Source organism: Streptomyces sp. NPDC006711 (assembly GCF_042869775.1).
Classification (GTDB): Bacteria; Actinomycetota; Actinomycetes; order Streptomycetales; family Streptomycetaceae; genus Streptomyces.
Window position 1 is genome coordinate 1 of sequence record NZ_JBIAGO010000025.1, and the last position, 57181, is coordinate 57181.

The window sequence follows — 57181 nt, forward strand, 5'->3', positions numbered from 1 at the left end:
ACGCCCGGTTACATTCCGAACCCGGAAGCTAAGCCTTTCAGCGCCGATGGTACTGCAGGGGGGACCCTGTGGGAGAGTAGGACGCCGCCGAACAATATTTCAGGACCCTTGGTCCCAGCGTTCACGCTGGGACCAAGGGTCCTTTTGTTTTTCCGCTTTGTTTTGCCGAAGCGCGTCGGGCAGCCGACTGCGCGAGAATGACTGTAGTACCCGAAGACTAGGAGTCACGATGTCCACCAACTCTCCCGACGACCGTCCGGAGCGCGAGCCGCGCCGTCAGGACGGTGGCGACCGGGGCGGCTACCGCGGTGGTCGAGACGACCGCGGCCCGCGTCGTGACAACGACCGTGGTGGCTCCGGCGCGCGTCGTGACGACAGTCGTGGTGGTTCCTCCGGCGGCGGTTACCCCCGTCGCGACGACCGTGGTGGTCGCCCGGCCGGCGGTGGCAGCTCGTACGGGCGTCGTGATGACCGTCCCGCCCCGCGTCGCGATGACGACCGTGGTGGGTTCCGTCGTGACGACAACCGTGGCGGTGGCGGCGGCTTCCGGCGTGACGACAACCGTGGTGGGGCGTCCGGTGGTGGCAGCTCCTTCGGTCGTCGCGATGACAATCGTGGTGGCGGCAGCTCGTACGGGCGTCGTGATGACCGTCCCGCCCCGCGCCGTGACGACGACCGTGGTGGGTTCCGACGTGACGACCGTCCGGCTCCGCGTCGTGATGACGACCGTGGTGGGTTCCGACGCGATGACAACCGTGGCGGTGGCAGCTCGTACGGGCGTCGTGACGATCGTCCGGCTCCCCGCCGTGATGACGATCGTCCGGCTCCCCGTCGTGATGACGACCGTGGCGGGTTCCGTCGCGATGACCGTGGTGGTCGCCCCGCCGGCGGTGGCAGCTCGTACGGGCGCCGTGATGACCGCCCCGCCCCGCGCCGCGATGACGACCGTGGTGGGTTCCGACGCGATGACAACCGTGGTGGGGCCTCCGGCGGTGGCGGCTCCTTCGGTCGTCGCGATGACAATCGTGGAGGCGGCGCTTCTTACGGCCGTCGTGACGATCGTCCGGCTCCGCGTCGCGATGATGACCGGGGTGGATTCCGGCGCGACGACCGTCCGGCTCCGCGTCGTGATGACGACCGTGGTGGGTTCCGCCGCGACGACAACCGTGGTGGCGGCAGCTCGTACGGGCGTCGTGATGACCGTCCCGCCCCGCGTCGCGACGACGCGCGCGGTGGGTTCCGCCGTGATGACCGTCCGGCCCCGCGCCGTGATGATGACCGTCCGGCCCCGCGCCGTGATGATGACCGTGGTGGGTTCCGGCGTGACGACCGGGGCGATCGCGGTGGGTACCGTGGGCGCGACGACCGCCGTGACGACCGGGGCGACCGGGGCAGGGACGACCGTGGTGGCTACGGGCGCCGTGACGACCGCGACCGGGACCGCGACCGCGAGCCCGTCAAGCGGCTGCCGATCGACGAGGACGTCACCGGCAACGAGATCGACGAGAGCGTCCGGCAGGAGCTGATGAGCCTGCCCAAGGGCCTCGCCGAAGAGGTCGCCTGCAACCTGGTGATGGTGGCGCGGCTCATCGACGACGAGCCCGAGCAGGCGTACGCGTACTCCCGCATCGCGCTGCGGCTCGCCTCCCGGGTGGCCGCCGTGCGCGAGGCCGCGGGCTTCGCCGCGTACGCCACTCAGAAGTACTCCGAGGCGCTGGCCGAGTTCCGCGCCGCGCGTCGCATGACCGGGTCCGTGGAGCTGTGGCCCGTCATGGCCGACTGCGAGCGTGGGCTCGGGCGTCCCGAGCGGGCGCTGGCGATGGCCGGCGAGCCCGAGGTGCAGAAGCTCGACAAGCCCGGGCAGGTCGAGATGCGTCTCGTCGCGGCCGGTGCGCGCCGGGACATGGGGCAGCTCGACGCCGCCATCGTGACCCTTCAGAGCCCCGAGCTCGCGTCGAACTCCATCCAGCCGTGGACCGCGCGCCTGCGGTACGCGTACGCCGACGCGCTGCTCTCGGCCAAGCGGGAGGACGAGGCGCGCGAGTGGTTCGCCAAGGCACTTGAGGCGGACAAGGACGGCACGACCGACGCGTCCGACCGCCTCGCCGAGCTCGACGGTGTCGACTTCGTCGACGCCATGGTCGAGGACGAGGACGAGCCGGACGCCGACGCACCCCGCGAGGAGCGTGTGCAGGACGTGGACCTGCCGCAGGACCCCGACTTCGACGACGAGGGTGAGGAAGAGGACGAGTTCGAGGGCGACGACTCCGATGTCGTGCGCGCCGCCGAGACCGCCGAGACCGAGGCCGACACCGCCGACACCGCCGACTCCGCCGACGCCGAAACCGCCGACGCTGCCCCGGTCGAGCCCGTGAAGGACGAGGCCGCCCAGGCCCCGGCCCCGGAGAAGGACAAGGGCACGGACGCCTGATGTCCCGCTCCCACCGCCTGTGATGGATGAGCGGTGAAGAGAAGGAGGCGGTACCCCGCGAGGGGTACCGCCTCCTTTTTCGTGCTCCGCCGGGACGATCAGACGCACCTCGGTTCGCGCGCGTCAGTGCACGCGGGTCAGGTCAGTTCACGCGGGTCAATTCACGGTCAGGCTGCGCAGCACCAGACCCGTGGCCGGCTTCGGGCCGAAGGACGTCGACTTGCGGGGCATCGTGACGCCCTGGCGGGCCAGGTCCCGTACGACTTCCTCGCGGACCGGGTGCATCAGGACCGCCGTCTTGCCGTGGCGCTCCGCCTGTTCGACCGCCGCGCCCGTGTCGTGGATGTAGGCGATCTCCTCCGGTGTGTCGGGGATGTGCCAGATGTCGTCGAGCAGGGTCGAGTGCAGGACCGTCGCGTCGAGCGAGCGCCAGGCCGGCGGGCGGTCGGCGCGGATCGTGCGGGCCAGCAGCGCCTCGTCCGGGCGGTCCACCAGGTGGAAGCCGCCGTCGCCCGCGAGCAGGAACGCGTTGCTCTCGGCGGCGGCGCGGCCGAGTTCTTCCATCGCCTCGGCGAGGGGCACGTCCAGGGTGCGGACGCGGAAGGCGCCGGACGCGGTGACCGCGGCGAGGGCCTTGGCCACGGGCAGACGGTGCAGCAGGCGGTGGATCGAGCGGACGCGCAGCGGATGGCGGGCGGTGTCCACGAGCAGGACCAGGCCGTAGTCCCAGGGGCCCGGCGAGGTGTGCTCGTCGCGCAGGCGCAGGTAGGTGGCCCAGCGGTGGTGGCCGTCGGCGATGACCGCCTGATGGGCGGCGAGGTCCGCCTGGACCTCCGTGAGATCGGCCGGATCCGTCAGGGCCCACAGACGGTGGCTGAAACCGTCCTCCGTGGTGGTGCGCAGCAGCGGCTCGCGCTCGATGGCGCGCTCGATGACGGCGGTCGCGCCGTGCTCGGGGCCGTTGCCGCGGTAGGTCAGGAGCAGGGGTTCCAGGTGGGCGGCGGTGGTGCGCATCAGGGCCGCGCGGTCCTCGACGACATGCGGCATGACGTCCTCGTGCGGCAGGACGATGCCCTCGGCCGGTTCCGACAGGGCGAGCGCGCCGATGAGGCCGCGCTGGAGGATGCCGTCGCCCTCCTGCTCGTAGACGTACAGAGCGGGTTCGGGGTCGGCGGCGAGCACGCCCTCCTGGAGCCAGTCGTCCAGGGTCAGGGCGGCCTGCTGGTTGCGGGCGGCCGGGGAGGCGGCCTGCGGCAGGATCAGCCGGACGATGTTGTAGGGGTCCGCCGACTCCAGGTGCAGCAGCCCGTCGGGGCGCACCACCACGTCGTACGGCGGTGAGGTCACGGCAGCGAGGCTGCCCACCCGCTCGGGAACATAGCGCAGTCCGCGGAAGGGGATCAGGAGCAGCCCGGAGTCCGCACGCCCAGTTGTGCTCATCCGTGCATGGTATGTGGGGTGCGGGCATGCGCGATGATCGGGGGCAGGGCATCGATCGAGGAGTGGATGAAGATGAGCCAGACCGGCCGGATCAAGCCGAGTGGGAGCGCGCGAGCGCTGAACGAGGTGTACGACACGGCTCTGCTGGATCTGGACGGGGTCGTCTACGCGGGCGGCGCGGCCATCGCGCACGCCGTGGACGCGCTCGCGACGGCGCGGGACGGCGGGATGCACCTGGCGTACGTGACCAACAACGCGCTGCGTACGCCCGACGCGGTCGCCGAGCATCTGACGGAGCTCGGGGTGCCGGCGGAGGCGTCCGATGTGATCACCTCGGCGCAGGCGGTCGCGCGGCTCATGTCCGACCAACTCCCCGAGGGATCGCGGGTGTTGCTCATCGGCGGCGAGGGGCTGCGGGTCGCGCTGACCGAGCGCGGGCTCGTCCCGGTGGAATCGGCCGACGACGATCCGGTCGCGGTGGTGCAGGGGTACGGGGGTCCGGACCTGACCTGGTCCCGGCTCGCTGAGGCCTCGTACGCGGTGGCCCGGGGGCTGCCGTGGTTCGCGTCCAATGTCGACTTGACGATTCCGAGCGGGCGGGGGATCGCGCCCGGCAACGGCGCGGCGGTCGAGGTCGTCCGCATCGCCACCGGCGCCGATCCCCAGGTGGCCGGAAAGCCGCTGCCGCCGATGCACCGCGAGACGGTGCTGCGGACCGGCGCCGAGCGGCCGCTGGTGGTGGGGGACCGGCTCGACACGGACATCGAGGGCGCCTTCAACGGCGGTGTCGACTCGCTGCTCGTGCTGACCGGGGTGACGGACGGCGCCCAGCTGCTCGCCGCGCGGCCCGAGCACCGGCCCACTTATGTCGACGCGGATCTGCGCGGTCTGCTGACCGGGCAGCCCGAAGTGAGTGAGGACGGGGGCGGGTTCGGGTGCGGCGGGTGGACCGCGTCCGTCACCGAAGGGGAGTTTGCGCTCGACGGCGAGGGGGAGGCGATGGACGGGCTGCGGGCGCTGTGCGCGGCGGCCTGGAGCCAGGCCGGGGACGGGGTGTGCGAACTGGACGCGGCGAAGGTGCTCGGACGCCTGGGTCTCTGAGCCTCTGCCGGGGGAGCGGCCATCGGAGTGCAGGGTAGGCTAACCTAACCTGCGTGTTGGTAGACAGCCCTCCTCAGCCGCGCGACGGGACCACCTCCGCGCCCCCGGCCCCGACCGCCAGACGCCGTACGCTGCGCGCCGCCGGTCTGTTCGTGTCCGTGGGCGCCCTGGCGCTCGTCGCGCTCGCCAGCATCGCGATCGGCGCGAAACCGATGCCGCTCGGCGACGTCTGGCACGGCCTCTTCCACGGTTCGGGCACCGCCAACGACGTCCTCATCCACGACGTGCGGGTGCCAAGGACGCTGCTCGGGCTGCTGGTGGGGGCCGCGCTCGGGCTCGCCGGCGCGGTCATGCAGGCGCTCACCCGCAACCCGCTCGCCGAGCCCGGCATCCTCGGCATCAACGCCGGGGCGGCCGCCGCCGTGGTCTCCGCGATCAGCTTCCTCGGCGTCAACTCCCTCACCGGGTATGTGTGGTTCGCGTTCCTGGGCGCGGGGGTCGTGTCGGCGGCGGTGTATGTGCTCGGCGGCAGCCGGGCCGCGACGCCCGTGCGGCTCGCGCTCGCGGGGACGGCGGCCAGCGCGGCGCTCTACGGCTACATCAACGCCGTCCAGCTCACCGACTCCGCCGCCCTCAACCAGCTCCGGTTCTGGCAGGTCGGCTCGCTCGCGTCGGCGGACATGGCGACCGTGCGCAGGGTCGCGCCGTTCATCCTCGTGGGACTCGTCGTCGCGCTGCTGCTCGCCCGCCCGCTCAACGCGATGGCCATGGGCGACGACACCGCCCGCGCGCTCGGCGCCCGTCTCACCCGTACCCGCGTCACGTCGATGGCCGTCATCACGCTGCTGTGCGGGGCCGCGACCGCTGCCTGCGGGCCCATCGTGTTCATCGGGCTCATGGTCCCGCACATCGCACGCGCCATCACCGGGCCCGACCTGCGGTGGATCCTGCCGTACGCGGCCGTGCTCTCGCCGGTGCTGCTGCTCGGCTCCGACGTCGTCGGGCGCGTCGTCACACGGCCCGCAGAACTCCAGGTCGGCATCGTCACCGCCCTCATCGGCGGGCCCGTCTTCATCCATCTCGTACGGCGCAAGAGGATGGCCCAGCTGTGAAGGCGATACGTACCCCCGGCGGCCTCTCCTTCCGGGCCGAGCCGCGCGCCCTCGCCGTGATCGGCGCCCTCGCGGTGCTGGCGCTCGCCGCGGCCGTGGTCCTCATCGGCACCGGCGACTTCACGATCCCGCCCGCCGACGTCGTACGAAGCCTGCTCGGATCGGGCACGCCCGCCCAGGACTTCATCATCAACGAACTGCGGCTGCCGCGCGTCCTGGTGGCGCTCCTCGTGGGGGCCTCGCTCGGGATCTCAGGGGCGCTCTTCCAGTCCATCTCCCGTAATCCGCTGGGCAGTCCGGACGTCATCGGCTTCGGACAGGGCTCATCGGTGGGCGCGCTCACCGTCATCGTGTTCTTCCACGGGGGCGCGTTCGCGGTCTCGCTCGGCGCCCTCGCCGGCGGGCTCGCGACCGGCGTCGCCGTCTATCTGCTGGCGTGGAAGAAGGGCGTGCACGGCTACCGGCTCGTGCTGGTCGGCATCGGCGCCGCCGCGATGCTCACCGCCGCCATCCACTATCTGCTCACCAAGTCGACCCTGGTCGACGCCGCCCGCTCGATGGTGTGGCTCACCGGCTCCCTCGACGGACGCGACTGGACGCAGGTCTGGCCGCTGCTCGCGCTGTTCGTGGTGCTCCTGCCGGTGGTGCTCACCTACGCGCGGCCGCTGCGGATGCTGGAGATGGGCGACGACGCGGCGTACGCGCTGGGCGTGCCGGTGCAGCGGACCCGTACCGTCCTGATGCTCAGCGCGGTACTCCTCAGTGCCTCGGCAACCGCGGCCGCCGGGCCCATCGCCTTCGTCGCGCTGACCGCGCCGCAGCTGGCCCGGCGCCTGACCCGTGCCACCGGGCCCAACGTCTGCGCCTCCGCCTTCATGGGCGCGGCGCTCCTGGTCGTCGCGGACTGGGGCGCGCAGCGGCTGTTCGGCGGGAGCGCGCTGCCGGTGGGGGTGCTGACCGGGATGGTCGGCGGCGTCTACCTGCTGTGGCTGCTGGTCACCGAGCGCCGGGCGGGGCGGATATGAGCGCGCGTGCGGCGGCGGCCGCCAACTCCCCTGGCTCCCCTGACTTCCCTGGCGCCCCTGGCTCCCCTGTTTCCCTCAATCCCCTTGACCCCCTTGACTCCCTTACGGAATCCGGACCCTTCAGCAGGAGTACGAGCATGCGACGCCTCAGCGCCGAGTCGGTCACCCTCGGCTATGACCAGCGGGTCATCGCCAAGGACCTGTCGGTCGAGATCCCGGACCACTCCTTCACGGTGATCGTCGGGCCCAACGCGTGCGGCAAGTCCACGCTGCTGCGGGCGCTGTCGCGGATGCTCAAGCCGAGTCGGGGGCGGGTGCTGCTCGATGGGCAGTCCATCCACTCGCTGCCCGCGAAGAAGGTGGCACGGACGCTCGGGCTGCTGCCGCAGTCCTCCATCGCGCCGGACGGGATCACGGTGGGGGACCTCGTGGCGCGTGGGCGCTACCCCCACCAGGGGCTGTTGCGGCAGTGGTCGCCCGAGGACGAGCGGATCGTCCAGGAGTCCATGGACGCGACGGGGGTCGGGGGGCTCGGGGAGCGGTACGTCGACGAGTTGTCCGGCGGGCAGCGGCAGCGGGTCTGGATCGCGATGGCGCTGGCGCAGCAGACGCCGCTGCTGCTGCTCGACGAGCCGACGACGTTTCTGGACATCCAGCACCAGTTCGAGGTGCTGGATCTGTGTGCGCAGCTCCATGAGGAGCAGGGGCGGACGCTGGTCGCGGTGCTGCACGACCTCAACCAGGCGGCTCGGTATGCCACGCATCTCATCGCCATGAGGGACGGGGAGGTGGTGGCTGAGGGGCCGCCCTCCTCGGTGGTCACGGCGGAGCTGGTGGAGCGGGTGTTCCGGGTGCGGTGTCAGGTGATCGCTGATCCTGAGACGGGGACGCCGCTGGTGGTGCCGGTGGCCCGGCCTCGGTCTTCCCCCACCCCGCCCCTTCCCCAAACCCGCCGGGGGTGACTGTGGGCTCCGCCGGGCTTCGAGGGCTGGGTATGCCGGTGCGGGCCGGCGTCGACCCCGTCAGGGGCGCGGGGAACCGCGCCCAGCCCGGGTCCCTGGGGCTCCGCCCCAGACCCCGTTCGCGCTGAAGGCGCTCGTCCTCAAGCGCCGGACGGGCTGAGGTTGCCGATGTGGGCCAGCACGGACCCCGTCAGGGGCGCGGGGAACTGCGCGACCAGCCACCTACGGTCCGCAGCCGGGGCCCCTGGGGCTCCGCCCCAGACCCCGTTCGGCCTGAAGGGCCTCGTCCTCAAGCGCCGGACGGGCTGACTATGCCTGGGTGGGCCGGCACGCACCCTGCCAGGGGCGCGGGGAACCGGGTGGGGTCAGAGGAGGGTTCGGAGGCGGAGGAGGTCTCGGAAGGGGGCCTCCAGGCGGACTCTGCCCGAGGCCCACGCCTTCGCGAAGTTCAGGTCGCCGCCCACCATCGCCACCAGATCGTCCCCCGTCATCGCGAGACGGATCTGCGCCTTCTCCCGGGGCGCCCCCACCACCGTGTCGTCCACCTCGACGCGGCCGTCCCTGAGACGGCCCACGAACGTGGTGTCCAGATCCGTGATGTGGCAGCTCAGCGAGCGGTCCAGCGCGGCCGCCGCCCGCACGTCGCCCTGCGCCCGGGCCAGATTGTCCGAAAGTTCGCCGAGTGCGCGGCGGCACTCCTCCAAGGTCGCCATCGTCACCGACCGTACCCCAGGGCTTCGCGGTAGCGTCGTGGCATGAGTGACCTGATGCCGGGCCCGCAGGGGCAGCCCGTGGCCGAATCCGAGGGGCGGACCGAGGACGCGCCGCTGCCGCTCGGCGTGGCTCGCGACCGCACCGGGCACGCCGGGGTCGACGCGCTCGTCCAGCGGCTCGGGGACGTCGACCACCTCGGTACCGAGGGGCACCTGGAGGTGTACGAGGATGTACACGGCGGGCTGCGCGACGCGCTGAGCGCGTTGGACGCTCCCGCGCCGGGAACCCCAGGGGCGGCCCGGCCGTTGGCGGACCAGCGTCCCGGGCGGCCGACGGGGCCGTCGACCAACTACGACCACAGGAGCTGAACCGAACGTGGCAGGAGTGGCACGCCGCCGCCTAGACGCCGAGCTGGTGCGCCGGAAACTCGCGCGGTCGCGGGAGCACGCCGCCCAGCTGATCGCCGCGGGTCGGGTGAGCGTCGGCAAGACCGTCGCCACCAAATCCGCCACCCAGGTCGAGACCGCCGCCGCGATCGTGGTCGTGGACGACGACAGCGATCCCGACTACGTCTCGCGCGGCGGGCACAAACTGGCGGGGGCGTTCGAGGCCTTCGTACCGCTGGGCCTCAAGATCCAGGGGCGCCGCGCGCTCGACGCCGGCGCCTCGACGGGCGGCTTCACCGATGTGCTGCTGCGCGCCGGAGCCGGCCATGTCGTCGCCGTCGACGTGGGTTACGGACAGCTCGCCTGGTCCTTGCAGAGCGATGACCGGGTCACCGTGAAGGACCGTACGAACGTACGCGAGTTGACGCTGGACGACCTGGACGGACAGCCCGCCGACCTCGTCGTGGGCGACCTCTCCTTCATCGCGCTCGGCCTGGTGCTGCCCGCGCTCGTGCGCTGCTCGGCGCCGGACGCGGACCTGGTCCTCATGGTCAAGCCGCAGTTCGAGATCGGCAAGGAACGGCTCGGCAGCGGCGGCGTCGTGCGCAGCCCCGAGCTGCGCGCCGAGACGGTGCGGACGGTGGCGGCGCAGGCGGCCGCGCTGGGCCTCGGGGTGGTCGGCGTGACCGCGAGCCCGCTGCCGGGCCCCTCGGGCAACGTCGAGTACTTTCTGTGGCTGCGGGCCGGGGCGCCCGCGCTCGATCCCGCGGACGTGGAGCGCGCAGTGGCGGAGGGACCCCGTTGAGCTCGTCGGAGAACAGCCCGGAGAACAGCCCGGAGAACGGTTCGAAGGACCGCGCGCCCGCGCGCACCGTGTTCCTGCTCGCGCACACCGGAAGACCCGCGGCCATCCGCAGCGCGGAGCTGGTCGTACGGGGCCTGCTGCGCAGCGGCATCGGGGTGCGTGTCCTGCGGGCGGAGGCGGCGGACCTGCCGCTGCCCGCCGAGCCGGAGATCGTCGAGGACGCCAACCCCGAGTGCCTTGACGACTGCGAACTCCTGATCGTCCTCGGCGGTGACGGCACCCTGCTGCGCGGCGCCGAACTCGCCCGGGCGTCGGGTGTTCCCATGCTCGGCGTCAACCTCGGCCGCGTGGGCTTCCTCGCGGAGGCCGAGCGCGACGACCTCGACAAGGTCGTCGACCGGGTCGTGACGCGTGCCTACGAGGTCGAGGAGCGGATGACCCTCGACGTCCTCGTGCACAACAACGGCGACGTGGTGCACAAGGACTGGGCCCTGAACGAGGCGGCCGTCCAGAAGGTCTCGCCCGAGCGGATGCTGGAAGTCGTCCTGGAGATCGACGGCCGTCCGGTGACCGGGTTCGGCTGCGACGGCATCGTCTGCGCCACCCCGACCGGCTCGACCGCGTACGCCTTCTCCGCCGGCGGTCCTGTGGTGTGGCCCGAGGTCGAGGCGCTGCTCATGGTGCCGATCAGCGCGCACGCGCTGTTCGCCAAGCCCCTGGTCACCTCGCCCACGTCGGTGCTCGCGGTCGAGGTGCAGCCGCACACGCCGCACGGGGTGCTGTGGTGCGACGGGCGCCGCACGGTGGAACTGCCGGCGGGGGCGCGGGTGGAGGTGCGGCGCGGGGCCGTGCCGGTCCGCCTCGCGCGGCTGCACCACGCCTCCTTCACCGACCGGCTGGTCGCCAAGTTCGCCCTGCCGGTCCAGGGGTGGCGCGGGGCGCCGCACTGACCACCGAGGTCGCGGCGGACGGGCCCGGGCCGCTCCCGTCTCAGGGGGACGGTTCGGGCTCCCCGTTCGGGCTCCCCGAGAGGGTGACGGCACGGGGCACGTCGCACACAGGGCCCAGGACCTCGTAAGGTCGTGTCCGTGTTGGAGGAGATGCGGATACGGTCGCTCGGGGTCATCGACGACGCTGTCGTCGAGCTGTCACCCGGTTTCACCGCGGTGACCGGCGAGACCGGTGCGGGCAAGACCATGGTCGTCACCAGCCTGGGGCTGCTGCTCGGCGGCCGTGCCGATCCCGCGCTCGTGCGGATCGGCGCCAAGGCGGCGGTCGTCGAGGGCCGGATCGCGCTGCGGCCCGGCAGCTCGGCGGTGCTGCGGGCCGAAGAGGCGGGCGCCGAGCTGGACGACGGCGCGCTGCTCGTGAGCCGTACCGTTTCGGCGGAGGGCCGCTCACGGGCGTACCTCGGCGGGCGGTCGGTGCCGGTCGGGATGCTCGCCGAGCTCGCCGACGAACTCGTCGCGGTGCACGGCCAGACCGACCAGCAGGGCCTGCTGCGCCCGGCCCGGCAGCGCGAAGCGCTCGACCGGTACGCGGGGGAGGCGGTGGCGGGCCCGCTGGCCAAATACGCCGGTGCCTACCGGCGGCTGCGGGCCGTCGCCGTGGAGCTGGAGGAGCTGACCACCCGGGCGCGCGAGCGGGCCCAGGAGGCCGATCTGCTGCGCTTCGGGCTCGACGAGATCGCCGCCGTCGAGCCGCTGCCCGGTGAGGACGCCGAGCTCGCGGCGGAGGCCGAACGGCTCGGGCACGCCGAAGCGCTCGCCTCGGCCGCCGCGCTCGCGCACGCCGCGCTGGCCGGCAACCCCGAGGACCCGGAGAGCGTGGACGCCACGACGCTGGTGGCCGGCGCCCACCGGGCCCTGGACGCCGTGCGCGCCCACGACCCCGCCCTCGCGGCGCTGGCCGAACGCATCGGCGAGGTGGCGATCCTGCTCGGTGACGTGGCGGGCGAACTCGCCGGGTACGCCGACGACCTGGACGCCGACCCGCTGCGACTGGCCGCCGTGGAGGAGCGCCGGGCCGCGCTGACCGCCCTGACCCGCAAGTACGGCGAGGACATCGCGGCCGTGCTCGCCTGGTCGCAGGAGGCCGCGGCGCGCCTGACCGAACTGGACGGGGACGACGACCGGATCGATCAGCTCACCGCCGAGCGGGACGGTCTGCGCGATGAACTGTCCGTACTGGCGCAGGAGTTGACCGACGCCCGCACCGAGGCGGCGGCCCGGTTCGCCGAGGCCGTCACCGCCGAGCTCGCCTCGCTGGCGATGCCGCACGCGCGGGTGTCGTTCGCGGTGGGCCAGAGCGAGGATCCCGAGGGCGTGGAGGTGGGCGGGCGGACCGTGGCGTACGGGCCGACCGGCGCCGACGAGGTCGAGCTGCTGCTCGCGCCGCATCCGGGTGCGCCGCCCCGGCCCATCGCCAAGGGTGCCTCCGGCGGTGAGCTCTCCCGGGTGATGCTCGCCGTGGAGGTCGTCTTCGCGGGCGCCGATCCCGTGCCGACCTACCTCTTCGACGAGGTCGACGCGGGCGTCGGCGGCAAGGCGGCGGTCGAGATCGGCCGCAGGCTCGCCAAGCTGGCCAAGTCGGCGCAGGTCGTCGTGGTCACCCACCTGCCGCAGGTGGCGGCGTTCGCCGACCGGCAGCTCCTGGTGGAGAAGACCAACGACGGCTCGGTCACCCGGTCCGGGGTCACCGTCCTGGAGGGCGAGGACCGGGTGCGGGAGCTGTCGCGCATGCTGGCCGGGCAGGAGGACTCCGAGACGGCCCGGGCGCATGCGGAGGAACTGCTGGCCACCGCCCGCGCGGACGGCTGACCCGGGCCCCCTGGGGCTCCGCCCCAGACCCCGTTCGGCCTGAACGGCGCTCGTCCTCAAACGCCGGACGGGCTGAGGTCGCCGGTCCGGGCCAGCGCCGGATGCTCAGGGGCGCGGGGAACTGCGCGAGGAGCGACCACGGTCCGCAGGCGAGCTCCCTGGGGCTTCGCCCCAGACCCCGTTCGGCCTGAACGGCCTCGTCCTCAATCGCCGGACAGGCTGAGTTGCCGGTCTGGGCCAGCGCCGGATGCTCAGGGGCGCGGGGAACTGCGCGACCAGCCACGCACGGTCCGCAGCCGGGGTCCCTGGGGCTTCCCCCAGGCCTGTCCTCAAGCGCCGGACGGGCTGAGGGTACCTGTGTGGGCCAGCACAAGCCCTGCCAGGGGCGCGGGGAACTGCGCGACCAGCCACGCACGGCCCGCAGCCGGGGTTCCTGGGGCTTCGCCCCAGGCTGGTCCGGGCCAGCGCCGAGTAGTTGGGGGCGCGGTCGGGGTTCACCCGTGGGGGTGGTTCGGCGTGGGCGTCTTCGTGGTGCGGCGCGGCGAGAACCCCCGGCCGGGCCCGGAACGCCCGTACGGACTGGCATCCTTGGCCGGGAATCATCGACCCCCGCTCCGGGAGCCTGTTCACGTGACACAGCTGCGTACGGTCCAAGTCCTGGGCGGCGGCAGCGCGGGCAGCAGCGCGCACGTCAGGTCGCTCACGGCCGGCCTGGTCGCCCGGGGCGTACGCGTCACCGTCTGCGCCCCGGCCGCCCTTGAGCGGGACTACGACTTCCCCGGCGCCGGCGCCCTGTTCGTGCCGGTGGGCGCGCTGCGCGCCGCGTGCGCCGACGCCGACGTGGTCCACGCGCACGGCCTGCACGCGGCCGTGCGGGCCGCGCTCGCGCTGAGCGGCCGGCGCGGCGTGCCGCTGGTCGTCACCTGGCACACCCGCGCCCACGCCGAAGGGGCCAGGGGCCACGTGCTGCGCCTGCTGGAGCGCCGGGTCTCGCGGTCGGCGGCCGTGGTGCTCGCCGCCTCGTCCGAACTCCTCGACCGGGCCCGGAGCCACGGCGCGCGCGATGCCCGGCTCGCCGCCGTCGCCGTCCCCGCCCCCCGGCTGCCCAGCGGGCTCGCCCACGACAAGGCGCGGGCCGAACTGGGCGCGGTGGACCGGCCGTTGCTGATGGCGGTCGGCAGCCTCGTCGAACACCGGGGCTACGACGTGCTGCTCGACGCCGCGCGCGTGTGGCGCGACCTCGATGTGGTGCCGCTGCTCGTCATCGCGGGCGAAGGACGCGAGCGGGGTGCGCTGCGGCGGCGTATCGAGGCGGAGTCCCTGCCCGTCAAACTCGTCGGCCGGCGCGACGACATCACCGAACTGCTGGCCGCCGCCGACATCGCGGTGCTGCCCAGCCGCTGGGAGGCCCGCTCGCTGCTCGCCCAGGAGGCGCTGCGCCTGGGGGTGCCGCTGGTGGCCACGGCCGTGGGCGGGGTGCCCGAGCTGGTGGGGGACGCGGCGCTGCTCGTACCGTACGGGGACGCGGCGGCGCTGGCCGGCGCGGTCGTCGCCCTCCTCGGGGACCCCTCGGCGCGCCGCGCGCTGGCCGATGCCGGGCGCGTACAGGCCGGGAGCTGGCCCACCGAGGACGAGACCGTCGCCCAAGTGCTCGCCGTCTACGACGAGTTGACGGGTGCCTGAGGGGCGGCCCGGCGCGTCCTAGCCGGTCGCGTGCCGGCGCGCCCGCAGGGCGAGGGAGAGGGCGAGCACCGTCTGCGGGTCGTCCAGGTCGGTGCCGAGGAGGTCCGCGATGCGGGCGAGGCGGTTGTAGAGGGTCTGCCGGTTGAGGTGCAGCTCGCGCGCGGTCTCCGCCTTGCGGCCCGCGTGCGCCAGGTAGGTCTCCAGGGTGGGCAGCAGCGGCGGGCGCGCGGCACGGTCGTGGGCCTGGAGCGGGCCGATCGCGCGCTCCACGAACGCCGCGAGGTCGGGGTGTTCGCGCAGCCGCCACAGCAGCAGGTCGATGTCCAGGCGCCGGGCGTCGTACCAGGGCCGCTCGGGCAGCCCCTGGGCCGCGGCCGCCGTCTCCGCCGCGTGGCGAAGGCCGGCCCCCGCCGCGGCCCAGCTGCCCGCCACCCCCACCACGACCACGGGCCGCGTCCCCGCCCGCGCGCCCATGAGCCCGGCCCGCTCGACCCCGGCGCGCAGGGCCGCCGCGACCCGGTCGGCGACCGCGGTGCGCTCCGACTCCGAGCGCAGGCCGAGCAGCAGCGGCACCCGGCCCTCGACGGGACGTACGCCGAGCAGGACGGGCACGCCCACCGAGGACAGCTCTTCGAGCACGGCCCGCGCGAGCACGGCCCAGTTGCCGGTGGGGGAGAGCTCGGAGGCCAGCCGCATCACCACCGGCAGCAGCGGGCCCTCGCCGGGCTTGAAGCCGAGGACCTTGGCCTGGCCGGGCGCGTCGTCGGGGGTGACGCGGCCCTCGGCGAGGTCGGTCAGGAAGTCGCCCCGGCCGCGCGCGGCCAGCTCCTCCTCCTGACGGGCCTGCATGAGCACGACCGCGAGGATGCCCGCCGCCCGTTCGGCGGCCATGCGGTGCACCGGGAGCAGCGGCGGGCCGACCGCGAGGAGCGCGAGCCGGGCCCGCACCGCGCCGGCGCCCTGGCCGCCGCCCGGCACGTCCACCAGGACCGCGCCCACCGGCGGCCCCTCCGCCCGGGTCTCGCGCCGCCCGCGCAGCCCCTCCCACACTTGGAGCGGATCGGCGGCCGCCTCGCCCGCCTCGCACCCCGCGGCGTACAGGAGCTGCCCGTCGGGGGTTTCGAGGAAGACCGGGTTGGCGGTGAAGTCGGCCAGGATGCCGAGGACTTGGGGGATTCCGCCGCCGCCCAGCAGCGCGCCCGTGCAGCGCCGGTGGACTTCTTCGGCGCGTTGCAGCAGGGCGTAGTGGCCGTTGACGATCTCGGTGTGGATCTCCTCGGTCACCGCGACGAACGGCACCTCGCGGTGCAGCTGGACCAGCGGGAGCCCGGCCGCGCGCGCGGTCTCCACGAGGGTGGCGGGCAGCCGGGCGAAGCGCGGGCCGAGTTCGACGACGAGGGCGGCGATGCCCCGGTCCGCTAGGCGCCGCACGAAGGCACGCTGCTCGGCGGGGCGGGCGCCGAGGCCGAGGCCGGTGGTGAGCAGCAGCTCGCCGCCCTTGAGCAGCGAGGCGATGTTGGGCACCTCACCCGCGTGCACCCAGCGCACGGTGCGCTGGAGCCGGTCGGCGCCCGCGACGACCTCGGGCAGGCCGCCGCGCAGCCCCGGCAGCTCGAGCGCCCGCTGCACGGTGATCCCGCCCTGCGTGTCCACGGCGACCCAGCCTCTCCTCGTACGCGGCCCGGGCCGGCCCCGGACGCCACCGCGTGCGCCGGACGCTACCGGCGGTCATGTCCGGGGCCCGCCCCTTGTGGCGTACGTCACGCGGGGCGCGGGCCGCCCGGGCGGGTCGCCGTCAGCCGCCGTACGCGCCCGAGGCGGTCAGCCGCAGCGCCGTGTCGATGAGCGGAACGTGGCTGAAGGCCTGCGGGAAGTTGCCGACCTGGCGCTGAAGGTGGGGATCCCACTCCTCGGCGAGCAGACCCAGGTCGTTGCGCAGGGCGAGCAGCTTCTCGAAGAGCTTGCGGGCCTCGTCCACCCGGCCGATCATCGCGAGGTCGTCCGCCATCCAGAACGAGCAGGCCAAGAACGCGCCCTCCTCGCCCTCCAGGCCGTCCAGGTTGTCCTCGCCGCCGCCCGTCGTCGGGTAGCGCAGGATGAACCCGTCCCGGGTGGACAGCTCGCGCTGGATCGCCTCGATGGTGCCGATCACGCGCTTGTCGTCCGGCGGCAGGAAGCCCATCTGCGGGATGAGCAGCAGCGAGGCGTCCAGCTCCTGGGAGCCGTAGGACTGCGTGAAGGTGTTGCGCTCCTTGTCGTACCCCTTCTCGCAGACGTCGCGGTGGATGTCGTCGCGCAGCCGGCGCCACTTCTCCAGCGGGCCGTCGGCGTCGCCGGACTCGATGAGCTTGATGGTGCGGTCGACGGCGACCCAGGCCATCACCTTGGAGTGCACGAAGTGGCGGCGCGGGCCGCGCACCTCCCAGATGCCCTCGTCGGGCTGGTCCCAGTGGGTCTCCAGGTAGCGGATCAGCTTGAGCTGGAGGAGCGAGGCGTAGTCGTTGCGGGCCAGACCCGTCATGTGCGCCAGGTGCAGCGCCTCGGTGACCTCGCCGTACACGTCGAGCTGGAGCTGGTGGGCGGCGCCGTTGCCGGCCCGCACCGGGGTGGAGTTCTCATAGCCAGGCAGCCAGTCGAGCTCGGTCTCGCCCAGCTCGCGCTCGCCCGCGATCCCGTACATGATCTGCAAGTTCTCGGGGTCGCCCGCGACCGCCCGCAGCAGCCACTCGCGCCAGGCGCGGGCCTCCTCGCGGTAGCCGGTGCGCAGCAGCGACGACAGGGTGATCGCCGCGTCGCGCAGCCAGGTGTACCGGTAGTCCCAGTTGCGTTCGCCGCCGACGTGCTCGGGCAGCGAGGTGGTGGGCGCGGCCACGATGCCGCCGGTGGGGGCGTACGTGAGCGCCTTGAGGGTGATCAGGGAGCGGACCACGGCTTCGCGGTAGGGCCCGTGGTAGGTGCAGTGCTCCACCCACTCGCGCCAGAAGTCCTCGGTGGCCTCCAGGGACGCCTCGGGCTCGGGCAGCGCGGGCGGCTCGCGGTGCGAGGGCTGCCAGCTGATGGTGAAGGCGACCCGCTCGCCGGGCGAGACGGTGAAGTCGGAGTACGTGGTGAGGTCCTTGCCGTACGTCTCCGCCTCGGTGTCCAGCCAGACCGAGTCGGGGCCGGCGACGGCCACCGTGCGGGTGTCGTCGGCCTTGTGCACCCAGGGGGTGATCCGCCCGTAACTGAACCGCATGCGCAGCGTGGAGCGCATCTGGACGCGGCCGCTGACGCCTTCCACGATGCGGATCAGCTGCGGGGCGCCGTCACGCGGCGGCATGAAGTCGGTCACGCGGACGGTGCCGCGCGGGGTGTCCCACTCCGATTCCAGGATGAGCGAGTCGCCCCGGTAGCGGCGGCGGTCGGCCGCCGGGGGACGGTCGGCGGCGCCGTGCGCGGGGCCGACCCGCCAGAAGCCGTGTTCCTCGGTGCCGAGGAGTCCGGCGAAGACGGCGTGGGAGTCGAAACGGGGCAGACAGAGCCAGTCCGCCGTGCCGTCCCGGCAGACCAGTGCGGCGGTCTGCATGTCTCCGATGAGTGCGTAATCCTCGATGCGCCCGGCCACGTGCAATCTCCAGTCGAACGGCCACGTCGCCCCTCGGGGCGCTTACAGCGACAGCGGTCAAGGGTTCGCCGACGAGCGCGTGTTCCGGATGACGGGCTGGGTGGTGCCGTGCTACCAGGCGGCGGCTCGCCGAGCGAGTGTCCGAGCAGGATACGACGCACCTCGAAGATCCGCTGGAGCCTCCATCGAACGCCCTTGGGCCGAACGAGTGAGGCTCGTACTCAGGGCTGACGTGCGGCATACAGAGCGTGGCCGGACGCGCTCTCCCGCTGGCGCTGATACCCTGGTAGCCCGTGGCCGGGTGCTGAAAAAAGCCCCGAACCGCAGCGACGGCACCCTTGGGAATCTCGCGGTCTCCCGCGAAATCTCGCACAAGATCCCCACAGGATGACCGGTACGCACTCCAGACCGCGACCACGGGAGCCCCCTCTTGGCCATGCAGACTCGATCCTTGGCATCCTCGACGACCAAGCACATCTTCGTCACCGGGGGTGTCGCCTCTTCCCTCGGCAAGGGTCTGACTGCCTCCAGCCTGGGTGCGCTCCTCAAGGCGCGAGGCCTTCGGGTCACGATGCAGAAGCTCGACCCGTACCTCAACGTCGACCCCGGCACGATGAACCCCTTCCAGCACGGTGAGGTGTTCGTCACCAACGACGGCGCCGAGACCGACCTGGACATCGGCCACTACGAGCGCTTCCTCGACGTGGACCTCGACGGGTCCGCCAACGTGACGACCGGCCAGGTCTACTCGCAGGTCATCGCCAAGGAGCGGCGCGGCGAGTACCTGGGCGACACCGTGCAGGTCATCCCGCACATCACCAACGAGATCAAGCACCGCATCCGCCGCATGGCCACCGACGACGTCGACGTCGTCATCACCGAGGTCGGCGGCACGGTCGGCGACATCGAGTCGCTGCCGTTCCTGGAGACCGTGCGCCAGGTCCGCCACGAGGTCGGCCGCGACAACGTCTTCGTCGTGCACATCTCGCTGCTGCCCTACATCGGCCCCTCGGGCGAGCTGAAGACCAAGCCGACCCAGCACTCGGTGGCGGCGCTGCGCAACATCGGCATCCAGCCCGACGCGATCGTGCTGCGCGCCGACCGCGAGGTGCCGCTGTCCATCAAGCGCAAGATCTCGCTGATGTGCGACGTCGACGAGGCCGCCGTGGTCGCCGCCATCGACGCCAAGTCGATCTATGACATCCCCAAGGTGCTGCACACCGAGGGCCTGGACGCCTACGTCGTGCGCAAGCTGGACCTGCCGTTCCGCGACGTGGACTGGACGCAGTGGGACGACCTGCTCGACCGGGTCCACAACCCGCTGCACGAGGTGACCGTCGCGCTGGTCGGCAAGTACATCGACCTGCCCGACGCCTACCTCTCCATCACCGAGGCCATGCGCGCCGGCGGCTTCGCCAACAAGGCCCGCGTCAAGGTCAAGTGGGTCACGTCCGACGACTGCAAGACTCCGGCCGGCGCGAAGAAGAACCTCGGCGACGTGGACGCGATCCTGGTCCCCGGCGGCTTCGGCGACCGCGGTGTGAACGGCAAGATCGGCGCGATCCAGTACGCCCGTGAGAACAAGGTGCCGCTGCTCGGCATCTGCCTGGGTCTTCAGTGCATCGTCATCGAGGCCGCGCGCAACCTGGCCGGCATCCCCGACGCCAACTCCACCGAGTTCGACGCCGCCACCTCCCACCCCGTCATCTCGACGATGGAGGAGCAGCTGGCCTACGTCGAGGGCGCGGGCGACCTGGGCGGCACGATGCGGCTCGGCATGTACCCGGCGAAGCTCGCCGAGGGCTCCATCGTCCGCGAGGTCTACGACGACCAGCCCTACGTCGAGGAGCGCCACCGCCACCGCTACGAGGTGAACAACGCCTACCGCGCGGAGCTGGAGAAGAAGGCGGGCCTCGTCTTCTCGGGCACCTCCCCCGACAACAAGCTCGTGGAGTACGTCGAGTACCCGCGCGAGATCCACCCCTACCTGGTCGCCACGCAGGCGCACCCGGAGCTGCGCTCGCGCCCCACGCGCCCGCACCCGCTCTTCGCGGGCCTGGTCAAGGCGGCCGTGCGGCGGCAGGAGGAAGCGCGCAAGGCGGGCAAGCCCGCCAAGTAGTCCCGTGCCCGCCACGTAGTTCCGTACCGGGACGCGCACGTTAACGTTGCCGGGGTACACGGCCCTCACCAGGGCCGGTACCCCGGTTTCTGCTTTTTCGCTCTGTTGTTGCGCGCGCACTGTGGGAGGACGCCGACATGGCCATCGAGGACACCGCCGAGCACTGGCAGGTCGTGGCGAGCGCCACCCCGTTCACCGGCAACAAGACGGGGGTGCGCACCGATGACGTGGTGATGCCCGACGGCTCGGTCCACCAGCGCGACTACCAGACCCACCCCGGCTCGGTGGCGATCCTCGCCCTGGACGAGGAGGGCCGGGTCGTGGTGCTGCGCCAGTACCGCCACCCCGTGCGCCACAAGCTCTGGGAGATCCCGGCCGGGCTCCTGGACGTGCCGGGCGAGAACCCGCTGCACGCCGCCCAGCGCGAGCTGTACGAGGAGGCGCACATCAAGGCCGAGCGCTGGCACGTCCTGAGCGATGTGTTCACCAGCCCCGGCGGCACCGACGAGGCCGTACGGATCTTCCTGGCCCAGGACCTGTCGGAAGCCGAAGGCGAGCGCTTCGAGGTCGCCGAGGAGGAGGCCGACATGGAGCTGGCCCGGGTGCCGCTCGATGAGCTGGTGCGCAAGGTGCTCGCGGGGGAGCTGCACAACAACTGCCTGGTGGTCGGCGTGCTCGCGCTCTCGGCGGCGCTGCGGGGCGACGGCGTCGAGACGCTGCGGCCGGCCGGGGCGCCCTGGCCGGCCCGGCCCTTCGAGGCGTGAGCGGGCGCGCGGCCCGCCCGGCGCTCGCGATCTGAAAATCTGCTGATCCGATCGGGCGACATCCCCGCCGCGCTCCCCCCGAACGGTCACGAAGCGTGAACTACGCTCGGACTGCCCGTGCGGAGACCCGCACGGTCTCCAGGTGCGCAGGCGGACGGAGCGTGGCCCGTGACGGATCAGGCGGTGGACGTGGGTGGCGCTGCCGCCGGGCAGTGCGCGGGACAATTCCTGGGCAGGCACCGGGAGTTGAAGGAACTCAGGGCCGACATCGAGCGCGCCGGACTTGACACCCTGTCAGGAAAGAAGTCGCCCCGGGCCCGGGTCCTGCTGATCGCGGGACGGCCGGGGTCGGGACGCACCGCGCTCGCCGCGGAGCTGGCCCGCCAGGTGGCCGGCGACTACCCCGACGGGGTGCTGCGCGCCGCGCTCACCGAACCGGGCGGGGCCCGGGTCCCGGCCGACCGGGTCGCCCGCGACCTGCTGGACGCCCTGGAGGTGCCGGCGCCGCCAGGGGCGGGCCAGGACGAGCTGACCGAGCTGGTGCGCGGCGCCCTCGCGAGCCGCCGGGCCATCGTGCTGCTGGACGACGCGGCCGACGCCGAGCAGGTCGGCCCGCTGCTGCCCGACACCTCGCGGAGCCTGGTCGTGGCGACCGCGAAGGGCCCGCTCACCGGCATCCCGGACGTGCGCCCCTGCACCCTGGGCGGCCTCGACACCAAAGCGGCCGTCGAACTCCTTGAGGGCTTCACCGGATCGGTGCGCGTCACGGTCGACCCGCGCGCCGCCGAATCCCTGGTCGAGGCGTGCGCCGGCCAGCCCGCCGCGCTCGTCCTGGTCGGCGGCTGGCTCGCCGCCCGCCCCAAGGCGGCGGTGTCGGACGTGGCCAAACAGCTGCGCGCCCTCGCCGACGACGTGGCCGAACTGCCCAGCTCCGCACGGCCGTTGGCCACGTCCTTCCGGCTCGTGTACGAGTGCCTGTCCCAGCCGTCCGCGCGGATACTGCGACTGCTCTCTCTCGCCCCCGCCGGGATCGCCGACGCGCACACCGCGTCGGCGCTGGCCGGCTGCTCGGTCTCGGGCGCCCAGACGGCGCTCGGCGACTTCGTGGCGTACGGACTGCTGCGCCGCGACCCCGACGTGCCCGAACAGTTCCGGGTGCCCGGCGCCCTCGCCCCGCTGCTGCGCGCGCTGTGCGAGAGCGTCGACCGGCCCGGCGAGGTGCAGCTGGCACGCGCCCGCATGCTGGAGCGCACCGTGCGGCTGCTCCAGTCCTGCCGCGCCGTCACCGAGCCGGAGGGCTCGGCCGTCCGCAAGCGCCTGGCCGGGCTGCCGCGCGCGCTGCGCTTTCCGAGCCGGGCCGCGGCCGAGGCCTGGCTCAGCGGCCGAAGGCCCGCGCTGCTGGCCGCCGCCGAGCTCGCCGTGCGGGACGGCGAACTCGACACCCTGGCCCGGCGCCTGGTCGCCGCCCTGGTGCGGGCGCTCGCCGCCCACCGGGGCACCGAGGCGGCCGCCCCCGACCTGTACGGCCTGCACCAGCTCGTCCTGGACGTGGCCGAGCGGCGCGAACTGCACCGCGAGAAGGCGGCGGCCCTGCTGAACCTGGGCGATCTGGACGCGGGGACCGGGCGCACCACCGAGGCGCTGGCCCGCTACCGGCTCGCCCTTGACGCCGGACGCGCGGCGAACGACCCGTACGCCACGGGCCGCGCGATGGAATCCGTAGGCGGCGCCCACCAGGAGCTGGGGGACTGGCAGCGGGCGTCGGACTGGTACGGGCGGGCCCTGTCGCAGCGGCTCGCGCGCGGTGAGCGCGCGGACGAGGCCCGGCTGTACGGGCGGCTCGCCACCGTGTACACCTACGCGGGCCGCTACGGCGAGGCGCTGCGCTGCTGGCGCGCGGCGGTGGCCGGATACCGACGGCTCGGCGATCTCCCCAGCCAGGCAAGGGCGTTGAGCGAGGCGGCCCGGGTCCAGGAGTACGCCGGACGCCCCGAGGAGTCGCTGCGCACCTGCCGGGAGGCGGTGGAACAGGCGCGCAAGGCCGGTGATCTGCGGTTGCAGGCCGCGCTCCAGCTCCGGCTCGCCGACACCCTGGACCGGCTCGGCGACCCTACGGCGGCCCGGTTGCACCGCGTGACGGCCGATCGACTTCTGGAAGATGAGGCAGCAGCCCCAAGGGACCTGCGAAATCCGTAGCGCTTCAGCCAAAGATTAGAGCTTTGTAAGGGTAGACAGCGAGAAAACCTTCATTAGACTGGCTCTGCCGCAACTTACTGCGGTGCCTCCCGGTGTGCCGTCGTGCGTCCGGGTATGTATGGCATTGCCCCCCTTTTCCCTGAGCCAAGGACCGTGATCGACGTGAAGGTCGGTATCCCCCGCGAGGTCAAGAACAACGAGTTCCGGGTGGCCATCACCCCCGCCGGCGTGCACGAGCTCGTACGCAACGGCCACCAGGTCTTCGTCGAGCAGAACGCCGGTGTCGGCTCCTCGATCGCGGACGCCGAGTACGTGGGCGCCGGTGCGGAGATCCTTCCCACCGCCGACGAGGTCTGGGCCACCGCTGACCTGCTGCTCAAGGTCAAGGAGCCCATCGCGGAGGAGTACCACCGCCTGCGCAAGGACCAGACGCTCTTCACCTACCTGCACCTCGCCGCCTCCCGCGAGTGCACGGACGCCCTCCTGGAGTCCGGCACCACGGCGATCGCGTACGAGACCGTCGAGACGGCCGGCCGGCAGCTGCCGCTACTCGCCCCGATGTCCGAGGTCGCGGGCCGCCTCGCCCCCCAGGTCGGCGCCTACCACCTGATGCGCTCGGCCGGCGGCCGCGGCGTGCTGCCCGGCGGCGTCCCCGGCACCCACGCCGGCAGGGCCGTCGTCATCGGCGGCGGCGTCTCCGGCTGGAACGCCACGCAGATCGCCGTCGGCATGGGCTTCCACGTGACCCTGCTCGACAAGGACATCAACAAGCTCCGTGAGGCCGACAAGGTCTTCGGCACCAAGGTGCAGACGATCGTCTCCAACGCCTACGAGCTGGAGAAGGCCGTCGTCGAGGCCGACCTCGTCATCGGCGCGGTGCTCATCCCCGGCGCCAAGGCCCCCAAGCTGGTCACCAACGAGCTCGTCGCCAAGATGAAGCCCGGAAGTGTCCTTGTCGACATCGCCATCGACCAGGGCGGCTGCTTCGAGGACTCGCGTCCGACCACGCACGCCGAGCCGACCTTCATGATCCACAACTCGGTCTTCTACTGCGTCGCCAACATGCCGGGCGCGGTGCCGAACACCTCCACCTACGCGCTGACCAACGCCACGCTGCCCTACATCGTGTCGCTCGCCAACAACGGCTGGGCCGAGGCGCTGCGCCGCGACGCCGCGCTGGCGCTGGGCCTCAACACCCATGACGGCCAGGTCGTTTACGGCTCCGTCGCCGAGGCCCACGGGCTGCCGCACGTGGAGCTGAGCACGCTGCTCGGCTAGCGGGACACCGGTTCGTCAACGCGAGCCGTCAACCTCACACATCCGGCCGGACCTTGTCGACAAGGTCCGGCCGGATGTGTGTCGCGACACTTCCGCCCGCTGGTGAACACCCGGTTCAACTCGCCTCGAACGTAACCCTTTAACCGTTTCGCGCGCTGGTGAAACGTGGCCTCCGGTGCCCGTACGCCCTTGACAGAGCGGTGTTCCGTTGCCGACACATCGGGCCGGGTCCGGCGGATTGTGTTGCTGCGGACCGGTGACACGCCATAGAGTCGCCAACCGTCGGCATGGTGCCACGCTGACCTATCGATAAAGTTTCCTGGTCACGTCCAAGGAGGTAAGACGACTTGTGAATGAGTCGACATTTACTCCCGGGGGTGGTCAGCCAGGAATCCCTGCGGGGATGTCCGTACGGGGACAGAGCCCTTCGGGGCCCGAGGCTGTCGGCTCCGTCGCGGTCCGCACCTTCGAAACCACCCCGCTCCCCGCGCACGCGGGGATGGTCCCCACCCAGCACATGACGACAGCCCCACGGATGATGGACGGCCTACACGTGAACGCCACGGCCGGCAACGAGAGCGGCCGGGACACCGCCGCGCTCGCCGACTTTGACGAGGTGCCCCAGGGGCACTTCTACGACCCCGACGCCGAGTACGAGCCCGATCCCGAGTACGCGGCCACCCTCGCACCCGACGCGGCCCGCCAGCGCCGCGAGCGGATCGGCCCGACGGGACGGCCGCTGCCGTACTTCCCGATCCCGGGCCCGCTGACCGACCACGGTCCCGCGAAGATCATCGCGATGTGCAACCAGAAGGGCGGCGTGGGCAAGACCACGTCGACCATCAACCTGGGCGCCGCGCTCGCGGAGTACGGACGGCGCGTGCTGCTCGTCGACTTCGACCCGCAGGGAGCCCTGTCGGTCGGCCTCGGCGTCAACCCCATGGAACTCGACCTCACCGTCTACAACCTGCTCATGGAGCGGGGCATGTCGGCCGACGAGGTGCTGCTCAAGACCGCGGTCCCCAACATGGACCTGCTGCCGAGCAACATCGACCTGTCCGCCGCCGAGGTGCAGTTGGTGAGCGAGGTCGCGCGCGAGTCCACGCTCCAGCGGGCGCTCAAGCCGCTGATGCAGGACTACGACTACATCGTGATCGACTGTCAGCCCTCGCTCGGCCTGCTGACCGTCAACGCCCTGACGGCGGCTCACAAGGTGATCGTGCCGCTGGAGTGCGAGTTCTTCGCGCTGCGCGGTGTGGCGCTGCTCACCGAGACGATCGAGAAGGTGCAGGAACGTCTCAACCCGGACCTGGAGCTGGACGGCATCCTCGCCACGATGTACGACTCCCGCACGGTGCACAGCCGTGAGGTCCTGGCCCGCGTGGTCGAGGCCTTCGACGACCACGTCTACCACACGGTCATCGGCCGGACCGTGCGCTTCCCCGAGACCACGGTCGCCGGTGAGCCGATCACGACGTACGCCTCCAACTCCGTCGGCGCGGCCGCCTACCGTCAGCTCGCCAGGGAGGTGCTCGCCCGGTGTCACGCCGAGTGAGTCTGCCCGGGGCCGACGAGCTGTTCCGTACGACCGGGGGGATGGCGCTCTCGCCGTCCGCGCCGAGGCGGGGGGCGGGCGGCGAGGCGCGCGTGCCGGCCCCCGCGGGTGAGAGCGAGCCCGTCGCCGCAGAGCCCGCCCCGGAGGCGGAGCACACCGCCGCGCAGGAGGACTCCGGCTCGGGCGAACCCCGCAGCAGGGGCGCCGCCGACGCGGAGGCCGCCAAGGCCCGGCGGGCGCCCGCGCAGGGCGGCTCCGGCTCGGGCACGGCCCAGCAGCGGCGCAGGCAGCGGGCGGCCAACCGGCGGCCCAGCGGGCGCGAGCGGCACGACGAGAAGATCACCGTGTACGTCTCCGCCGAGGAGCTGATGGACCTGGAGCACGCGCGCCTGGTCCTGCGCGGTGAGCACGGCCTCGCGGTCGACCGCGGCCGGATCGTGCGGGAGGCGGTCGCCGTCGTCCTGGCCGACCTGGAGTCGCGCGGCGACGCGAGCATCCTCGTACGGCGTCTTCGGGGGCGGTAGCCGTTAGCCTGCGGCGGAGCCTCTTCGCCCCGCCCGCCCGCCCTTGCCTCCCCTGGACCACCCTTGCCGACTGCTGACGAGCCCGACGTTCCCGTTGCGCACGCGGCGCGGCGTGCGCTGGGGCGGGGGGCGGGGGAGGCATCTGCCGTCCCGGCCCCCCCTTCGGACGGCGCCGACGGCACCGGCACCGGCGCCACCGACGGCACCCTCGCCACCGGCGCGCCCGGCGGCACCGACGCCGCCGACGGCCGGTTCACCGTCCGGCTCGACAACTTCGAGGGGCCCTTCGACCTCCTCCTCCAGTTGATCTCCAAGCACAAGCTGGACGTCACCGAGGTCGCCCTGTCCCAGGTCACCGACGAGTTCATGGCGCACATCAGGGCCATGGGCCCGGACTGGGACCTGGACCAGACGACCGAGTTCCTGGTCGTGGCCGCCACCCTGCTCGACCTCAAGGCGGCCCGGCTGCTGCCCGTGGCCGAGGTGGAGGACGAGGCCGACCTCGCGCTCCTGGAGGCCCGTGACCTGCTGTTCGCGCGGCTGCTCCAGTACCGGGCGTACAAACGGATCGCGGACATCTTCAGCGAGCGCCTGGACACCGAGGCGCGCCGGTATCCGCGGACCGTCGGCCTGGAGGCACACCTCGCGGAGCTGCTGCCGGACGTCGTCATCAGCATCGGCGCCGAGGGGTTCGCGAAGCTCGCCGTCAAGGCCATGCAGCCCAGGGCGAAGCCGCAGGTGTACGTGGACCACATCCACGCCCCGCTCGTCTCGGTGCGGGAGCAGGCCGCGATCGTGGTGGCCAGGCTGCGGGCGGCGGGGGAGGCCACCTTCCAGGTGCTCGCCGAGGACGCCCCGGACACCCTCACCGTCGTCGCCCGCTTCCTTGCCCTGCTTGAGCTGTACCGGGAGAAGGCCGTCGTCCTCGACCAGGACGAGGCGCTGGGGGAGCTGATGGTGCGCTGGAGCGGCGGCGAGCGTGACGAGGGCGGCGGGGAGCCCTGGGTGACCGACGAGTTCGACCATGTGGTGACGGAGGAGAAGGCGTGAGCGAGGGCGTGGACGGAGGCGTGAGCGAAGGCCTGCGTGTGGAACTGGCGCTGAAGCCGGCCCTGGAGGCCGTCCTCATGGTCGTCGACCAGCCCGCCACCGAGGAACACCTCGCCAAGGTGCTCGACCGGCCCCGGCGGGCCGTGGGGGACGCGCTGCGGGAGCTGGCCGACGAGTACACCGCCCAGGGCCGGGGCTTCGAGCTCAGGCTCGTGGCGGGCGGCTGGCGGTTCTACAGCCGCGCCGCCTACGCCGACGCCGTCGAGGGCTTCGTCCTCGACGGCCAGCACGCCCGCCTCACCCAGGCGGCCCTGGAGACGCTGGCGGTCGTCGCCTACCGCCAGCCGGTCAGCCGCTCGCGGGTCTCGGCGGTGCGCGGAGTGAACTGCGACGGGGTCATGCGGACCCTGCTCCAGCGGGGTCTGGTCGACGAGGCGGGCACGGAACCCGAAACAGGTGCGATCCTGTACAGGACGACGAACTACTTTCTGGAGCGGATGGGCCTGCGCGGCCTGGACGAGCTCCCGGAGCTCGCGCCCTTCCTCCCCGAGGCGGACGCGATCGAGGCCGAGACGCTGGAGGGTGTGCCGTCGTTCGACCCGGACGCGCCCGACGCGCCGGAGACCCCCGCAGACGACAAGACGGAAATGTGATGCGAAGCAGCAGCGGCAGGAACAGCAGCGGAAACAACGGCGGGAGCCGTGGTGGCAACAGCGGCGGCCGCGGCAGCAGTGGCGGTGCCGGCGGCCGGGGTGCCGGCCGGGGCGCCGGAGGCGGGCGCGACGACCAGCGCGGCGGCCGGCCCGCCGGTGGCCGCGACGGCCAGGGCAAGAGCGGCGGCCCGCGCCAGAGCGGCAGCGGCAAGCAGCGCCCCCCGCGCCCCGAGGAGCGCACCTACGACACGGGCTTCGATGACAGGTCGGGCGCGCCCCGGGGCGGTCGTGGTGCCTCCGCGCGCGGCGGCGCCAAGGGCGGCCCCAAGGCGCCCCAGGGCGGTACCCCGGTGCGCCGGGGCCCGCACGGCCAGCGCCTGGGCCAGGCCCGCCCCCGCGAGCTCGACGCCAAGATCGAGCAGCGCAACCGCGACCGGTACGCGGACAAGCCGGACGTGAAGACCCCCAAGACCTTCCCCGGCGCCGAGCAGGAGGGCGAGCGCCTGCAAAAGGTGCTGGCCCGGGCCGGCATGGGCTCGCGGCGCGCCTGCGAGGAGCTGATCGAGCAGTCCCGCGTCGAGGTCAACGGCGAGATCGTGCTCGAACAGGGCAAGCGCGTGGACCCCGACAAGGACGAGATCAAGGTGGACGGCCTGACCGTCGCCACCCAGTCGTACCTGTTCTTCGCCCTGAACAAGCCGGCCGGCGTCGTCTCCACCATGGAGGACCCCGACGGCCGCCAGTGCCTCGGTGACTACGTCACCAACCGCGAGACCCGGCTCTTCCACGTCGGCCGGCTCGACACCGAGACCGAGGGCATCATCCTGCTCACCAACCACGGCGAGCTGGCCCACCGTCTGACCCACCCCAAGTACGGCGTGAAGAAGACCTACCTGGCCGCCATCACGGGCCCGCTGCCGCGCGAGATCGGCAAGCGGCTCAAGGAGGGCATCCAGCTGGAGGACGGCTACGCGCGCGCCGACGCCTTCCGGGTGGTGCAGCAGACCGGCAAGAACTACCTCGTCGAGATCGAGCTGCACGAGGGCCGCAAGCACATCGTGCGCCGCATGATGGCCGAGGCCGGCTTCCCGGTCGAGAAGCTGGTCCGCGTCGCGTTCGGCCCGATCGGACTCGGCGACCAGAAATCCGGCTGGCTGCGCCGCCTGACCAACACCGAAGTGGGCATGCTGATGCGCGAGGTCGACCTCTAAAGACGCCCGCTCCAACGTTTGACTGACGAAGGCCGGCACCCCAACGGGGCGCCGGCCTTCCGACGTCCAAAGCAGCCACTGTCCTCACCGCGCCGGGGCCGCCCCGGGCTCCGGCCTGAGCCAGGCGCGCATCTGGGCGTAATCCTGGTCGGTCAGCCCCCGGCGTGGGTCAACCCGGTGGAGGAGGGCCTGTCCGGGATGGTGTGCGGACACCCAGGCGCGGTCGGCGTCCGTGATCTCGTCGTCGACCCAGACGAAGGGCCGCCCGGCCGACGAGGCCCCGGGTCTTCCAGTGCACCCGGTCCCACGTGCCGCCGTCGGTGGTCTCCGGCCAGTCCATCACCGGCAGCTCCGGCAGGCCGAGCCGGGGCGCGACGATCGCGTTCGCGTCGGCCATCCATGTCGTGGCCCAGACCAGCTCGCACGCCAGCGCCGCAAGTCGCGGCCCATGCCGGGGGTCGATCCTCGCCACCAGGGGGTTTGCGGTGCCCGTCGGCTCGAAGGACGGCCCCGTAGGTGGGATGTCCCTCGGGGTATTCCGCGGGAGGCGGCCCGAATGGAATGAGCGGCCCGTCGATGTCGAGGAACAGCATGGGGCGCAGTGCGAAAGGTCCAGTCACCCGCGCACGGTAGTCGCTCCTCAGGAGCTTGTGCGGATCAGCTCCGGGTTTTATAGTCATGCTGACCATTAAGGAGATCGGCGTGAGTCTCGACTGGACGGAAATCCTCGGCTTTGCCAGTGGTGCGCTCTGTGTGTGGCTGGTGGCTCGGCAGCACATCGCCAACTGGCCGGTCGGGCTTGCCAACAACGTGTTCTTCATCGTGCTGTTCCTCCAGGCCGGCCTGTACGCGGACGCCGGACTCCAAGTCGTCTTCATCGCCCTCGCCGGGTACGGCTGGTGGACCTGGGCCCACGGGGGTGGACCAGGTTCCGGCCCGCTTGCGGTCGGGCGCACGACCCGCGCCGAGTGGCTGTGGCTGCTCGCGGCGGGGGCGGTGGGGACCGTCGCGCTGACGTTCCTGCTCGGCGCGGCCACCGACTCGACCGTCCCGTTCTGGGACGCGCTCACCACCGCCCTGTCCCTGGCGGCGACGTACGGCCAGTGCAAGAAGCTCGTCGAGTCCTGGTGGCTGTGGATCGCGGCCGACGTGGTCTACATCCCGCTCTACGCCTACAAGGAGCTGTATCTGACCTCGCTGCTGTACGCCGGCTTCCTCGCCCTGTGCCTGTTCGGCCTGCGGGGCTGGCGGCGTGAGCTCGGCGCCCGCCCGGCCCGCGCCGTGGAGGTGGCGGCGTGAAGAGGTACCAACACGGCCTGGTCCTCGGCAAGTTCTATCCGCCGCACACCGGCCACCACCACCTGGTGCGCACCGCTGCCCAGCACTGTGAACGGCTCACCGTGCTGGTGTGCGCCGCGTCCGTGGAGACGGTCCCGCTGGAGACGCGGGTGCAGTGGATGCGCGAGGTCCACCCGGACGCCCGGGTCGTCGGCGCCGTCGACGACACCGAGATGGACCTGAACGACCCGGCGATATGGGACGCCCACATGGCCGTCTTCCGCGCCGCCGTCCCCGAAGGCGTCGACGCGGTGTTCACCTCCGAGACGTACGGCGACGAACTCGCCCGCCGCTTCGGCGCCGCACACGTCCTGGTGGACCTCGACCGCACCGCGTTCCCCGTCTCCGGCGCCGCCGTCCGCAAGGACCCGGTGGGCAGTTGGGGCTTCCTCGAAGAGCCCGTACGCGCCTGGCTCACCCGGCGCGTGGTCGTGCTCGGCGCCGAGTCCACCGGCACCACCACCCTGGCCCGCGCCCTCGCCGAGCACTACCGCGCGCGCGGCGGGGTGTGGGCGCGCACCCGGTGGGTCGAGGAGTACGGGCGCGCGTACAGCGAGGGCAAGCTGGCCGCGCTGCGCGCCCGCTTCCCCGAAGCGGCATGGGAGGACGTCGAGTTCGGCTCGGACGAATTCCCGGTGATCGCCGAACGGCAGAACGAGCACGAGAACGCGGCGGCCCGGCTCGGCTCGCCCGTGCTGTTCTGCGACACCGACTCCTTCGCCACCACCATCTGGCACGAGCGCTACATGGGCGGCCGCGACCCACGGGTCGAGGCCGTCGCCGAACGGGCCGCGCCCCACCACCTGTGGCTGCTCACCGACCACGAAGGCGTGCCCTTCGAGGACGACGGGCTGCGCGACGGGGAGGAGCTGCGGCCCTGGATGACCGACCGGTTCCGGTCCGAACTCACCCGCACCGGGCGTGAGTTCATCGAGGTGCGCGGCCCGCACGAGCAGCGCCTCGCCACCGCCGTCGCCGCCGTGGACGCGCTGCTCGGCCGGGGCTGGGGCCTCGCCGACCCGCTGCCGGAGCGACGGTGAGCGCGGCCGGGCCCCGGGACCCGGAGCGCGGGAGCGCGGCCGCGCGGCCGCCGGGCAGGGCGCCCGAGGGGTACGACCCGTACGCCTTCGAGCCGTTCGCCGTCACCGTGGACCTCGCCGTCTTCACGGTGCGCGACGGCGCCCTGCACGCCCTGCTCATCCGGCGCGGCCAGGAACCGTACGCGGGGGCCTGGGCCCTGCCCGGCGGGTTCGTGCTGCCGCGCGAGTCCGCCGAGGCGGCCGCCCGGCGCGAACTGGCCGAGGAGACCGGACTGGCGGACGACGTGGTGGCCACCCTCCACCTGGAGCAGCTGCGCACCTACAGCGACCCCGACCGCGACCCCCGGATGCGGGTCGTCTCGGTGGCGTACACCGCGCTCGTGCCCGACCTGCCCGAACCGCACGGCGGCGGCGACGCGGCGCACGCCGAATGGGTCGCCTGCGGCAGCGAGGGCCGGCTCGCCTTCGACCACGCCACCATCCTCGCCGACGCACGCGTCCGCGTCGGCGCCAAGCTCGAATACACCTGCCTCGCCACCTCCTTCTGCCCGCCCGAGTTCACCCTCGGCGAGCTCCAGCAGGTCTACGAGACGGTCTGGGGCACCGCGCTCGACCGCCCCAACTTCCGCCGCAAAGTGCTCGCCACGCCCGGCTTCGTCGAGCGGGTGGCAGGGGCCTCGCGGCTGACCGGCGGCCGGGGCAAACCGGCCGCCCTCCACCGGGCGGGCCCCGCGACCGCGCTGCACCCGCCCCTGCTGCGCCCGGAGGGACGACAGTCATGAACCGTGCCGCGAAACAGACCGCCACCGGAGCCCTGATCGGCCTCGCCCTGGGGGACGCCCTCGGCTTCCCGACCGAATTCAACGACGTACCCGCGATCCTCGCGAAGTGCGGGCCGTGGCGCGAGATGGCGCTGCCGAGGCCCGCGATCGTCACCGACGACACCCAGATGACGCTCGCGCTCGGCCGTGGCATCCGCACCGCCATGGACCGGGGGCTGCTCGGCCCGGCGGGCCTTGAAGGGCCGGTCCGTGCGGAGTTCGTCGACTGGTACCACTCGCCCGAGAACAACCGCGCGCCCGGCCGCACCTGCCTGGTGGCGTGCGCGCGGCTCGACAGCGCCATGCCCTGGCGGCAGGCCAGCCAGATCGACTCCAAGGGGTGCGGCGCCAACATGCGGGTCGCGCCACTCGGGCTCGTGCCGGGCCTGAGCGAGGAACAGCGCGCGGGCGCCGCCCAGTTGCAGTCCGCGCTGACCCACGGCCACCCCACCGCGCTCGCCGCCTGCGACCTCACCGCGCGCGCCGTGTACCTGCTCGCCCAGGGCGCCGACCCGGCGGGCCTGGTCGGCCGGCTCCGCTCGTACGCGCTGGACAACCGCACCCGCTACCACGAGCGCTGGCTCGGTGACCTGTGGACCCACGCGCAGGACCGGGACCCGGGCCACTTCATCGCGCGCGGCTGGGACGACTGCCTCGACGCCCTCGACCGGGTGCTCAAGGCGCTGCGCGACCCCTCGCCCGAGACCGACCCGTGCCTGGCCACCGGCGACGGCTGGGTGGCCGAGGAGGCCTTCGCCACGGCCCTGCTCTGCTTCCTGCTCTTCCCCGGCGAACCCCTCACCGCCCTGCGCCGGGCCGCCTGCACCCAGGGCGACTCGGACTCCATAGCCTGCCTGACCGGCGCGTTCGCGGGCGCCCACCTGGGCGCGGCCGCCTGGCCCAAGGAGTGGGCCGAACGCATCGAGTACCGAGGTGAACTGCTGACCCTGGGGGCGCTCTGGGACGCCTGAGCGCTGATCGGCCTCGCGCGCCGGTTGCGTGTGCGCGTGATCGGTCGGCCGCGGCGTACGTCATGGCGTACGCCGTGGCGTGCGTCCTACGCCGAGGCCTTCAGCGCCGACTCACGGCGGGCCCGGTACAGGAAGTCCGCCACCCGCGCCCGGTCCGGCTCGGCCGGCAGCGGGGAAGCGGGAGCCGCCTCCTCGGATTCGGTGGCCAGCCGCACCATCCAGGACTCCACCTCCTGCCACGACACCTCGCCGCGCTTCACCGCGAGCAGCCGCTCGCGCCCGGCGCCGACCTCGATCGTCAGCTCCCCGGTGCGCAGCAGGTCGCGGCAGCTCGTCAGGAGCCGCAGCAGATGCATCGCGTGCTTCCAGCGCGGCGCGCCGTGCGTGCGCACATCGGCGTCCAGCTTCTTGCGCTGGCCGAGCGCGTAGCGCGCGAAGCTCGCGTACGCCCGCCGTGAGAGGAACGCCCCGCGCAGCGCCAGAAGTTCCCGCCCGGTCTGGTCGGCGTACTGGACCAGCGGCGAGTGCAGGCATTCCAGGACGTTCGGGTTGGAGTGCAGGGCCAGGTCGCAGAACCGCTCCAGCTCCCAGCTGAACTGTTCGTCGGCCGGGCCCTCCACGTGCGTCGGCGGCTTGTCGAAGCGCCAGAACAGCGGGGTCGGCGCGAGGTAGATCCCACGTACGTCGGTGTCGCTGTCCTCGGTCGCGAGCCCGAAGGCGCGCGAGCCCATGACACAGGAGTAGACGGTGTGGTCTGCGACCAGTTCTTCGGGCGTCATTCGCCCATGGTCGCCGGTCAGGGGAGCAGGATCGAACCCTTGTCCACGGTGATCTGGCGCGCGGGCAGCGGACGCGTGGCGGGGCCGTGGGCGACCGAGGCGTCCGCGACGTGGTACTTGCTGCCGTGGCAGGGGCAGTTGATGGTGCCGCCGGACACGCTGGAGACCGTGCAGCCCTGGTGGGTGCAGATCGCCGAGAACCCCTTGAAGGTGCCGGCCTGGGGCTGGGTGACGACGACCTTCTGGTCCGCGAAGATCTTGCCGCCGCCGACGGGGATGTCCGAGGTCTTGGCCAGGGCGTGGGCGGGCTGCGACGCGGGCGGGCTGGACTGGGCCGGGGTGGCCGGGGTGCCCGGGGCGCTCGGAGTGGGTGTCGTCCTTCCGCCGCCGCCGTCGCCGGAGTTCGAGCAGCCCGCCAGGGCCGCCGCGGCGCCCGCCGTCGCGAGAACCGTCCGGCGGGTGGGGGTGCTGGATGTTTCCATCGTGTGCTCCTCAGGTCGTCACGCCGGCGCCGGAAGGACGCGGCAGGAGCATCCTGGCGGCCGCGTGGGCCGGGGCGAAGCACCGACGGGGCCGGTGTGCCCGTTTGCACGCGTCCGGGGCACGGCGGGGTTCGGGGTGACCCTGGGTGCGCGGGTGCGGGGCGCTTTGTGCCGGTTGCGTAGTTCCCCGCGCTGCCCTGGCGGGGGCGGTGCGGGCCCTCATGCTGGCCCACACCGGCAACCTCAGCCTGTCCGGCGTTTGAGGACGAGGCCGTTCAGGCGGGTCTGGGGCGGAGCCCCAGGGGCCCCGGCTGCGGGTCGTGGGTGGCTGGGCGCGCAGTTCCCCGCGCCCCTGACTACTTGGCGCTGGCCTGCATGGACAACCTCAGCCCGTCCGGCGTTTGAGGACGAGGCCGTTCAGGCCGGACGGGTCCTGGGGCGGAGCCCCAGGGGCCCCGGCTGCGGGTCGTGGGTGGCTGGGCGCGCAGTTCCCCGCGCCCCTGACTACTCGGCGCTGGCCTGCATGGGCAACCTCAGCCCGTCCGGCGTTTGAGGACGAGCGCCCTTTAGGCGCGAACGGGGTCTGGGGCGGAGCCCCAGGGACCCTGGCTGCGGGCCGTGGGCGCTCCTCGCGCAGTTCCCCGCGCCCCTGGCGGGGTGCGGCCGGCCAGTGGCGAGACCTCGCGCCCCTGGCGCGGCTGGTGCCGGCCAGGGTGGACCGTAGGGTGGGGTGGAACAGTGGGCGATGGCCGGGATCCGAGGAGTGCGTCGTGGCGGTACGAGCGGTCCGCGGGGCCGTCCAGCTGGAGCGGGACGAAGCCGGACACATGGGCGAGCGGGTCGGCGCGCTGCTCACCGAGATCCTTGAGCGCAACGGCCTGACCCCGGACGACCTCATCAGCATCTGGTTCACGGCCACCCCCGACCTGCGCAGCGACTTCCCGGCCGCCGCCGCGCGCCAGCTGGGCCTCGCCGACGTCCCCCTGATCTGCGCGCAGGAGCTGGACATCGCCGGCGCCATGCCCCGCGTCGTGCGCATCCTGGCGCACGCCGAGACGTACCTCGACCGCGCCGAGATCGCCCATGTCTACCTCGGCGCCGCAGCCGACCTCCGCAAGGACATCGCCCAGTGAGAACCGCGCTCGTCATCGGTACCGGCCTGATCGGCACCTCCGCCGCCCTCGCGCTCGCGAGCCGGGGCGTCACCGTGCACCTGGCCGACCACGACCCCGCCCAGGCCCGCACCGCCGCAGCGCTCGGCGCCGGTACCGACGAGGCGCCCGCGGGCCGGGTCGACCTCGTCGTCGTCGCCGTGCCGCCCGCCCACGTGGCCGCCACCCTGGCCGGCGCGATCCGGGACGGCGTGGCGCGCGCGTACATGGACGTGGCCAGCGTCAAGGGGGGCCCGCGCCGCGAACTGCTCGCGCTCGGCTGCGACCTCGGCTCCTACATCGGCACGCACCCGATGGCCGGCAAGGAGCGCTCGGGCCCGCTCGCCGCCACCGCCGACCTCTTCGAGGGCAGGCCCTGGGTGCTCACCCCGACCCGCGACACCGACACCGAGGCGCTGAACCTGGCGCTCGAACTGGTCGCGCTGTGCCGTGCCGTACCGGTCGTCATGGACGCCGACGCCCACGACCGCGCGGTCGCGCTCGTCTCGCACACCCCGCAGCTGGTCTCCTCCATGGTCGCCGCCCGTCTCGAAGAGGCCGACGAGACGGCGGTACGGCTATGCGGCCAGGGCATCCGCGACGTCACCCGCATCGCCGCGTCCGACCCGGGCATGTGGGTGGACATCCTCTCCGCCAACCCGGGCCCGGTCGCCGACGTGCTGGCCGGCATCGCCGCCGACCTGGACGAGACGGTGCGCGCCCTGCGCTCGCTGGACTCCGCCGACCAGGACAAGCGCCGCGACGGCGCCGAGGGCATCGAGGACGTGCTGCGCCGCGGCAACGCGGGCCGGCTGCGGGTGCCGGGCAAGCACGGCGCCGCCCCCGCCACGTACGAGATCGTGGCCGTGCTGCTCAGCGACGAGCCGGGCGGCCTCGCGCGGCTCTTCGCGGACGCGGGCCGGGCCGGCGTCAACGTCGAGGACGTACGCATCGAGCACGCGACCGGGCAGCAGGCGGGCCTGGTCCAGCTCATGGTGGAGCCGGCCTCGGCCCCCGGCCTGAGCGCCGCGCTGCGGGAGCGGGGCTGGTCGATCCGGCAGTGACGCGCTCGTCCCGCCCGGCGGGACGGGGGGCTCGCACGAGCCAGTAACCTTGTACGGGGCGGATTTGCGTCCCGTGCATCCCCCGCCCCGTACCAGGAAGGTGTCCGTCACCGTGGAAAGCGCCGCCCGGACCGCTCCGGCAGCAGTGGTTGTCGCCATCGACGGCCCCTCCGGCACCGGCAAGTCCAGCACCTCCAAGGCGGTCGCCGCCAAGCTGGGGCTGAGCTACCTGGACACCGGCGCCCAGTACCGGGCGATCACCTGGTGGATGATCACCAACGGCATCGACGTCACCGACCCGGCGGAGATCGCGGTGGCCGCGGCCAAGCCCGTGATCGTCTCCGGCACGGACCCGTCGGCGCCCACCATCACCGTCGACGGCGAGGACGCGTCGGGCCCGATCCGCACGCAGGAGGTCACCTCCAAGGTCAGCGCGGTCAGCGCCGTCCCCGAGGTGCGGGCCCTGATCACCCAGTTGCAGCGCGACATCGCGGCCGGGGCCGGGCAGGGCATCGTGGTCGAGGGCCGTGACATCGGCACGACCGTGCTGCCCGACGCCGATCTGAAGGTGTTCCTGACCGCGTCGCCCGAGGCGCGCGCGGCCCGCCGCAGCGGTGAGATCAAGGGCGCCGACGTGGCGGCCACCCGGGAGGCCCTGATCAAGCGGGACGCGGCGGACTCCGGCCGCAAGACCTCCCCGCTCGCCAAGGCCGACGACGCCGTCGAGGTGGACACCACCGAGCTCACCCTCGACCAGGTCATCGAGTGCGTCGTCACCCTCGTCGAGGAGAAGCGGGCCGCCAAGTGACGGTTGTCTCCCACCGGGGCGCCGAGATCGGGCGCCGGATCGGTGTCGGTCTGATGTACGGCCTGTGGCGGCCCCGGGTGCTGGGCTCCTGGCGGGTTCCGGCGGCCGGTCCGGTGATTTTCGCCGTCAACCACTCCCACAACATCGACGGCCCCATGGTCATGGGCACCGCGCCGCGCGGCACCCATTTCCTGATCAAGAAGGAAGCCTTCGTCGGGCCGCTCGGCCCCTTTCTCGAAGGCATCGGACAGCTCAAGGTGGACCGGTCGGTCGCCGACCGCACCGCCATCACCGACGCGCTGGCCGTGCTCGATGAGGGCGGCGTCCTCGGGATCTTCCCCGAGGGCACCCGGGGCGAGGGCGACTTCGCGTCGCTGCGGGCGGGCCTGGCCTACTTCGCCGTACGGTCGGGGGCGCCCATCGTGCCGGTGGCCGTCCTGGGAAGCACCGAGCGCCGGGGCCGGTTGATAAAGGGGCTGCCCCCGCTGCGCAGCCGCGTCGACGTGGTCTTCGGGGACCCGTTCCAGGCGGTGGAAGGGGCGCGAAGCTCGGATAAGGGTGGCGGTGGGAGACGGGTGGGCGGCAGCGGACGCCGCACCCGCAAGGCGCTCGACGAGGCCACCGTCCGCATCCAGGACCGGCTCACCGGCCACCTGGCGAACGCCAGGCGCCTGACCGGGCGCTAGGCCAGACTTTCAGTAGTGGACCGCTCGATCGCGGTCCACCGATCACGACGATGAACGAGGTACGGACTTCATGAACGACCAGCACGACCACGGAGCACTCGGCGACGCCGAGTTCGCGGAGTTCATGGAGCTCGCCGCCGAGGAGGGCTTCGACGCCGAGGACATCGAGGAGGCCCTTGACGAGGCCGGCCACGGCCCGCTTCCGGCCCTCGCCGTCGTCGGCCGCCCCAATGTCGGCAAGTCGACTCTGGTGAACCGCATCATCGGCCGCCGCGAGGCCGTGGTCCAGGACAAGCCCGGCGTCACCCGTGACCGCGTCACCTATGAGGCCGAGTGGGCGGGCCGCCGTTTCAAGGTCGTCGACACCGGCGGCTGGGAGCAGGACGTCCTCGGCCTCGACGCCTCCGTCGCGGCCCAGGCCGAGTACGCCATCGAGGCCGCCGACGCGGTGGTCTTCGTCGTCGACGCGACCGTGGGCGCCACCGACACCGACGAGGCCGTCGTGCGCCTGCTGCGCCGGGCCGGCAAGCCCGTCGTGCTCGCGGCCAACAAGGTCGACGGCATGTCCGGCGAGTCCGACGCCGCGACCCTGTGGTCGCTCGGCCTCGGCGAGCCCTTCCCCATCTCCGCGCTGCACGGCCGGGGCACCGGTGACCTGCTCGACGAGATCCTGAAGGCGCTGCCCGAGGCCCCCGAGCAGCGCTTCGGCACCGCGGTGGGCGGCCCGCGCCGCATCGCCCTGATCGGCCGCCCCAACGTCGGCAAGTCCTCGCTCCTGAACCAGGTCGCCAAGGAGGACCGGGTCGTCGTCAACGCGCAGTCCGGCACTACGCGCGACCCGGTCGACGAGCTCATCGAACTGGGCGGCATCACCTGGAAGTTCGTCGACACGGCCGGCATCCGCCGCCGCGTCCACCTCCAGGAGGGCGCGGACTACTACGCCTCGCTGCGTACCGCCGCCGCCGTCGAGAAGGCGGAGGTCGCGGTCGTCCTCATCGACACCAGCGAGTCCATCTCCGTGCAGGACCAGCGCATCATCACCATGGCCGTCGAGGCCGGGCGCGCGCTCGTCATCGCGTACAACAAGTGGGACACCCTCGACGAGGAGCGGCGCTACTACCTGGAGCGCGAGATCGAGACCGAGATGCAGCAGGTCGCCTGGGCGCCCCGGGTCAACGTGTCCGCGCTGACCGGCCGCCACATGGAGAAGCTGGTCCCGGCGATCGAGACGGCGCTGGCGGGCTGGGAGACCCGGGTCCCCACCGGCCGCCTCAACGCCTTCCTCGGCGAGCTCGTGGCCGGCCACCCCCACCCGATCCGCGGCGGCAAGCAGCCGCGCATCCTGTTCGGTACGCAGGCGGGCACGAAGCCGCCCCGGTTCGTGCTGTTCGCGTCCGGGTTCATCGAGGCGGGCTACCGGCGCTTCATCGAGCGCCGGCTGCGCGAGGAGTTCGGCTTCGAGGGCACCCCGATCCACATCTCGGTGCGGGTGCGCGAGAAGCGCGGGCGCAAGAAGTAACTCCCCCACGGGGGCCGTGAGGGAGCGATTCCCTCACGGGAGAAGGTTTCAGAGCCCTCTGCGGGGGCCGGGCGGCAGTGCCGCCGGGAGCTGATGCTGCCCGGCGTGCTGCCGCCCGTTCGCGTTCATCGCCGGGTGCACATGCCAGTTCCCGGCGTACGTCGTCGGGAAGTGCTGGGTCTGGTGGCCGGACTGGTGGCCGGTGCGTGAGCCGTGCGACACCGGTACGAACCCGGTGCCGAGCGCCCCGAAGCGGACGAACCCGAGGTGCTCCTCGCCGGACCGGTCGCCGGGCAGCGCGCGGAAGGACCGGAGGTATTCCGAGTACAGCGCGTCGTAGATCGGCGTGGGGGAGTGGGCTCCCGAAATGTCGCCCGAGGGGCGCATCGCGGGGATCTGGGACTGGTACGGCTGGCGGGAGGGGTCGTATGAGTGCACGTCTGTGCCAACGACCCCGGGGGGCCGGGGATGCGGGGTGCGCCGGCTTATCGGTAGCGCGGGCCGAGGCCCCCACGCCCCTCCGGCGCGGCGGGGCGCTTTGGCGGCCCCGCACCTTTCGCGGGGGTGCGGGCCCGAGGCCCACGGCCCTACGGGGTGCGGGGCGCGAGGCCCATGTGCCGTCGGTGGGGCGCGCGATGATGCCCACGCCTGGTCGACGGGATCCCGGCGGCGAGGCCCCCGCCTTTTCGGTGCGGTGTGGGGTGCGACGCCTACGTCCCTACGGGGTGCGGGGCGCTGGGCCCCCGCGCCGTCGGTTGGGCGCGGCGCAATGCCCACCCCCCCTCGATGGGCTGCCGGCGTGAGGTCCCTGCGCCGCTGGTGGGGTGCGGCGCGATACCCCGCCTTTTCGGTGCGGTGCGGTGCGGGGTGCGGTGACCCTCGTCCCTTCGATGGGTGCGGGGCGAGGCCCCTCGCCCTGTCTGTGCGGTGCGGGCGCGACGCCCACGTTCCTACGGGGTGCGGGGCACGAGGCCCGCACCCTTCCTGCCCCGGCGGGGTCGCACGCCCGCACCCTCGCGGCGGCCCGGTCGGCGGGTGTGCCGGGTGGTGGGGGTCAGGTGCCGGCCAGGGGCATGGCGGCGGCCACCAGACGGCCGTCCGCCGCCGCCTTCTCCAGGGCGTCCCTGAGCAGGTCCTCGCGGGGCTGCTGGCCGATCACGCCGACCGGGACGGCGAAGACCAGCACGCGCTGGGTCTTGTTGGCGGCGGCCCGCCAGCCCTCGGTCACCTGGAGCGGCTGGTGCGCCTGCCACCACGACACCGAGCCGTTGCCGCCCGTGCCGGGCTGGAGCACCGCGTGCAGCTGGCCCATGGCGAGCAGCACGGACCAGCCCGGCAGCACCGAGGGCAGCCGGCCGACGTCCGAGACCGGCACGAAGCCCTGCTCGATGAGGAGCGGGAGGAATTCGTCGGTGGTGCCGCCCGAGCCGGGCCGGGCGATCGGCACGGTCGGCTCCACCACGAGCGCGGGGTGCAGATCGCCCTCGATCAGGACGAGGCCGCTGGTGATGCCCAGCACCGCCTGCCCGCCTCCGCCTCCGCCGCCGGCCGCCTCCTCGCCCGTGATGGAGCGGACGGCGCCCTGCAACTGCTCCTCGGCGACCTGGACGACCTGGGAGGGGATGCAGCTGGCGTGGGCGAAGGCGAGGACCGCGGTCTCCTCACCGACGAACAGGACGGTGCTGGTGCGCTCCTGCTCGGAGTCGCCCGGCGTGCGGCAGGAGGTGCAGTCGTAGCTGCCCGGGGCGTTCTCGCCGGCGAGCAGCCGCTCGGCTTCTTCGTCGCCGATCTCGGCGCGGACGTCCTCACTGACGTCGAGCATGCGCGGCACGGGTGGCTCCTAGGAACTGAGTGGATGCGCCGGGCGGTTCCCGGCTTCTCTCGTACAAACGACAACGGACGATCTGTGGCCGGGGTCACGCGCGAAGTCGAACGGGATCCGACCGCTCCCGGCGGAGGGTGAATCCGACCCCGGAACCCCTCACTCCCTGTCAACACATGCGGGGTGCATGGAAGTTGGCATGGTGAGCTGAGACACAGATCATCTCGAAGCCTGGTCAGTAAATGTCGATATCTGCGCATCAAGTGGGTGTCCGAAAATCACCGATACCCCGGGTAACAGGCAACTGGCCTGCCGGGACGGGGAGTTGGTTGATGCCGGGCCGCGCGGGTCCCTAGATTCCACCGCCGTGTGCATCGAGCACCGCCCGGGACCGCCCACCGGCCGCACAGCCAGTCACGACCTCCCGGTGGGCGGGGGCGGCTCGGGACGTGGCGCCGGACGCGCCGGGGACCGGGCGGCCCAGGGGGACCCCGGGTCCTTCGAAAGGGATTTCATGTCCGTTGGTGCCAGTGGTTCCAGCTCCTCGCGCAGGCGTGGGACGGCGGCGCTGATCGCGGCCGCCACCGTGGCGCCGTTCGCGCTGCTCGCCGCCGCCGGCCAGGCCTCGGCGGCCGACGCCGGGGTGTGGGACCGCATCGCCCAGTGCGAGAGCGGCGGAAACTGGCACATCAACACGCACAACGGCTACTACGGAGGGTTGCAGTTCGACGCCGGGACCTGGCGGGCGCACGGCGGCGGCGCGTACGCGCCCACGGCCGACGGCGCCAGCAGGGCCCAGCAGATCGCCGTCGCCACCAAGGTGCAGCGCGCACAGGGCTGGGGCGCCTGGCCGTCCTGTTCGCGCCACGCCGGGGCATCGGGCAGCGCCCCCGCGGGCGCCGAGCCGGCCGCCGGGCACGCGCCGGCCGCGCCGAAGCCGCACAAGGCGCCCGCCGCGCCGCGCCGGGTCGAGGCCGCCGAGCCCGAGCACAAGGCGGCCGCGCCCGAGCGGCACGCGGCGCCGCCGCGCCCCGAGGCCGCGTCCGCCGCGCCGTCCGGCTCGTACACGGTCCGCGCCGGTGACACGCTCTCCTCGGTCGCCGAGGCCCACGGCACCCCCTGGCAGGCGCTGTACGCGGCGAACCGGGCCGTCATCGGCGACGACCCCGACCTCATCCTGCCCGGGCAGCGGCTCGCCCTCTGAGGTTCCCGACCGGCCCCCGTCCGGCCGTCCGGACGGGGCTCCGCCTCGCGCGCCCCACCCCGCGCGGCCCACCGCGCCCCACCTCGCGCGCCGGGCCGCGCCGGCCGTCCCCAACCGCTCCCGCCCCCGCCTCAGCACCGCCGTGACCTGCGAAGATACGCGGCCGGAGCGGAGGAGGGGCCGACCCAAGTAGAGTCCGTTCCTGACCGAAGGGTTTCGATTCCGACCAATCCGACCAAGGGGACGCGTAGCGCATGCACCTCTCATTCCTGCTGCACAACGCGTACAGCCTGGGCGGCACCATCCGGTCCACTTTCAACCTCGCCGGTGAGCTCGCCCGGCGGCACGACGTCGAGATCGTCTCCGTCTTCCGCCACCGCGACGACCCCACCCTGCCGGCCCCCGACGGTGTCCGCCTGCGCCACCTCGTGGATCTGCGCAAGGGCAGCGCGGGATACGAGGGCGAGGACCCCCAGCACCTGCGGCCCGCCAAGGTCTTCCCGCGCGGCGACGGCCGCCACAGCCAGTACAGCCGGCTCACCGACGCCCGGATAGGCGCCCACCTGCGCGAGACCGGCGCGGACGTCGTGATCGGCACCCGGCCAGGACTCAATGTCCACATAGCCCGCGAGACCCGGCCCGGCGTGGTCCGGGTGGGCCAGGAGCACCTGACCCTGACCGGCCACGGCTACCGGCTGCGCCGCGAGATAGCCCACTCCTATCCGCTGCTCGACGCGATCACCACCGTGACGCGGGCCGACGCGGCCGCATACCAGGAGCTCGGGCTGCCCGGCGTACGCGTCGACGCGGTGCCCAACGCGGTGCCCGCCCCCGCCGTCGCACCCGCGTCGGGCGACGGAAAGCTCGTCGTGGCGGCCGGCCGGCTCACCCAGGTCAAGCGGTACGACCTGCTGGTTCGGGCCTTCGCCCGGGTGGTCGCGGAACGGCCGGACTGGCGCCTGCGGATCTACGGCTCGGGCGACGCCTTCGGAAACGAACGCGACGCGCTGCGCAACCTCATCGACGATCTTGGCCTCTACAACCATGTGTTCCTCATGGGCCTCGTGCGCGACCTCGACAGCGAGTGGGTCAAGGGCTCCATCGCGGCCGTCACCTCCGACCACGAGTCCTTCGGCATGACGATCGTCGAAGCGATGCGCTGCGGAGTGCCGGTCGTCTCCACGGACTGCCCCCAGGGACCACGCGAAATCATCAACGACCACGTGGACGGCCGGCTCGTCGAGACGGGCGACGCCGACGCGGTGGCCTCGGCCCTGCTCGAACTGATCCAGGACGACGGACTGCGCCACCGCATGGCCAAGGCGGCCCTGGACAACTCGCGGCGCTTCGACCCGGCCAGGACCGCCGAGCAGCACGAGGCGATCTTCGAGGCGCTGCACGCCCAGGGCGGCGCGAGCCGCACGCCCGGACTGCTGCGCGACGGTCTGTACCGGGCCAGGGGCTCCGCCATCGACGGGGCCTACGCCCTGCGCCACAAGGCCGTCTCCGTGCTCCGGAAAGGGCAGACCGCATGACCACCACCGCCGAGTCCCCGGACACCAACAGCGCCCCCTCGGCGCCGCGCGCCCACTGCATAGCCGACTCCGCGGGCGGGCTGACCTTCGACGTCACCGGCGCCGGGCAGCCGGGCGCCACGCTCGTCCTGCGCCGCCAGGGCGGTGGGAGCCGCGATGTGCTGCTGCCCCTGACCCCGGCCGCCGAGGGGCTGCTCAGGGCGGTGCTGCCCAGCACCGTCGAGCTCCCCGAGGGCGTGTGGGACGCCCATCTGCGCTTCGGCGAGGGCGCCGAGCGGCGTCTTGAGCCGGGCGTTCGTGACCTGCGCGCCCTGGTCGACCGCGAGCCGGGACCGGACGCCGACGGGGTGGCCGTGCGCATCCCCCACCCCGACCGGGCGGGCGAACTCGTCGTACGCAGCTGGCTGCGCAGGCCGCACGCCGAGACCGGCACGATCGGTTTCGAGGCGGACACCGTCACGGTGCGGGGGCGGTTGTACGGAACGGCGCTCGGCGCGGAGCCCGCCGTCGAGGCACGCAAGCGCGGCAGGGGCAACCGCGTCCACCGGGTGCCGGTGACCGCCGAAGGCGACGGCGGGGACTTCGCGTTCACGCTGCCGTACGCGCCGCTCGCCGACGGCCTGGACGCGAAGGAATGGCTCTGGGACCTGTGGCTGCTCACCGGGACCGGCGCCGCCGAGGTGCGGCTGGCCCGCATCCTGGATGACGTGCCCATGAAGCAGGTCGTCTTCGTGTACCCGGGGACGAGGGTCGGCCCGGGAGTGGTGCGGCCGTACTACACGGGCGTGAACGACCTGAGCGTACGCGTGGACGCGCCCCGCGGCTGAGCGCCGTCGGCCGGCCACCGCCGGTGCCCGTGGCGACAGGGCGCGCGGCCATCGGGCCCCGCGCGACCGGACGGGACGACCGGACGGGACGACCGGAACCGGGACCCGGGCCGGGTAAAGGAGCGTGAATTGCCTACGCCCCGTCAATTACTCGCCGGGCGCCCCGGAGTGGGAATTCGCGGTCGGTCCCGCGAGGGAATTGTTTGCCTTACGCAATTGTGTGCGCGTGGTGCGGGACGCGGCGCTGGATAACCGGGCGGCGCGCCAGGAACTGCCCGTACGAGTGACGGAGTTCGAGGCGAAGGACGCCCACGATCCTGTGACAGAAGTGTGACTGGCGGGGTACCGAGGGCGGACAACGCCCGGCTTGTCCGCACGTCGCGGGCGTCACCACCGCCCCCGCTTCCGTCGTCGCGCCGGGCCGCCTACGGTGGGTCGCATGGCACCCATACCGTCGCACTCCGCACATCCCGACGACGCTCCCGCCGCCTATGTGGGTCTCGCCGCCGACGACGCCGAGCGCCGCGCGGCCGAACGGGGCTGGTCCACCGTCAGGTCCCTGCCGCCGGGTTCGGTCATCACCATGGAGTACATGCCGGGGCGGCTGAACTTCGAGGTCGAGCACGGCACCGTGACCCGCTGCTGGCACGGCTGAGCCACGGCGCCCGGCGCCCGGACACAGCGCCCGGAGACGGCGAAGGCCCCCGGTGGGCACCGGGGGCCTTCGTGACTGGCGTGCCGTCAGCCGCCCAGGGGGCGGGCCGGGGCGGTGCCGCGCGGCGCCCGCTCCGTGTGCGGGGGGCGCCGGGTGCCCGAGGGGACGACCGGGGGCCGCTCCGAGCGGGCCGGCTGGTGGGGCCTGGCCGGGAGCGGCCGGCCCGCGCCGCGCGCGCCCGCCACCCCGACCGGCTCGCGCACCGGCGTCTCGTCCTCGTCGTGCCCGCGCCTGGGCGGCATCGCGGCGGCGGAGGGGACCGGCACCGGGACGGGCAGAGCCACGCGGCGCCCGCGTTCGCGCGCCTTGTCGCGCAGCGCGAGCAGGAAGGCCTCGGCGCGGGCGGTGAGCGGTTCGAACCAGGGCAGGGCGAGCAGGATCAGCAGCCCGGCCGCCCAGCCGAGGAGCACGTCGCTCACCCAGTGGGTGCCGAGATAGACGGTGGTCGCCCCCACGCCGAGGGCGACCATGGCCGAGGTGACCGACAGCCAGCGTCTGGCGCGCGGGGTGGTGGCGAGGTAGCCGAGGATGCCCCAGGTCACCACCGCGTTGGCGGTGTGTCCCGAGGGAAATATGTCGCCGCCCGAGAAGAGCTCCGCGGACCCTATCTGCGTGGCGTAGTGCGGGCCGAGCCTGCCGAGCCCCAGTTTGACCGCGCCGACCGTGATGTTGAGCAGCAGAAGGGCCGCTCCGAGGCTCAGGAGCGGCCGCAGGGTGTGCTGGCGCCAGGAGCGCCAGCCCAGCCACGCCATCACCATCACCGCGGTCGGGCCGCGCTGGCCGAGGACCACGAAGTAGTCCAGGAAGCCGTGCAGCTGCGGCCACCGCTCGTACGGCCGGAACAGCATGACCTTCCAGTCCAGCTCGACGAGCCAGGACGACCCGAGAACGGCCACGACGATGGCGAGGTAGAACGCCAACGTCGCGCCGAAGAGGACCTCGCGGTGACGGCTCATCCGCGGGATCTCTATCTTCGGTGGCTCGGGCTCCCGGTCCAGGCGGGCGAAGATTCGGTCAGTACGCACTCAATCGACGTTACAGCGAGTGAGTGAGTGCCCAGGCCGATCCGGGATCTTCGTGATGACGATGTGATGTGGAGTATGTCTCACCCGGATTTTTATTCCCGGCGCCTCCGAATACCCCGCTTTCCGTTCTCCCATTCATGGGAACGGCTGCCGGAACGCCTTGTCCGTATGCCGCGCAATTCCCTTTCGGGGAGCCGGTCGGTGGAATTGCCCCGCCGGTCACCGGACCGGCACACAGGGTAAAGATCATCTTGGGGTGCCGCACGGCGTGGCGCAGGCCACAGCCGGGCCGGCCATCGCGTGAGAGGTGGACCACGCGCGGTAGGCGCGAACTCGCGTACGCTGACGAATCACCCTCCCAGTACCGCGGGCTGTCGCGGGGCCCCGGACGGACCTGCCGAGCGGGTCCTGCCGCCGGCCCGCCGGGCTCGCCGGCCGCGGGAGCGGTGACGGGGGCGGTCCGCGACGGCCGAGCCGTCCCGGGCCCCGAGGCCCGCAGACTGGGAGGTACGTACATGACAGGGACGACTATGGCCGGCGCACGACCGCGTGCCGCCGCCGGCGGCGCCAACCGCTGGGTCATCCTCGTCGTCCTCTGTGTGAGCCTGCTGTTCGTGGCGCTCGACGCCACCGTGCTGCACGTCGCGATCCCCTCGGTCACCGAGGACCTGCGGCCGGGCTCCGTGGAACTGCTGTGGATCGTCGACGCCTACCCGCTGGTGTGCGCCGCCCTCCTCATCCTCTTCGGCACCCTGGGCGACCGGGTGGGCCGGCGCCGGATCCTGCTGCTCGGCTACGGCATCTTCGGCGCCGCCTCCGCGGTGGCCGCCCTCGCCGAATCGGCGCCGGTGCTCATCGCGGCCCGCGCCCTGCTCGGCATCGGCGGCGCGATGATCATGCCCGCCACGCTCTCCATCCTGCGCGTCGTCTTCCCCGACCGCCGCGAGCGGGCCACCGCCATCGGCATCTGGACGGCGGTCGCGGCGATCGGCGCCGCGACCGGACCCGTGCTCGGCGGCTTCCTCGTGCAGCACTTCTGGTGGGGCTCGGTCTTCCTCGTCAACATCCCGCTGATGGCGCTGATGCTGCCGGTCGGCCGCTGGATCCTGCCCGAGTCCAAGGGCAGCTCCGAGGGACCCTGGGACGTGCTCGGGGCGCTGATGGCGGCCGGCGGCATACTCGCCGCCGTCTTCGGCGTGAAGCGGCTCGGCGCCGGTGACGGCCTCCTCGACGGCCCCGCGCTCGCCGCTCTGTGCGCAGGCGCGGCACTGCTCGTCGTCTTCGTGCGCAGGCAGCGCCGGCGCACTCATCCGCTGGTCGACATCAAGCTGTTCTCCCGGCCCGCCTTCGCGACCTCGGTCGGCTGCATCATCATCGCCATGCTGGCGCTCGTGGGCCTCGAACTCATAGCGGTCCAGTACCTCCAGCTCGTGCTCGGGCTCTCCCCGCTCCAGACCGGTCTGCGGATGCTGCCGCTGACCTTCGCCGCGATGGCGGCGGGCGCGACCGGCTCGTACACGCTGCGCCGGCTCGGCCCGCGCCGGATGGTCTGCACCGGCTTCGTGCTGGTGGCGGCGGCCGTGCTGCTGCTCGTCCCGATGGGCCAGAGCGACTGGCCGACGCTGATGATCGTCTCGTTCGTCGTGCTCGGCTTCGGGCTCCAGACCACCCTGTTCGCCGCGTACGAGTCGATGCTCAGCGAGGCGCCGCCCGAGCGGGCCGGCGGCGCGGCCGCCATCGGCGAGACCTCCTACCAGCTCGGCGCCGGCATCGGCATCGCCCTGCTCGGCAGCGTGATGAACGCCGCCTACGCGCCCGGACTCTCCTCGGTCGGCGGTGTCCCCGCCGCCGCGTCGGCCGCCGCCGCGAACTCGCTGGGCGAGGCCTACGACGTCGCCGCCCGGCTCGGCGGTCCGGCCGGCGCGGCCCTGCGCGGCGCGGCCCGCGCGTCCTTCGTGCACGGTCTGCACGTCACGCTGTTCGTCAGCGCGGGCCTGCTGCTCCTGGGCGCGGTGGCCGGGCTGCGGCTGCCCCGCGTCATGGACTGCTCGGTGGCCGGCCAGGACCACGAGCCCGCCCGCGAGAGCGGCCCCGCGCCCGAGCCCGAGCGGCGGCGGGCCGTGCAGCTGCCCTCCCAGACGCGCCCCGGCGATGTGGCCGCCGTGGACTCTGGACGCACGGGACACTGACCCGTAACGTCAGCGCTCAGGTAATAACTATCACTGCTAGTTTTAGTTGAGCGAGAGCCCGCGGAGGCGCCCTCATGTCCGCTCCTTCCTCCAAGCTGCCCCCCTTCGACCCGGCCGATCCGCTCGGCGTCGACGACCTGCTGGACGCCGACGACCTCGCGATCCGCGACACCGTGCGCACCTGGGCCGCCGACCGGGTCCTGCCGCACATCGCCCAGTGGTACGAGAACGGCGAGCTGCCCGGCATCCGCGAACTGGCCCGTGAGCTGGGCTCGATCGGCGCACTCGGCATGTCCCTGACCGGTTACGGCTGCGCGGGCGCCACCGCCGTGCAGTACGGCCTCGCCTGCCTGGAGCTGGAGGCCGCCGACTCCGGCATCCGCTCCCTGGTCTCCGTGCAGGGCTCGCTCGCCATGTACGCGATCTGGCGCTTCGGTTCCGAGGAGCAGAAGCAGCGCTGGCTGCCGGGCATGGCGGCCGGCGAGACCATCGGCTGCTTCGGCCTGACCGAGCCCGACCACGGCTCCGACCCGGCCGGCATGCGCACGTACGCCAAGAAGGACGGCGACGACTGGGTGCTCAACGGCCGCAAGATGTGGATCACCAACGGATCGGTGGCCGGGGTCGCCGTCGTGTGGGCCCGGACCGAGGAGGGCATCCGCGGCTTCGCCGTGCCCACCGACGCACCCGGGTTCTCGGCCCCCGAGATCAAGCACAAGTGGTCGCTGCGCGCCAGCGTCACCAGTGAGCTGGTCATGGACGACGTACGGCTGCCCGCCGACGCGGTGCTGCCCGGCGTCACCGGACTCAAAGGACCGCTCAGCTGTCTCTCGCACGCGCGGTACGGCATCGTGTGGGGCGCGATGGGGGCGGCGCGCTCCTCCTTCGAGGCGGCGCTCGGCTACGCGAGGACCCGCGAGCAGTTCGGCCGGCCCATCGGCGGCTTCCAGCTCACCCAGGCCAAACTCGCCGACATGGCGCTCGAACTGCACAAGGGCATCCTGCTCGCCCACCACCTGGGCCGCCGCATGGACGCGGGCAGGCTCCGGCCGGAGCAGGTCAGCTTCGGCAAGCTCAACAACGTGCGGGAGGCGATCGAGATCTGCCGCACCTCACGCACGATCCTCGGCGCCAACGGGATCTCGCTCGAATACCCGGTGATGCGGCACGCCACCAACCTCGAATCGGTGCTCACCTACGAGGGCACCGTGGAAATGCACCAACTCGTTCTGGGTAAGGCGCTCACCGGACTTGACGCCTTCCGGTGACCGCGCCGCCCGGCGCCCGCGCGCCGGGCCGGCTTTCGGGGGACGCCGCGGCCCACGGCACGCGCGCCGTGGCCCGGCCCCCCGGCCGGGAGGCGTCCCCGCGTCAGCTCTGGTTGAAGAATCCGCCGGTCTGCCGGCCGGCGGCCTCGCCGTTGACGATCTCGGTGTCGGCGGGGGTGAGCAGGAAGACTCTCGTCGCCACGCGCTCGATGGAGCCGCGCAGTCCGAAGGTGAGCCCGGCGGCGAAGTCGACGACGCGCTTGGCGTCCCCGGCGTCCATGCCCGTCAGGTTCACGATCACCGGCACGCCCTCGCGGAACAGCTCCCCGATGCCCCGGGCGTCACGGAAGCCGTCCGGCGTGATGGTGGCGATGCGGCGGTCGCGCTCCTCGGCCGCTTCGGAGGCCACCCGTACCCGCGGGTCCGTCACCCAGGCCTCGCCGGACTCGGCGGCACCTTCGGTGTACTCGTCGTCGTAGTAGCGGTCGTCGTTGTCCTCGACAAGTCCCAGCCAGGCACTCGCCTTGCGCACCGATCCCATGGACGCCTCCTCTCGCAGCGGTCTTCTTCTTGTGTCTTCTTCTCTTCCCTATCCCTATGGTCGTCCATGATGCGGATCTCGCGCCAAGTGGATAGTCGCCGCGCAGGTGATTCGTGACGGTACTGGCACACAGGATGTGGCGATTCGTCAGGAAACTTCTGGGATAAGGCCGGTACGGGAAGTCCGGTGTAACAAAATGAAGAATCCACCTCCGCATGGGTGACGGACGGGTCGTACGGGTGAACGGTGCACTCGATACGATGCGTGCCGCACTGAAGAACGAGGCGACGGCAACAGCGCTCGCCGCCACCCGGGGGGATGGCCCATCTGTGCGGGCTCTGCCTCGCACTTCGCGCCGACCACGGACGGCCGGCCCGGGTCGTGACCCCTACGACGGCCTGATCATCCCGGTCCTGACGGAGACTCAGGCCGAGCCTGGACGCCGTGGAGCACCTGGAAACTGACGCCGCGTCGGGTGCCGGGCTGCGTCAACTGCTGACCGACTCCCCGGCCGCGCGGCCGGGTTGCCTCAGCGGGCCCGGACGACCCGGCGCTCGTCCCACACCGGCTCCGGCGTCTCGCGCACCACGCCGTCCGAGCCGAAGACCAGATACCGGTCGAAGGAGCGCGCGAACCAGCGGTCGTGCGTGACGGCCAGCACCGTCCCCTCGTACGCCTCAAGACCCTCCTGAAGCGCCTCCGCCGACTCCAGGTCCAGGTTGTCGGTGGGCTCGTCCAGGAGCAGGGCCGTGGTGCCGGCCAGTTCGAGGAGCAGGATCTGGAAGCGGGCCTGCTGGCCGCCGGAGAGCCGGTCGAAGGGCTGGTCGCCCTGGCGCTCCAGCTCGTAGCGGCGCAGGATCGACATGGCGCCGCCCCGGTCGCGGGCGTGCTCGGACCACAGCGTGTCCACCAAGGTGCGGCCCATCAGCTCCGGGTGGGCGTGGGTCTGCGCGAAGTGTCCCGGCACCACGCGCGCGCCGAGCTTGAAGGTGCCGGTGTGCGCCACGTCCTCGCCCGCGAGCAGCCGCAGGAAGTGCGACTTGCCCGAGCCGTTGGAGCCGAGGACCGCGACGCGCTCGCCGTAGAAGACCTCCAGCGAGAACGGCTTCATGAGCCCGGTCAGCTCAAGGTTCTCGCACGTCACCGCGCGCACCCCGGTCCGGCCGCCGTGCAGGCGCATCCGGATCTCCTGCTTGCGGGGCGGCTCGGGCGGCGGGCCGATCTCCTCGAACTTGCGAAGCCGGGTCTTGGCGGCCTGATAGCGCGACGCCATCTCGTCGCTGCGCGCCGCGTACTGCTGCATGTCCTGCACGAGCCGCTTGAGCTGGGCGTGCTTCTCGTCCCACCTGCGGCGCAGCTCCTCGAAGCGCGCGAACCGCTCCTGGCGCGCCTCGTGGAATGTCCCGAAACCGCCGCCGTGCACCCACACGTCGGACCCGGCCGGGCTCGGCTCCACGGCCACGATCTTCTCGGCGCCCCTGGCGAGCAGTTCCCGGTCGTGCGAGACGAACAGGACCGTCTTACGGGTCTCCCGCAGCCGCTCCTCCAGCCAGCGCTTGCCGGGTACGTCCAGGTAGTTGTCCGGCTCGTCCAGGAGCAGCACCTCGTCGGGCCCGCGCAGCAGCGCTTCGAGCACGAGCCGCTTCTGCTCACCACCGCTGAGCGTGCGCACCTCGCGGAACTGCGCCTTGTCGTACGGCGTCCCGAGCGCGGCCATGGTGCACATGTCCCACACCGTCTCGGCCTCGTAGCCCCGCGCCTCGGCCCAGTCGCTGAGCGCCTGCGCGTACTTCATCTGCGCGGCCTCGTCGTCCACCGTCATGATCAGGTGCTCCGCCGCGTCCACCTCGGCGGCCGCCGCCCTGATCCTCGGCTGGGCCACGGAGACCAGCAGGTCACGCACCGTACGCTCGTCGCGCACCGAACCGACGAACTGCGGCATGACACCGACGCCGCCGCTCGATGTCACCGAGCCGCCGTGCGGTTGCAGCTCGCCCGAGATCAGCCGCAAAAGCGTGGTCTTGCCCGCTCCGTTGGCCCCCACGAGCGCCACCACGGCGCCGTCGCCCACCCGGAACGACACATCACCGAGCAGCACCCGCCCGTCCGGCAGGTAGTACTCCAGGTGCGAAGCTTCCAGGTGTCCCATGGTCCAGAATCCTTACCTGCCGCGCGCGACGGCACAAAGCGTTTTTTCGGTACGAGTGGGGTGGGCGGAGCGGGCGCCCGGCGTGCGGGTCAGGGCGTCGCCGCGCCGACCTCGACCCGGAAATGCTCCAGCACGTTCTCCATCCGGGCGGCGGTTTCGGCCACGTCCGCGCCCTCCACGTGCACATATCCCGACGCGGCGTGCGAGGCGCGCTGCGGATCGGTGAACGTGCCCGGCGCGACGGACACCCGCCCGCCCAGCACACCGGGCAGACGCAGCAGTTCCTCGAGCGGCGTGACGCTGCGGATGTGCCCGGCGGGCAGCGGAAGCAGCAGGTCGCCCACGGCGCGACGGCGGGAGTAGCGCAGGTCCGGGACGCGCCCGAGGTAGCTGTCGAGGATGGCGCCGAAGACGTCGAAGCCGTACGACAGCCCGTGGTTGGTGGGGATCTCGCAGCCGGCCAGGCGCGCGCCGATCTCACTCATCCAGAAGGAGCCGTCCTCGTCGAGGAAGAACTCCATGTGCAGATAGCCGTGGTCCAGTCGCATCCCGTCGACCAGACGCTGGGTGATCTCCTTGACGTCGACGGGCAGTTGGGCCGGGTCGGCGATGGTGACGTTGGCGTTCATCGCGCCGTCCACGGTCTCCAGGAGCGCCGCGGGCGTCCACGAGGGCCAGGCGTCGAGCACCTTGCCCCGCGCCACCAGGGCGCACAGCTGGTACTCCTTGCCGGTCAGGAACTCCTCCACCATCCACGCGCGGCCGTCGAGGGCGGGGAGCCGGTCGAAGTCCCGCGGTCCTTCGAGCTTGAAGGTGTCGATGCTGGAGAAGGAGTCGGTCGGCTTGAGGACGACCGGCCAGCCCCACTGGGCGGCGTGCGCCGAGATGTCGTCGAGGGTGCGCACCATCCGGTACGCGGCGCAGGGGATGCCCAGTTCGGCGAAGCGGTCCTTCATCCGGGGCTTGTGCCGCACCCAGGCGACCTGTTCCTCGTCCAGGTGCGGCAGACCGGCCAGACCGGCGAAGGCCTGGGAGATCTCCTGCAACGGTTCCTGCGGGTTGCAGAAGTGGCGCGGCGGCGATGCCTGGCGCGCGGCCCACTCCCGGTAGCGGGCCGCCTCCTGCTCCAGCGGTACGCCGTCGGCGACGGTGAAGGCGGGCAGGTGGCGCGTGCGCTCGCGGTAGTCGAGCGGCAGGTACGACGCCCAGCGCTCGAAGCGGAGCAGGGTCACGTCGATGTCCGTCCGGCCGATCACGTAGTCCGTGAAACTGCCCGGGCGGCCGTCGGCCAGGAGGAGGGAGGGACGGGGTTCTGCCATGGGAATTCCTTCGCTGGAACAGGCGAGGGGCGCCGGTACGGGAACGAGGGGCCGGGGTGGGAACGCGGGGCCGGCGCGGGCGGGCCGAGCGCGGGCGGGGAGGAGGGCCGGACGGTGCGGGACGGCTCGGGTCAAGGACTGCCCGGCCCCGCCCGGCCTTCCGGTCTGGGGTCTCGCGATGGGAGCACGTCGTGGGGACCAAGGCGGTTCGGGGCGTGCGGGGCCCGGCCCCCGGCCCTGGTCCACCAGACACCCCCTAGTCCTGGGGCAGGGCGCTCGCCCCGGTGACGGGGGCGGTCGCGGCCGGCGCGGGCGTCTCGGGGACCCCGGCAGCGGCCTCGTCGTCCGCGCCGCCCGCCCGCACGAACCGATGGCGTACCGCGCAGGCGACCCCCGTGCCCGCCAGGAGCGCCGCGATCGCCGCGACGAAGGCCGCCCACGTCCCGTAACCGCTGATGAGCAGGCCGCCGAGCGAGGCGCCCACGGCGCTGCCGATCACATTGACGGTGATGACCCAGGTGAAGGCCTCGGTGACCGTGCCCGTGGGCGCGGTGCGGGCCACCAGTTCGTACTCCACCGCCGTGACCGGGGCGATGGCTAGACCGCCCACGGCCAGCGCGGCGCCCATCGACCAGTTGTCCCACGCCAGCAGAGGCAGTCCGGTGGCGACGGTCAGGGCCGCGAGTCCGACCGTGAACGTCCGCTCGGCGGGGCCGTGTTGCTTCCTGCTGCCGTACCAGACTCCGCCGATCACTCCGCCGACCCCCCAGGCGCCGAAGATCAGCCCCACGCTGTCGGCCGAGCCGTGCTCCGCCGCGAAGGCCGGCAGGACGAGGTTGAACACGCCCATGGAGACGGCGCAGCAGGCCAGGACGGCGAGCAGCCACACCAGACCCGGCGAGCGCAGGGCGCCCAGCAGATCGCGCTCGGTCGGCTCGGCGCGCCAGGTGCGCGAGGCCCGGGTGGTGGCGAGGCCGATCGCGCCGACGCCGGCCAGCAGCCCCCCGACGATCAGGGCGGTGCCGGGGCTGCCCCAGAACAGCACGGCGCTCAACAGCAGCGGGCCGCCGATGACGAACACCTCGCTGAGGACCGCTTCCAGGGAGAACCCGGCCTCGCGGCCGCTGGGCAGCGCGGTCCACAGTGACCGGATGCACCCGCTGACCGGCGGGATGGTGGCGCCCGCCACGACCGCGCACCCCAGCTGAAGCGCCTCGGCGTCGGGCGACGCGCGCACCAGGCAGATCAGGGCCAGCGGATGGACGATCCCGGTGATGAGGAGCAGCGGCGGCTGGCCGTGCACGTCCACCCGCCGGGCGACGACGGGCGCCAAGGCGGCGCCGCCCAGCGTGTACGCGGCGAGCAGCAGGCCCGCGGATCCGTAGCCGGTGCCGCGCGAGGTGGTCAGGACCACCAGCGCGAGCGTGACCAGGTAGAGCGGGAAGCGGCCGACGACGCTCCACAGCAGGGGCCCGCGGATGGCCCCGTTCTTCAACAGGGTGGCGAATTTGTTCTCGGGGGGCATCAACTTCTCCGGTGCGTGCGGCTGTCGCGGGGCGTCGGGTGGACGGCGGTCAGCGGCGGGTCACAGTGCGGCGAGCACCGAGGCGACCTGCTTGGCCATCAACGTCTGGTTCTCCACGTCGAGTTCGGGAGCCAGGGGGATGCAGAGCGTACGGCCGAGCCGTTCGCGGGTGGCGGTGAAGCCGTCGCGGCTCAGGGCCCGGAAGCGGTCGTCGCCGTCCGCCAGGTTCCACGGGAAGCCGTCGGCGTACAGGGAGGCGCGTCCCGCGACGACGGGGTGGTCGGGAAGCAGGTACTTGTCCAGGCTCCAGCACGGCAGCCCCTGTTCGGTGAGCCGGTCAAGGGCCCGGTCGCGCAGTTCGCGGGAGTCGAGCAGCAGACGCACGCTGGTCTTGACGTCTCCGGCGCGCTTGGGGGAGACCTCGATGCCGGGGCGGGCCGCGACCGTCTCCAGGGTGAGCGCGTAGTGGCGCTCCAGGCTCTCCAGGATCTCGTCGAGCAGGCGGAACTGCTGGAGCTGGACGGCGGTGACCGCCTCGTTGGCGCACAGGTTCTCGCCGTAGAACGCGCCCGGCTCGAACGCCGGGTACTTGCCCTGCTCGCGCGCCGAGCCGTGGTCGGTGTAGGAGCGAAGGACATCCCAGTCGGCGGGGTCGCGGACCACCACGAGGCCGCCCTCGCCGGAGGTGAGGATTTTGGCGTGGTGGAAGCTGAAGGTGCCCGCGTAGCCGACGCTGCCCGCGCACCGGCCGTCCTCGTGCCGGCCGCCCATGGCCTGGGCGGTGTCCTCGATGACGTACGGGACGTGCTCGGGGAGGTCGGCGACCAGGCCCTCCATGTGCGCCACGATCACCCGCTCCGCGCCCTCGGGCAGCAGCGAGGCGTCCAGGCCGAAGCGCTCGTCGACGTCCACCGGGACCGGGATGAGACCGCAGGACAGGACCGCCCCGGCCACCGCGACGAACGTGACGG

At 72.8% G+C, this 57181-nt stretch carries 48 protein-coding genes, 1 rRNA gene and 3 pseudogenes (1 of these 52 cut by a window edge); 37 read left to right on the plus strand and 15 right to left on the minus strand.

Features of this window, described 5'->3' with window-relative positions; all coding sequences use genetic code 11:
• The 3 genes and pseudogenes from rrf to ACFYM2_RS31760 all read left to right on the plus strand — a co-directional run.
• Window positions 1–93, plus strand: a 5S ribosomal RNA gene (gene rrf / locus ACFYM2_RS31750); the annotation flags it as partial.
• A 169-nt stretch (window positions 94–262) separates the two neighbouring features.
• Window positions 263–1225: pseudogene (locus ACFYM2_RS31755) on the plus strand (hypothetical protein); the annotation flags it as partial.
• A 300-nt stretch (window positions 1226–1525) separates the two neighbouring features.
• Window positions 1526–2431: a hypothetical protein gene (locus ACFYM2_RS31760; protein ID WP_388841072.1), complete on the plus strand. Its 906-nt coding sequence runs from the start codon at window positions 1526–1528 to the stop codon at window positions 2429–2431.
• A gap of 156 nt (window positions 2432–2587) precedes the next feature.
• Here the strand turns inward: ACFYM2_RS31760 and ACFYM2_RS31765 are convergent, their stop codons facing one another.
• Window positions 2588–3871, minus strand: coding sequence for a DUF1015 domain-containing protein (locus tag ACFYM2_RS31765; protein ID WP_388840999.1), 1284 nt, complete (start codon window positions 3869–3871; stop codon window positions 2588–2590).
• Window positions 3872–3943: 72 nt separating this feature from the next.
• Here ACFYM2_RS31765 and ACFYM2_RS31770 point away from each other — a divergent pair, with 72 nt between their 5' ends.
• The 4 genes from ACFYM2_RS31770 to ACFYM2_RS31785 all read left to right on the plus strand — a co-directional run bounded on the left by ACFYM2_RS31770 (window position 3944) and on the right by ACFYM2_RS31785 (window position 8071).
• Window positions 3944–4972 (plus strand): HAD-IIA family hydrolase, encoded by a 1029-nt coding sequence (locus ACFYM2_RS31770; protein WP_359009024.1) that lies wholly within the window; start codon window positions 3944–3946, stop codon window positions 4970–4972.
• 53 nt (window positions 4973–5025) lie between these two features.
• On the plus strand, window positions 5026–6084 hold the full coding sequence (locus ACFYM2_RS31775) for an iron chelate uptake ABC transporter family permease subunit (protein WP_388841001.1): 1059 nt from the start codon (window positions 5026–5028) through the stop codon (window positions 6082–6084).
• Complete coding sequence (locus ACFYM2_RS31780; protein WP_388841003.1) at window positions 6081–7109, plus strand: FecCD family ABC transporter permease; 1029 nt, start codon at window positions 6081–6083, stop codon at window positions 7107–7109. The genes ACFYM2_RS31775 and ACFYM2_RS31780 overlap by 4 nt, the downstream gene beginning before the upstream one ends.
• 137 nt (window positions 7110–7246) lie before the next feature.
• The gene (locus tag ACFYM2_RS31785; RefSeq protein WP_388841006.1) at window positions 7247–8071 is read left to right on the plus strand and encodes an ABC transporter ATP-binding protein; all 825 of its coding nucleotides are present in this window, start codon (window positions 7247–7249) and stop codon (window positions 8069–8071) included.
• 365 nt (window positions 8072–8436) lie between these two features.
• Here ACFYM2_RS31785 and ACFYM2_RS31790 read toward each other — a convergent pair whose 3' ends face one another.
• Complete coding sequence (locus ACFYM2_RS31790) at window positions 8437–8784, minus strand: SCP2 sterol-binding domain-containing protein (protein ID WP_388462395.1); 348 nt, start codon at window positions 8782–8784, stop codon at window positions 8437–8439.
• Between the two features lie 42 nt (window positions 8785–8826).
• Here ACFYM2_RS31790 and ACFYM2_RS31795 point away from each other — a divergent pair, with 42 nt between their 5' ends.
• The 5 genes from ACFYM2_RS31795 to ACFYM2_RS31815 all read left to right on the plus strand — a co-directional run bounded on the left by ACFYM2_RS31795 (window position 8827) and on the right by ACFYM2_RS31815 (window position 14478).
• Entirely contained in the window at window positions 8827–9153 is a 327-nt protein-coding gene (locus tag ACFYM2_RS31795) for a hypothetical protein (protein WP_388841010.1), read from the plus strand.
• Window positions 9154–9160: 7 nt separating this feature from the next.
• On the plus strand, window positions 9161–9976 hold the full coding sequence (locus ACFYM2_RS31800; protein ID WP_350229579.1) for a TlyA family RNA methyltransferase: 816 nt from the start codon (window positions 9161–9163) through the stop codon (window positions 9974–9976).
• 68 nt (window positions 9977–10044) lie between these two features.
• Window positions 10045–10926 (plus strand): NAD kinase, encoded by an 882-nt coding sequence (locus tag ACFYM2_RS31805; protein ID WP_388841075.1) that lies wholly within the window; start codon window positions 10045–10047, stop codon window positions 10924–10926.
• A 150-nt stretch (window positions 10927–11076) separates the two neighbouring features.
• Window positions 11077–12795: a DNA repair protein RecN gene (recN, locus tag ACFYM2_RS31810; RefSeq protein WP_388841078.1), complete on the plus strand. Its 1719-nt coding sequence runs from the start codon at window positions 11077–11079 to the stop codon at window positions 12793–12795.
• A gap of 630 nt (window positions 12796–13425) precedes the next feature.
• The gene (locus tag ACFYM2_RS31815; RefSeq protein ID WP_388841013.1) at window positions 13426–14478 is read left to right on the plus strand and encodes a glycosyltransferase family 4 protein; all 1053 of its coding nucleotides are present in this window, start codon (window positions 13426–13428) and stop codon (window positions 14476–14478) included.
• An 18-nt stretch (window positions 14479–14496) separates the two neighbouring features.
• Here the strand turns inward: ACFYM2_RS31815 and ACFYM2_RS31820 are convergent, their stop codons facing one another.
• On the minus strand, window positions 14497–16131 hold the full coding sequence (locus ACFYM2_RS31820) for a PucR family transcriptional regulator (protein ID WP_359001463.1): 1635 nt from the start codon (window positions 16129–16131) through the stop codon (window positions 14497–14499).
• 142 nt (window positions 16132–16273) lie between these two features.
• Window positions 16274–18082 (minus strand): glycoside hydrolase family 15 protein, encoded by a 1809-nt coding sequence (locus ACFYM2_RS31825; RefSeq protein WP_388462390.1) that lies wholly within the window; start codon window positions 18080–18082, stop codon window positions 16274–16276.
• A gap of 436 nt (window positions 18083–18518) precedes the next feature.
• Here ACFYM2_RS31825 and ACFYM2_RS31830 point away from each other — a divergent pair, with 436 nt between their 5' ends.
• From ACFYM2_RS31830 to ACFYM2_RS31870, 9 genes are all read left to right on the plus strand, one after another.
• On the plus strand, window positions 18519–20201 hold the full coding sequence (locus ACFYM2_RS31830) for a CTP synthase (RefSeq protein WP_350229575.1): 1683 nt from the start codon (window positions 18519–18521) through the stop codon (window positions 20199–20201).
• A 137-nt stretch (window positions 20202–20338) separates the two neighbouring features.
• Window positions 20339–20965 (plus strand): NUDIX hydrolase, encoded by a 627-nt coding sequence (locus ACFYM2_RS31835; RefSeq protein ID WP_359001457.1) that lies wholly within the window; start codon window positions 20339–20341, stop codon window positions 20963–20965.
• A 168-nt stretch (window positions 20966–21133) separates the two neighbouring features.
• The gene (locus ACFYM2_RS31840) at window positions 21134–23161 is read left to right on the plus strand and encodes a tetratricopeptide repeat protein (protein WP_359001454.1); all 2028 of its coding nucleotides are present in this window, start codon (window positions 21134–21136) and stop codon (window positions 23159–23161) included.
• A gap of 162 nt (window positions 23162–23323) precedes the next feature.
• Window positions 23324–24439 (plus strand): alanine dehydrogenase, encoded by a 1116-nt coding sequence (gene ald, locus ACFYM2_RS31845; RefSeq protein WP_359001485.1) that lies wholly within the window; start codon window positions 23324–23326, stop codon window positions 24437–24439.
• Between the two features lie 403 nt (window positions 24440–24842).
• Window positions 24843–25994, plus strand: a complete 1152-nt coding sequence (locus ACFYM2_RS31850) for a ParA family protein (RefSeq protein ID WP_350229572.1) — start codon at window positions 24843–24845, stop codon at window positions 25992–25994.
• Window positions 25979–26518 (plus strand): hypothetical protein, encoded by a 540-nt coding sequence (locus ACFYM2_RS31855; protein ID WP_359001451.1) that lies wholly within the window; start codon window positions 25979–25981, stop codon window positions 26516–26518. Before ACFYM2_RS31850 ends, ACFYM2_RS31855 begins: the two co-directional genes overlap by 16 nt.
• 63 nt (window positions 26519–26581) lie before the next feature.
• Window positions 26582–27568 (plus strand): segregation/condensation protein A, encoded by a 987-nt coding sequence (locus ACFYM2_RS31860; RefSeq protein ID WP_359001448.1) that lies wholly within the window; start codon window positions 26582–26584, stop codon window positions 27566–27568.
• 77 nt (window positions 27569–27645) lie between these two features.
• Window positions 27646–28221 (plus strand): SMC-Scp complex subunit ScpB, encoded by a 576-nt coding sequence (scpB, locus tag ACFYM2_RS31865; RefSeq protein WP_388462399.1) that lies wholly within the window; start codon window positions 27646–27648, stop codon window positions 28219–28221.
• A complete protein-coding gene (locus ACFYM2_RS31870; RefSeq protein WP_359001442.1) occupies window positions 28221–29432 on the plus strand; it encodes a pseudouridine synthase in 1212 nt (403 codons plus the stop codon). Before scpB ends, ACFYM2_RS31870 begins: the two co-directional genes overlap by 1 nt.
• 84 nt (window positions 29433–29516) lie before the next feature.
• Here the strand turns inward: ACFYM2_RS31870 and ACFYM2_RS31875 are convergent.
• Window positions 29517–30025 (minus strand): annotated as a pseudogene (locus ACFYM2_RS31875) (HAD domain-containing protein).
• Window positions 30026–30110: 85 nt separating this feature from the next.
• Between ACFYM2_RS31875 and pnuC the strand changes: the two are divergent.
• From pnuC to ACFYM2_RS31895, 4 genes are all read left to right on the plus strand, one after another.
• Window positions 30111–30731 carry a nicotinamide riboside transporter PnuC gene (gene pnuC, locus ACFYM2_RS31880; protein ID WP_388462383.1) on the plus strand — a complete coding sequence of 207 codons (621 nt, stop codon included), beginning with the start codon at window positions 30111–30113 and terminating at the stop codon, window positions 30729–30731.
• Window positions 30728–31810 (plus strand): AAA family ATPase, encoded by a 1083-nt coding sequence (locus ACFYM2_RS31885; RefSeq protein WP_388841016.1) that lies wholly within the window; start codon window positions 30728–30730, stop codon window positions 31808–31810. Before pnuC ends, ACFYM2_RS31885 begins: the two co-directional genes overlap by 4 nt.
• Before the next feature lie 107 nt (window positions 31811–31917).
• Window positions 31918–32592: an NUDIX domain-containing protein gene (locus ACFYM2_RS31890; RefSeq protein WP_359001479.1), complete on the plus strand. Its 675-nt coding sequence runs from the start codon at window positions 31918–31920 to the stop codon at window positions 32590–32592.
• Window positions 32589–33602 (plus strand): ADP-ribosylglycohydrolase family protein, encoded by a 1014-nt coding sequence (locus ACFYM2_RS31895; RefSeq protein ID WP_359001436.1) that lies wholly within the window; start codon window positions 32589–32591, stop codon window positions 33600–33602. Before ACFYM2_RS31890 ends, ACFYM2_RS31895 begins: the two co-directional genes overlap by 4 nt.
• A gap of 86 nt (window positions 33603–33688) precedes the next feature.
• Here the strand turns inward: ACFYM2_RS31895 and ACFYM2_RS31900 are convergent, their stop codons facing one another.
• Window positions 33689–34381, minus strand: a complete 693-nt coding sequence (locus ACFYM2_RS31900; RefSeq protein ID WP_388841019.1) for a DNA polymerase beta superfamily protein — start codon at window positions 34379–34381, stop codon at window positions 33689–33691.
• 17 nt (window positions 34382–34398) lie between these two features.
• Window positions 34399–34863, minus strand: coding sequence for a Rieske (2Fe-2S) protein (locus ACFYM2_RS31905; protein WP_388841022.1), 465 nt, complete (start codon window positions 34861–34863; stop codon window positions 34399–34401).
• 770 nt (window positions 34864–35633) lie between these two features.
• On the opposite strand from ACFYM2_RS31905, the gene aroH reads away from it, so the two are divergent.
• The 5 genes from aroH to der all read left to right on the plus strand — a co-directional run bounded on the left by aroH (window position 35634) and on the right by der (window position 40091).
• Window positions 35634–35996: a chorismate mutase gene (aroH, locus tag ACFYM2_RS31910; RefSeq protein WP_388458833.1), complete on the plus strand. Its 363-nt coding sequence runs from the start codon at window positions 35634–35636 to the stop codon at window positions 35994–35996.
• The gene (locus ACFYM2_RS31915; protein ID WP_359001426.1) at window positions 35993–37078 is read left to right on the plus strand and encodes a prephenate dehydrogenase; all 1086 of its coding nucleotides are present in this window, start codon (window positions 35993–35995) and stop codon (window positions 37076–37078) included. Before aroH ends, ACFYM2_RS31915 begins: the two co-directional genes overlap by 4 nt.
• 100 nt (window positions 37079–37178) lie before the next feature.
• Window positions 37179–37886 carry a (d)CMP kinase gene (gene cmk, locus ACFYM2_RS31920; RefSeq protein WP_359001423.1) on the plus strand — a complete coding sequence of 236 codons (708 nt, stop codon included), beginning with the start codon at window positions 37179–37181 and terminating at the stop codon, window positions 37884–37886.
• The gene (locus tag ACFYM2_RS31925; protein ID WP_359001420.1) at window positions 37844–38572 is read left to right on the plus strand and encodes a lysophospholipid acyltransferase family protein; all 729 of its coding nucleotides are present in this window, start codon (window positions 37844–37846) and stop codon (window positions 38570–38572) included. Before cmk ends, ACFYM2_RS31925 begins: the two co-directional genes overlap by 43 nt.
• Before the next feature lie 70 nt (window positions 38573–38642).
• On the plus strand, window positions 38643–40091 hold the full coding sequence (gene der, locus ACFYM2_RS31930) for a ribosome biogenesis GTPase Der (RefSeq protein WP_359001417.1): 1449 nt from the start codon (window positions 38643–38645) through the stop codon (window positions 40089–40091).
• A gap of 48 nt (window positions 40092–40139) precedes the next feature.
• On the opposite strand, the gene ACFYM2_RS31935 is transcribed toward der, so the two are convergent.
• Both ACFYM2_RS31935 and ACFYM2_RS31940 read right to left on the minus strand, forming a co-directional pair.
• Window positions 40140–40529, minus strand: coding sequence for a hypothetical protein (locus ACFYM2_RS31935; protein ID WP_350229557.1), 390 nt, complete (start codon window positions 40527–40529; stop codon window positions 40140–40142).
• A gap of 616 nt (window positions 40530–41145) precedes the next feature.
• Complete coding sequence (locus ACFYM2_RS31940; RefSeq protein WP_359001414.1) at window positions 41146–41922, minus strand: hypothetical protein; 777 nt, start codon at window positions 41920–41922, stop codon at window positions 41146–41148.
• Window positions 41923–42427: 505 nt separating this feature from the next.
• Between ACFYM2_RS31940 and ACFYM2_RS31945 the strand changes: the two genes are divergently transcribed.
• The 4 genes from ACFYM2_RS31945 to ACFYM2_RS31960 all read left to right on the plus strand — a co-directional run bounded on the left by ACFYM2_RS31945 (window position 42428) and on the right by ACFYM2_RS31960 (window position 46134).
• Window positions 42428–43117: a transglycosylase family protein gene (locus ACFYM2_RS31945; RefSeq protein ID WP_388841026.1), complete on the plus strand. Its 690-nt coding sequence runs from the start codon at window positions 42428–42430 to the stop codon at window positions 43115–43117.
• Between the two features lie 254 nt (window positions 43118–43371).
• Complete coding sequence (locus ACFYM2_RS31950; RefSeq protein ID WP_359001408.1) at window positions 43372–44652, plus strand: glycosyltransferase family 4 protein; 1281 nt, start codon at window positions 43372–43374, stop codon at window positions 44650–44652.
• Window positions 44649–45479: a hypothetical protein gene (locus tag ACFYM2_RS31955; RefSeq protein WP_359001405.1), complete on the plus strand. Its 831-nt coding sequence runs from the start codon at window positions 44649–44651 to the stop codon at window positions 45477–45479. Before ACFYM2_RS31950 ends, ACFYM2_RS31955 begins: the two co-directional genes overlap by 4 nt.
• A gap of 439 nt (window positions 45480–45918) precedes the next feature.
• Window positions 45919–46134 (plus strand): I78 family peptidase inhibitor, encoded by a 216-nt coding sequence (locus ACFYM2_RS31960; protein WP_359001402.1) that lies wholly within the window; start codon window positions 45919–45921, stop codon window positions 46132–46134.
• 86 nt (window positions 46135–46220) lie between these two features.
• Here ACFYM2_RS31960 and ACFYM2_RS31965 read toward each other — a convergent pair whose 3' ends face one another.
• Window positions 46221–47219, minus strand: a complete 999-nt coding sequence (locus ACFYM2_RS31965) for a phosphatase PAP2 family protein (protein ID WP_388841029.1) — start codon at window positions 47217–47219, stop codon at window positions 46221–46223.
• Between the two features lie 515 nt (window positions 47220–47734).
• On the opposite strand from ACFYM2_RS31965, the gene ACFYM2_RS31970 reads away from it, so the two are divergent.
• Together ACFYM2_RS31970 and ACFYM2_RS31975 are read left to right on the plus strand one after the other, a co-directional pair.
• The gene (locus ACFYM2_RS31970) at window positions 47735–49408 is read left to right on the plus strand and encodes an MFS transporter (RefSeq protein ID WP_359001398.1); all 1674 of its coding nucleotides are present in this window, start codon (window positions 47735–47737) and stop codon (window positions 49406–49408) included.
• Between the two features lie 74 nt (window positions 49409–49482).
• Window positions 49483–50676 (plus strand): acyl-CoA dehydrogenase family protein, encoded by a 1194-nt coding sequence (locus tag ACFYM2_RS31975; RefSeq protein WP_359001395.1) that lies wholly within the window; start codon window positions 49483–49485, stop codon window positions 50674–50676.
• A gap of 103 nt (window positions 50677–50779) precedes the next feature.
• Here ACFYM2_RS31975 and ACFYM2_RS31980 read toward each other — a convergent pair whose 3' ends face one another.
• Window positions 50780–51217: a cell division protein SepF gene (locus ACFYM2_RS31980; protein ID WP_359001392.1), complete on the minus strand. Its 438-nt coding sequence runs from the start codon at window positions 51215–51217 to the stop codon at window positions 50780–50782.
• Window positions 51218–51535: 318 nt separating this feature from the next.
• Here ACFYM2_RS31980 and ACFYM2_RS31985 point away from each other — a divergent pair.
• Window positions 51536–51669, plus strand: a pseudogene (locus tag ACFYM2_RS31985) (regulator); the annotation flags it as partial.
• Between the two features lie 77 nt (window positions 51670–51746).
• On the opposite strand, the gene ACFYM2_RS31990 reads toward ACFYM2_RS31985, so the two are convergent.
• The 4 genes from ACFYM2_RS31990 to ACFYM2_RS32005 all read right to left on the minus strand — a co-directional run.
• A complete protein-coding gene (locus tag ACFYM2_RS31990; RefSeq protein WP_359001389.1) occupies window positions 51747–53366 on the minus strand; it encodes an ATP-binding cassette domain-containing protein in 1620 nt (539 codons plus the stop codon).
• Window positions 53367–53455: 89 nt separating this feature from the next.
• Window positions 53456–54685 (minus strand): ATP-grasp domain-containing protein, encoded by a 1230-nt coding sequence (locus ACFYM2_RS31995; protein WP_359001386.1) that lies wholly within the window; start codon window positions 54683–54685, stop codon window positions 53456–53458.
• 256 nt (window positions 54686–54941) lie between these two features.
• On the minus strand, window positions 54942–56210 hold the full coding sequence (locus ACFYM2_RS32000) for an MFS transporter (protein WP_388841033.1): 1269 nt from the start codon (window positions 56208–56210) through the stop codon (window positions 54942–54944).
• Between the two features lie 60 nt (window positions 56211–56270).
• Window positions 56271–57181: the 3' portion of a DegT/DnrJ/EryC1/StrS family aminotransferase gene (locus ACFYM2_RS32005; RefSeq protein ID WP_388841036.1), read on the minus strand. 253 nt of this gene lie beyond the right edge of the window; only the last 911 of its 1164 coding nucleotides appear in the window; its start codon lies off the right edge, out of view; its stop codon occupies window positions 56271–56273.

Bases quoted from the DNA above. Each gene is read 5' to 3' on its own strand.
- recN (WP_388841078.1), top strand. From the start codon at position 11,077: ATGCGGATACGGTCGCTCGGGGTCATCGACGACGCTGTCGTCGAGCTG.
- ACFYM2_RS31900 (WP_388841019.1), bottom strand. From the start codon at position 34,381: ATGACGCCCGAAGAACTGGTCGCAGACCACACCGTCTACTCCTGTGTC.
- ACFYM2_RS31795 (WP_388841010.1), top strand. From the start codon at position 8,827: ATGAGTGACCTGATGCCGGGCCCGCAGGGGCAGCCCGTGGCCGAATCC.
- ACFYM2_RS31960 (WP_359001402.1), top strand. From the start codon at position 45,919: ATGGCACCCATACCGTCGCACTCCGCACATCCCGACGACGCTCCCGCC.
- ACFYM2_RS31850 (WP_350229572.1), top strand. From the start codon at position 24,843: ATGTCCGTACGGGGACAGAGCCCTTCGGGGCCCGAGGCTGTCGGCTCC.
- ACFYM2_RS31980 (WP_359001392.1), bottom strand. From the start codon at position 51,217: ATGGGATCGGTGCGCAAGGCGAGTGCCTGGCTGGGACTTGTCGAGGAC.
- ACFYM2_RS31905 (WP_388841022.1), bottom strand. From the start codon at position 34,863: ATGGAAACATCCAGCACCCCCACCCGCCGGACGGTTCTCGCGACGGCG.
- ACFYM2_RS31895 (WP_359001436.1), top strand. From the start codon at position 32,589: ATGAACCGTGCCGCGAAACAGACCGCCACCGGAGCCCTGATCGGCCTC.
- ACFYM2_RS31790 (WP_388462395.1), bottom strand. From the start codon at position 8,784: ATGGCGACCTTGGAGGAGTGCCGCCGCGCACTCGGCGAACTTTCGGAC.
- ACFYM2_RS31765 (WP_388840999.1), bottom strand. From the start codon at position 3,871: ATGAGCACAACTGGGCGTGCGGACTCCGGGCTGCTCCTGATCCCCTTC.
- pnuC (WP_388462383.1), top strand. From the start codon at position 30,111: ATGCTGACCATTAAGGAGATCGGCGTGAGTCTCGACTGGACGGAAATC.
- ACFYM2_RS31785 (WP_388841006.1), top strand. From the start codon at position 7,247: ATGCGACGCCTCAGCGCCGAGTCGGTCACCCTCGGCTATGACCAGCGG.
- ACFYM2_RS31990 (WP_359001389.1), bottom strand. From the start codon at position 53,366: ATGGGACACCTGGAAGCTTCGCACCTGGAGTACTACCTGCCGGACGGG.
- ACFYM2_RS31830 (WP_350229575.1), top strand. From the start codon at position 18,519: ATGCAGACTCGATCCTTGGCATCCTCGACGACCAAGCACATCTTCGTC.
- ACFYM2_RS31770 (WP_359009024.1), top strand. From the start codon at position 3,944: ATGAGCCAGACCGGCCGGATCAAGCCGAGTGGGAGCGCGCGAGCGCTG.
- ACFYM2_RS31950 (WP_359001408.1), top strand. From the start codon at position 43,372: ATGCACCTCTCATTCCTGCTGCACAACGCGTACAGCCTGGGCGGCACC.
- ACFYM2_RS31955 (WP_359001405.1), top strand. From the start codon at position 44,649: ATGACCACCACCGCCGAGTCCCCGGACACCAACAGCGCCCCCTCGGCG.
- der (WP_359001417.1), top strand. From the start codon at position 38,643: ATGAACGACCAGCACGACCACGGAGCACTCGGCGACGCCGAGTTCGCG.
- ACFYM2_RS31835 (WP_359001457.1), top strand. From the start codon at position 20,339: ATGGCCATCGAGGACACCGCCGAGCACTGGCAGGTCGTGGCGAGCGCC.
- ACFYM2_RS31970 (WP_359001398.1), top strand. From the start codon at position 47,735: ATGACAGGGACGACTATGGCCGGCGCACGACCGCGTGCCGCCGCCGGC.
- ACFYM2_RS31975 (WP_359001395.1), top strand. From the start codon at position 49,483: ATGTCCGCTCCTTCCTCCAAGCTGCCCCCCTTCGACCCGGCCGATCCG.
- ACFYM2_RS31870 (WP_359001442.1), top strand. From the start codon at position 28,221: ATGCGAAGCAGCAGCGGCAGGAACAGCAGCGGAAACAACGGCGGGAGC.
- ACFYM2_RS31995 (WP_359001386.1), bottom strand. From the start codon at position 54,685: ATGGCAGAACCCCGTCCCTCCCTCCTCCTGGCCGACGGCCGCCCGGGC.
- ACFYM2_RS31760 (WP_388841072.1), top strand. From the start codon at position 1,526: ATGAGCCTGCCCAAGGGCCTCGCCGAAGAGGTCGCCTGCAACCTGGTG.
- ACFYM2_RS32000 (WP_388841033.1), bottom strand. From the start codon at position 56,210: ATGCCCCCCGAGAACAAATTCGCCACCCTGTTGAAGAACGGGGCCATC.
- scpB (WP_388462399.1), top strand. From the start codon at position 27,646: ATGGTCGTCGACCAGCCCGCCACCGAGGAACACCTCGCCAAGGTGCTC.
- ACFYM2_RS31945 (WP_388841026.1), top strand. From the start codon at position 42,428: ATGTCCGTTGGTGCCAGTGGTTCCAGCTCCTCGCGCAGGCGTGGGACG.